The organism is Branchiibius cervicis, from assembly GCF_042661605.1.
GTDB classification, from domain to species: Bacteria; Actinomycetota; Actinomycetes; order Actinomycetales; family Dermatophilaceae; genus Branchiibius; species Branchiibius cervicis.
This window is the reverse complement of sequence record NZ_JBHSWJ010000001.1, coordinates 1-44,813: the sequence shown is the minus strand read 5'-3', so window position 1 is coordinate 44,813 and position 44,813 is coordinate 1. Positions and strand designations below refer to the sequence as shown.

At 67.7% G+C, this 44,813-nt stretch carries 43 protein-coding genes and 3 pseudogenes; 26 read left to right on the top strand and 20 right to left on the bottom strand.

Features of this window, described 5'->3' with window-relative positions; translation table 11 throughout:
- From ACFQBT_RS00230 to ACFQBT_RS00200, 7 genes and pseudogenes are all read left to right on the top strand, one after another.
- Positions 1-226 (top strand): annotated as a pseudogene (locus ACFQBT_RS00230) (ABC transporter substrate-binding protein); the annotation flags it as partial.
- On the top strand, positions 196-780 hold the full coding sequence (locus tag ACFQBT_RS00225; RefSeq protein ID WP_377819850.1) for an extracellular solute-binding protein: 585 nt from the start codon (positions 196-198) through the stop codon (positions 778-780). The pseudogene ACFQBT_RS00230 and the gene ACFQBT_RS00225, both read left to right, overlap by 31 nt.
- A 117-nt stretch (positions 781-897) precedes the next feature.
- A complete protein-coding gene (locus ACFQBT_RS00220; protein ID WP_377819849.1) occupies positions 898-1,854 on the top strand; it encodes a carbohydrate ABC transporter permease in 957 nt (318 codons plus the stop codon).
- Positions 1,851-2,678: a carbohydrate ABC transporter permease gene (locus tag ACFQBT_RS00215; protein ID WP_377819847.1), complete on the top strand. Its 828-nt coding sequence runs from the start codon at positions 1,851-1,853 to the stop codon at positions 2,676-2,678. The genes ACFQBT_RS00220 and ACFQBT_RS00215 overlap by 4 nt, the downstream gene beginning before the upstream one ends.
- The gene (locus ACFQBT_RS00210) at positions 2,678-4,132 is read left to right on the top strand and encodes a glycoside hydrolase family 3 protein (RefSeq protein WP_377819846.1); all 1,455 of its coding nucleotides are present in this window, start codon (positions 2,678-2,680) and stop codon (positions 4,130-4,132) included. Before ACFQBT_RS00215 ends, ACFQBT_RS00210 begins: the two co-directional genes overlap by 1 nt.
- Positions 4,129-4,920 (top strand): hypothetical protein, encoded by a 792-nt coding sequence (locus ACFQBT_RS00205; RefSeq protein WP_377819845.1) that lies wholly within the window; start codon positions 4,129-4,131, stop codon positions 4,918-4,920. Before ACFQBT_RS00210 ends, ACFQBT_RS00205 begins: the two co-directional genes overlap by 4 nt.
- A gap of 26 nt (positions 4,921-4,946) precedes the next feature.
- Positions 4,947-5,723 carry a hypothetical protein gene (locus tag ACFQBT_RS00200; protein WP_377819844.1) on the top strand — a complete coding sequence of 259 codons (777 nt, stop codon included), beginning with the start codon at positions 4,947-4,949 and terminating at the stop codon, positions 5,721-5,723.
- A 3-nt stretch (positions 5,724-5,726) separates the two neighbouring features.
- Here the strand turns inward: ACFQBT_RS00200 and ACFQBT_RS00195 are convergent, their stop codons facing one another.
- Genes ACFQBT_RS00195 through ACFQBT_RS00185 form a run of 3 tightly spaced genes read right to left on the bottom strand, consistent with a single transcriptional unit; the run spans position 5,727 to position 9,625 of the window.
- Entirely contained in the window at positions 5,727-6,641 is a 915-nt protein-coding gene (locus ACFQBT_RS00195) for a M56 family metallopeptidase (RefSeq protein ID WP_377819843.1), read from the bottom strand.
- A 50-nt stretch (positions 6,642-6,691) separates the two neighbouring features.
- Positions 6,692-9,022 (bottom strand): MMPL family transporter, encoded by a 2,331-nt coding sequence (locus ACFQBT_RS00190; RefSeq protein WP_377819842.1) that lies wholly within the window; start codon positions 9,020-9,022, stop codon positions 6,692-6,694.
- Between the two features lie 24 nt (positions 9,023-9,046).
- On the bottom strand, positions 9,047-9,625 hold the full coding sequence (locus ACFQBT_RS00185) for a TetR/AcrR family transcriptional regulator (protein WP_377819841.1): 579 nt from the start codon (positions 9,623-9,625) through the stop codon (positions 9,047-9,049).
- A gap of 180 nt (positions 9,626-9,805) precedes the next feature.
- Between ACFQBT_RS00185 and ACFQBT_RS00180 the strand changes: the two genes are divergently transcribed.
- Genes ACFQBT_RS00180 through galK form a run of 3 tightly spaced genes read left to right on the top strand, consistent with a single transcriptional unit; the run spans position 9,806 to position 12,834 of the window.
- A complete protein-coding gene (locus tag ACFQBT_RS00180; RefSeq protein WP_377819840.1) occupies positions 9,806-10,561 on the top strand; it encodes a DUF4282 domain-containing protein in 756 nt (251 codons plus the stop codon).
- Positions 10,562-10,567: 6 nt separating this feature from the next.
- The gene (gene galT / locus ACFQBT_RS00175) at positions 10,568-11,665 is read left to right on the top strand and encodes a galactose-1-phosphate uridylyltransferase (RefSeq protein WP_377819839.1); all 1,098 of its coding nucleotides are present in this window, start codon (positions 10,568-10,570) and stop codon (positions 11,663-11,665) included.
- A complete protein-coding gene (gene galK / locus ACFQBT_RS00170) occupies positions 11,662-12,834 on the top strand; it encodes a galactokinase (protein ID WP_377819838.1) in 1,173 nt (390 codons plus the stop codon). The genes galT and galK overlap by 4 nt, the downstream gene beginning before the upstream one ends.
- Positions 12,835-12,933: 99 nt before the next feature.
- Here galK and adhP read toward each other — a convergent pair.
- Positions 12,934-13,952 (bottom strand): annotated as a pseudogene (adhP, locus tag ACFQBT_RS00165) (alcohol dehydrogenase AdhP).
- A gap of 105 nt (positions 13,953-14,057) precedes the next feature.
- On the opposite strand from adhP, the gene ACFQBT_RS00160 reads away from it, so the two are divergent.
- The 4 genes from ACFQBT_RS00160 to ACFQBT_RS00145 are packed head-to-tail and all read left to right on the top strand — an operon-like array spanning position 14,058 to position 16,839.
- Positions 14,058-14,831: a VOC family protein gene (locus tag ACFQBT_RS00160; protein WP_377819837.1), complete on the top strand. Its 774-nt coding sequence runs from the start codon at positions 14,058-14,060 to the stop codon at positions 14,829-14,831.
- Positions 14,832-14,875: 44 nt separating this feature from the next.
- Complete coding sequence (purB, locus tag ACFQBT_RS00155; protein WP_377819836.1) at positions 14,876-16,291, top strand: adenylosuccinate lyase; 1,416 nt, start codon at positions 14,876-14,878, stop codon at positions 16,289-16,291.
- A 37-nt stretch (positions 16,292-16,328) separates the two neighbouring features.
- The gene (locus ACFQBT_RS00150) at positions 16,329-16,610 is read left to right on the top strand and encodes a metal-sensitive transcriptional regulator (RefSeq protein ID WP_377819835.1); all 282 of its coding nucleotides are present in this window, start codon (positions 16,329-16,331) and stop codon (positions 16,608-16,610) included.
- A gap of 10 nt (positions 16,611-16,620) precedes the next feature.
- Positions 16,621-16,839, top strand: a complete 219-nt coding sequence (locus tag ACFQBT_RS00145) for a heavy-metal-associated domain-containing protein (protein WP_377819834.1) — start codon at positions 16,621-16,623, stop codon at positions 16,837-16,839.
- 12 nt (positions 16,840-16,851) lie between these two features.
- Here ACFQBT_RS00145 and ACFQBT_RS00140 read toward each other — a convergent pair whose 3' ends face one another.
- The 7 genes from ACFQBT_RS00140 to ACFQBT_RS00110 all read right to left on the bottom strand — a co-directional run bounded on the left by ACFQBT_RS00140 (position 16,852) and on the right by ACFQBT_RS00110 (position 23,156).
- Positions 16,852-17,505: a VOC family protein gene (locus tag ACFQBT_RS00140; protein ID WP_377819833.1), complete on the bottom strand. Its 654-nt coding sequence runs from the start codon at positions 17,503-17,505 to the stop codon at positions 16,852-16,854.
- 43 nt (positions 17,506-17,548) lie between these two features.
- The gene (locus ACFQBT_RS00135; protein ID WP_377819832.1) at positions 17,549-18,358 is read right to left on the bottom strand and encodes a TrmH family RNA methyltransferase; all 810 of its coding nucleotides are present in this window, start codon (positions 18,356-18,358) and stop codon (positions 17,549-17,551) included.
- Positions 18,355-19,146 carry an HAD family hydrolase gene (locus ACFQBT_RS00130; RefSeq protein ID WP_377819831.1) on the bottom strand — a complete coding sequence of 264 codons (792 nt, stop codon included), beginning with the start codon at positions 19,144-19,146 and terminating at the stop codon, positions 18,355-18,357. The genes ACFQBT_RS00135 and ACFQBT_RS00130 overlap by 4 nt, the downstream gene beginning before the upstream one ends.
- Before the next feature lie 42 nt (positions 19,147-19,188).
- Positions 19,189-20,250, bottom strand: a complete 1,062-nt coding sequence (locus ACFQBT_RS00125; protein ID WP_377819830.1) for a hypothetical protein — start codon at positions 20,248-20,250, stop codon at positions 19,189-19,191.
- A gap of 91 nt (positions 20,251-20,341) precedes the next feature.
- Positions 20,342-21,523: an ABC transporter permease gene (locus ACFQBT_RS00120; protein ID WP_377819829.1), complete on the bottom strand. Its 1,182-nt coding sequence runs from the start codon at positions 21,521-21,523 to the stop codon at positions 20,342-20,344.
- A complete protein-coding gene (locus tag ACFQBT_RS00115) occupies positions 21,520-22,431 on the bottom strand; it encodes an ABC transporter ATP-binding protein (RefSeq protein WP_377819827.1) in 912 nt (303 codons plus the stop codon). Before ACFQBT_RS00115 ends, ACFQBT_RS00120 begins: the two co-directional genes overlap by 4 nt.
- A 65-nt stretch (positions 22,432-22,496) precedes the next feature.
- Positions 22,497-23,156, bottom strand: coding sequence for a response regulator (locus tag ACFQBT_RS00110; RefSeq protein ID WP_377819826.1), 660 nt, complete (start codon positions 23,154-23,156; stop codon positions 22,497-22,499).
- 54 nt (positions 23,157-23,210) lie between these two features.
- Here ACFQBT_RS00110 and ACFQBT_RS00105 point away from each other — a divergent pair, with 54 nt between their 5' ends.
- Together ACFQBT_RS00105 and ACFQBT_RS00100 are read left to right on the top strand one after the other, a co-directional pair.
- Positions 23,211-24,959, top strand: a complete 1,749-nt coding sequence (locus ACFQBT_RS00105) for a pyruvate dehydrogenase (protein ID WP_377819825.1) — start codon at positions 23,211-23,213, stop codon at positions 24,957-24,959.
- A gap of 131 nt (positions 24,960-25,090) precedes the next feature.
- A complete protein-coding gene (locus ACFQBT_RS00100) occupies positions 25,091-25,480 on the top strand; it encodes a hypothetical protein (RefSeq protein ID WP_377819824.1) in 390 nt (129 codons plus the stop codon).
- A gap of 7 nt (positions 25,481-25,487) precedes the next feature.
- Here ACFQBT_RS00100 and ACFQBT_RS00095 read toward each other — a convergent pair whose 3' ends face one another.
- The 3 genes from ACFQBT_RS00095 to serS are packed head-to-tail and all read right to left on the bottom strand — an operon-like array spanning position 25,488 to position 28,089.
- On the bottom strand, positions 25,488-26,132 hold the full coding sequence (locus ACFQBT_RS00095) for a sensor histidine kinase (RefSeq protein WP_377819853.1): 645 nt from the start codon (positions 26,130-26,132) through the stop codon (positions 25,488-25,490).
- Positions 26,125-26,760, bottom strand: a complete 636-nt coding sequence (locus ACFQBT_RS00090) for a hypothetical protein (RefSeq protein ID WP_377819823.1) — start codon at positions 26,758-26,760, stop codon at positions 26,125-26,127. Before ACFQBT_RS00090 ends, ACFQBT_RS00095 begins: the two co-directional genes overlap by 8 nt.
- 18 nt (positions 26,761-26,778) lie before the next feature.
- The gene (serS, locus tag ACFQBT_RS00085) at positions 26,779-28,089 is read right to left on the bottom strand and encodes a serine--tRNA ligase (protein ID WP_377819852.1); all 1,311 of its coding nucleotides are present in this window, start codon (positions 28,087-28,089) and stop codon (positions 26,779-26,781) included.
- A 144-nt stretch (positions 28,090-28,233) separates the two neighbouring features.
- Here serS and ACFQBT_RS00080 point away from each other — a divergent pair, with 144 nt between their 5' ends.
- Together ACFQBT_RS00080 and ACFQBT_RS00075 are read left to right on the top strand one after the other, a co-directional pair.
- Positions 28,234-29,040: a diacylglycerol/lipid kinase family protein gene (locus tag ACFQBT_RS00080; protein WP_377819822.1), complete on the top strand. Its 807-nt coding sequence runs from the start codon at positions 28,234-28,236 to the stop codon at positions 29,038-29,040.
- A gap of 57 nt (positions 29,041-29,097) precedes the next feature.
- A complete protein-coding gene (locus ACFQBT_RS00075) occupies positions 29,098-29,835 on the top strand; it encodes a class F sortase (protein WP_377819821.1) in 738 nt (245 codons plus the stop codon).
- Here the strand turns inward: ACFQBT_RS00075 and pheA are convergent.
- Positions 29,832-30,749 (bottom strand): prephenate dehydratase, encoded by a 918-nt coding sequence (gene pheA / locus ACFQBT_RS00070; protein ID WP_377819820.1) that lies wholly within the window; start codon positions 30,747-30,749, stop codon positions 29,832-29,834. The two genes, ACFQBT_RS00075 and pheA, sit on opposite strands and share 4 nt — an antisense overlap.
- Positions 30,749-31,173 (bottom strand): annotated as a pseudogene (locus tag ACFQBT_RS00065) (DUF4446 family protein). The gene pheA and the pseudogene ACFQBT_RS00065 overlap by 1 nt, the downstream one beginning before the upstream one ends.
- Before the next feature lie 90 nt (positions 31,174-31,263).
- Between ACFQBT_RS00065 and ACFQBT_RS00060 the strand changes: the two are divergent.
- Positions 31,264-31,905, top strand: a complete 642-nt coding sequence (locus ACFQBT_RS00060; RefSeq protein ID WP_377819819.1) for a TMEM165/GDT1 family protein — start codon at positions 31,264-31,266, stop codon at positions 31,903-31,905.
- 18 nt (positions 31,906-31,923) lie between these two features.
- Positions 31,924-34,032 carry a hypothetical protein gene (locus ACFQBT_RS00055; protein WP_377819818.1) on the top strand — a complete coding sequence of 703 codons (2,109 nt, stop codon included), beginning with the start codon at positions 31,924-31,926 and terminating at the stop codon, positions 34,030-34,032.
- On the opposite strand, the gene ACFQBT_RS00050 is transcribed toward ACFQBT_RS00055, so the two are convergent.
- The 3 genes from ACFQBT_RS00050 to ACFQBT_RS00040 are packed head-to-tail and all read right to left on the bottom strand — an operon-like array spanning position 33,923 to position 35,836.
- The gene (locus ACFQBT_RS00050; protein ID WP_377819817.1) at positions 33,923-35,149 is read right to left on the bottom strand and encodes a glycosyltransferase 87 family protein; all 1,227 of its coding nucleotides are present in this window, start codon (positions 35,147-35,149) and stop codon (positions 33,923-33,925) included. The two genes, ACFQBT_RS00055 and ACFQBT_RS00050, sit on opposite strands and share 110 nt — an antisense overlap.
- Positions 35,150-35,174: 25 nt before the next feature.
- Complete coding sequence (locus ACFQBT_RS00045; RefSeq protein ID WP_377819816.1) at positions 35,175-35,669, bottom strand: hypothetical protein; 495 nt, start codon at positions 35,667-35,669, stop codon at positions 35,175-35,177.
- Positions 35,612-35,836 carry a hypothetical protein gene (locus ACFQBT_RS00040; RefSeq protein ID WP_377819815.1) on the bottom strand — a complete coding sequence of 75 codons (225 nt, stop codon included), beginning with the start codon at positions 35,834-35,836 and terminating at the stop codon, positions 35,612-35,614. Before ACFQBT_RS00040 ends, ACFQBT_RS00045 begins: the two co-directional genes overlap by 58 nt.
- Before the next feature lie 73 nt (positions 35,837-35,909).
- On the opposite strand from ACFQBT_RS00040, the gene ACFQBT_RS00035 reads away from it, so the two are divergent.
- The 6 genes from ACFQBT_RS00035 to ACFQBT_RS00010 all read left to right on the top strand — a co-directional run bounded on the left by ACFQBT_RS00035 (position 35,910) and on the right by ACFQBT_RS00010 (position 44,028).
- A complete protein-coding gene (locus ACFQBT_RS00035) occupies positions 35,910-37,937 on the top strand; it encodes a DUF2339 domain-containing protein (RefSeq protein ID WP_377819814.1) in 2,028 nt (675 codons plus the stop codon).
- Between the two features lie 126 nt (positions 37,938-38,063).
- Positions 38,064-38,873 (top strand): GNAT family N-acetyltransferase, encoded by an 810-nt coding sequence (locus ACFQBT_RS00030; protein WP_377819813.1) that lies wholly within the window; start codon positions 38,064-38,066, stop codon positions 38,871-38,873.
- 84 nt (positions 38,874-38,957) lie between these two features.
- On the top strand, positions 38,958-40,646 hold the full coding sequence (gene aspT / locus ACFQBT_RS00025; RefSeq protein ID WP_377819812.1) for an aspartate-alanine antiporter: 1,689 nt from the start codon (positions 38,958-38,960) through the stop codon (positions 40,644-40,646).
- Positions 40,647-40,675: 29 nt separating this feature from the next.
- Entirely contained in the window at positions 40,676-41,704 is a 1,029-nt protein-coding gene (locus ACFQBT_RS00020) for an aspartate-alanine antiporter-like transporter (RefSeq protein ID WP_377819810.1), read from the top strand.
- Complete coding sequence (locus tag ACFQBT_RS00015) at positions 41,622-42,347, top strand: aspartate-alanine antiporter-like transporter (RefSeq protein ID WP_377819809.1); 726 nt, start codon at positions 41,622-41,624, stop codon at positions 42,345-42,347. The genes ACFQBT_RS00020 and ACFQBT_RS00015 overlap by 83 nt, the downstream gene beginning before the upstream one ends.
- 10 nt (positions 42,348-42,357) lie before the next feature.
- Complete coding sequence (locus ACFQBT_RS00010; protein ID WP_377819808.1) at positions 42,358-44,028, top strand: bifunctional aspartate transaminase/aspartate 4-decarboxylase; 1,671 nt, start codon at positions 42,358-42,360, stop codon at positions 44,026-44,028.
- On the opposite strand, the gene ACFQBT_RS00005 is transcribed toward ACFQBT_RS00010, so the two are convergent.
- A partial coding sequence (locus tag ACFQBT_RS00005; protein WP_377819807.1) for a hypothetical protein occupies positions 43,964-44,813 on the bottom strand: 850 nt, incomplete at its 5' end. The two genes, ACFQBT_RS00010 and ACFQBT_RS00005, sit on opposite strands and share 65 nt — an antisense overlap.

The following is a 44,813-nucleotide window of genomic DNA, read 5'->3' as shown; positions in this document are numbered from 1 at the left end:
GGACGCCGGTGTCGCCGTGCCCACCACGCTCGCCGACTTCAACAAGGCTGCGGTCACGTTGAAGCAGAAGCAGGCCGGCAACTCCAAGTACTCCGGCTTCTGGGTGCCCGGCCAGGACTGGCGTAACGGCATCAGCTGGCTGTTCGCCAACGGCGGCGACATCGCCACCCAGGAGGGGGCAAGTGGGTCGGCAAGTTGTCCTCGGCCAACAGCATCAAGGGCCTGACGCAATGGCAGGATCTGGCCAAGAACTCCACCGTCGCGCCGAAGGACGGTAAGGACGCCGAGCCGTGGACTGCCTTCAACAACGGCCAGAACGCCATGTTCATGGCGCCCAGCTGGGCCCGGTGGAGTGTCGACAAGTCCAAGACCGCTGACCTGGGCGCGTTCGCGCTGCCGGGCACCGACGGTGGAGCGGCCCCGGTCTTCGCCGGTGGTTCCGACCTGGGCATTGCGGCCAAGTCCAAGAACCAGGACCAGGCGTTCAACCTGTTGAAGCTGATCTACAGCGACGACTACCAGAAGCTGCTCGCCAAGAACGGCCTCGGGCCGGCGAACTCCAACTTCACCTCGCTGATGGGCACCGACGAGTTCGCCAAGGCCGCGATCTCGGCGGCCAGCAACTCCAAGCTGACGCCGACCTCGCCCAACTGGGCCGGCATCGAGACCTCCAACGTGATGGAGGCGTTCTTCGGCAAGATCGCGAGCGGCGCTGACGTGGCCAGCACCGCCAAGGCGACCGATGCCGAACTGGAGAAGGCGCTGAACGCCAGCTCCTGATCCACCGGGCTCGCAGAGCCCACACCAACTACGTCGGGAGTCCGGCGACCCCGCCAAGCCGGGCTCCCGACGTACACCAATCTTTCTGCCCAGCAATCGAATCGACCAGGCCAGGACATGACGATCCTCATCAACGAACCCGTGACCGTGACGGGCCAACAGCCCAAGAAGGTACGGCGCCAATGGGTCAGTCGGTCACTGGGTCCCTGGTTGTTACTGCTTCCCGCCATCGTCGTGCTGGCCATCGGACTGGGCATCCCGCTAGTGCGCCAGTGCATCATGGCGTTCCAGCACTACGGCCGCGCCCAACAGTTCGGACAGCCGGCCACCTTTAACGGGGTCGACAACTTCAAGGCCGTCTTCACCGATCCCGACGTATGGGCCGTGGTCATCCGGTCCCTGGCCTTCTGCGCCGTCAATGTCATCGTCACGATGCTCATCGCGACCGCCATCGCACTGCTGATGACCCGCATCTCGACCGTGCCGCGGATCATCCTGCAGGTTTGCCTCCTGCTGGCTTGGGCGATGCCCGTCATCGCAGCAATGACCGTGTGGCAGTGGCTCTTTGACACCTCCTACGGCGTCATCAACTGGACACTGGTTCACCTGGGGTTCTCCGGTTTCGACCAGCACAACTGGCTGATCAATCCGCTGTCCTTCTTCTTCGTGGCCACCGTGATCGTGGTCTGGATGAGCGTGCCCTTCGTGGTGTTCACCCTCTACGCGGCCCTCACCCAGGTCTCCGACGAGATGCTGGAGGCCTCCGCGCTCGATGGAGCCAGCGGTCTGCAACGACTCCGCTACATCATCTACCCCACCATCCGACCGGTGATCTCGATCGTGGTTCTGCTCCAGATCGTTTGGGACCTGAGGGTTTTCGCCCAGATCAACTACTTGCAGGGCGTCGGCGGAACCGTCAGTGAGACCAACCTGCTCGGCACGTTCATCTACCAACTCGGCGTCGGTAACAGCAACTACGGCGTCGCCTCGGCGTTGGCCCTGCTGGTGCTGTTGATGACGCTGATCATCAGCTCGGGTTACATCCGCTCGTTGCTGAAGGAGGCTCAGGCATGAAATCCAAGGCAATGCGCACCCGCGGCTGGAACACCGTCGCCATCCTGCTCGCGGTCCTGTGGGTCTTCCCGGTCTACTGGATCGTCAACAGCTCGCTGCAACCGATCGAGAAGCTGCGCGGCACGACGCCGGCCTTCTTCCCCAGCTTCGACTTCTCCGCCTACAGCAGGGTTTTCGGTGCGGACTTCCTGGCCTCGCTGAAACTGTCGCTGATCGTGACCCTCATGGCGATCGTCGCAGCGGTGATCTGCGCCTTCATCGCCGCGGTGGCGATCTCCCGGTTCCGCTTCCGGGGCCGCATCTCCTTCATCCTGATCGTGCTCGCCGTGCAGATGATCCCGCCGGAGGCGTTGTTCATCTCCCAGTACAAGATGCTGGCCGACTGGAACCTCTACAACACCGCCTTCGGCCTGGCGCTGCTCTACACCGCGATGATCCTGCCCTTCACCATCTGGATGCTGCGCGGATTCGTCGATGGCGTGCCGCTGGAGCTCGAGGAAGCCGCGATGGTCGACGGGTGCAGCCGCATCGGCGCGTTCTTCCGGGTGACCTTCCCGCTGCTCGCGCCGGGCCTGGTCGCCTGCAGCGTCTACGGATTCCTGCAGGCCTGGAACGAATACACCCTGGCCGTCGTGGTGATGGACCCCAACAACCGGACCCTGCCGCTGTGGCTGCGCGGACTGTCCAGCGTGTCCAACCAGGCCGTCGACTGGCCGGCCGTCATGGCAGGGGCGACCCTGGTCGCGGTGCCGGTGATCGTGTTCTTCATGATCGTGCAGAACAAGATGGCCTCGGGCCTGGTGTCGGGTGCGGTGAAGGGTTGATGAGCGCCGACATCAAACGCGCGGCGTACGGCGTCCTGCTCGCCGCGTTCGACGGCACCTCGATCCCGGCTTGGCTACCCGCCGCCTACGAGGCCGGGCTCGGCGGAATCTGCCTCTACGGCAACAACATCGCCGAAGGATCCTCACTCGCGGCGCTGGGACGCGAGGTACGCGCCCTGGCTCCGGACGCCGTACTCACCTTGGACGAGGAGGGCGGGGACGTCACCCGGCTGCACGCTCTCGACGGTAGCCCCTACCCGGGCAACGCCGCCCTCGGTCGGGTCGACGACGAGGACGCCACGCGCGTGGTCGCCGCCGCCGTCGGTACCGAATTGCGCGATGCGGGAGTGTGGTTCAACCTCGCGCCGGTGGCCGATGTCAACAGCAACTGGCGCAACCCGGTGATCGGCACCCGCAGCTTCGGTGCGGACGCGGAGCTGGTCGGGCGGCACACGGTGGCCTATCTCACCGGCCTCGCCGACGCGGGTGTCGCCGGCTGTCTCAAACACTTCCCCGGCCACGGCGACACCGCGACCGACTCCCACGTGTCACTGCCCACGGTGACAGCCGACGCGGCAACCCTGCGCGAGCGCGAGCTCCTGCCGTTCCGGATGGCCATCGCGTCACAAGCGCCGGCCATCATGACCTCGCACGTTGTGTTGCAGGCCCTCGATCCCGGCCGCCCCGCGACCCTGAGCCACCGGGTCCTCACCGAGCTGCTGCGCGACGAACTGGGCTACGACGGGGTCATCGTCACCGACGCGCTCGATATGGCCGGTGCCAGCCAGGGTCGCGGAATCCCGGCCGCTGCCGTCGAATCCCTCGTCGCCGGAGCGGATCTACTGTGCCTGGGCCCGCTTCTCGGACCGACGCCGACGGTACTGCTCGAGTGCGTGCAGGCCATCGAAGCCGCGGTCCGTGACGGCAGTCTCGCGGCCAACCGGCTGCTCGACGCAGCGCAGCGCGTCGGCGCACTGCGGCAGCGATGGACCGGCGCGGCCATGCCCGATCCGGCCACCATCGCCACCGGACGCGCTCGAGCACGAGCCGTCGCCGACCGGGTCGTGTCCGACGCGCCCCACCTTGCGCCCGGCCCGGTCACGGTCCTCCGCATCACCAGCGGCACGAACCCCGCTGTCGGAGAGACGGTCTGGGGTCAATTGGCCCTCGGCTCGAGTACCGACGTCGCCGTCGATGCGCTCGATCAGACTGTGCCGCCGAGCGGACCAGCGGTGATCGTCGGGCGCCGGGCCAGCAGTGATCCTCGGGTCTGGGCGTGGCTGGCCCATTGCCTGGAGCAGAATCCGGAAGCGATCGCCGTCGAGCTGGGCTGGCCCACCCCCGCCGCCCTGCGACACCCGGCCGTGGTGTGCACCTGGGGGCAGGCCCGCGTCCTGACCGACGCTCTTGCGGAGGCATTGCGTCCCGGGTCGCACCTACGATCAGACAGGTGAGCATCGCACGACCTCGTCTTGCCCGAATCGCCGCTTCGTGCGCGTTGGCGCTGAGCCTGACCGGTTGTGCGTCATCGATCCATCTGACGCTGCCCTCGGGCGCCACCAGCTCGACGCCTCCAGCCAGCCCTACGCCTTCAGCAAGCCCGACACAAAGCACCACCCCCGGTAGCAGCGCGTCGAGTACCGGCGGCTTGCCCACCGCCGAGGACCTCACCCGCCAGATCGCCGCGAACTTCACCACCGCCAAGAGCGCTCACCTGGTCGCGACATACACCAAGAACGACGAAACGCGGACGCTGGACGTCTCCGGCACCGTGGACGGCAGCAACCAACGCACCGTGCTCACCATCAACAAGGACAACGTCAAGGCGGAGATCCGCACGGTCGACGCGCGCGTCTACGTGAACGGCAACGAGGCGTACTACCGATACTCCGGGGTGCCGAGCTCCCGGGCCAAGCAAGTCGCCGGACGCTGGTTGTCGATCCCGGCAGCCAGTGCCGCATCGACCACCCGGGACTTCACGTTGCGAACCATCTTCAGCGACCTGAACTCCAACCTGTCCAGGAGTGAGAGCCGCGGCCTGACCGTCACCGAGTCGAGCCGCGACGGGAAGAAGATCTGGCAGGCAGCCAACGCCCAGACCACGATCCTGGTGGCTGCCGACGGCAGCGGCCGGCTGCTGCGCGCATCCAACAAGGGCCTGCTGAACACCCAGGCCTACACGTTCGACCAGTGGGACTCGGCACCCACGGTCGATGCCCCGTCGAATGCGGTGACGACCTGAGCGCGACCAGCACCTACCATGACCGGATGACCCGTCACGTCACCCGAACCACCCTGTCCGTCGCTGCTGCTGGCCTGGCCCTTGCGCTGGCCGCCTGCGGCGGCACCACCACGGTCAGCACGACCGGCAGCAACTCCGCCGGTGCGAGTACGACGACCGGAAGCTCCACCTCCTCCGCCAGCCCGACGTCGACCACCAGCGCCGCCGCGGCAACTCCCACCGTGCAGGGTGCCGTGCGCCAGATGAACGCCGGCTTCGCGCAGGTCAAGAGCGCGCACGTGGTCGCCGAGGATCTCGATGGCAAGGACACGATCAAGATCGAGCTGGCCGGAACCGTCGACGGCAAGAACCAGCGCGGCTCGATCTCCAACAGCTCCGCCACCGACGGCGGTGTGGTGCAGTTCGTCGTGGTCGACGGCAAGGAATACGTGAACGGGGACGCCGCGTACTACAAGTCCTCGGGCAACACCAAGGGCTCGACCTACGCCGGTAAATGGGTGGTGGTTCCCTCGACCGCCGCCCAGAGCTTCAGCGATCTGACCCTCAAGAGCCTCTTCGATGAGATGGAAAGCGACTTCAGCGACGCCAAGACCACGAAGATGAAACTGACCACCGTTTCCGAGAACGGTGTGCCGGCTTGGCGGATCGCCGACAGCCAGACCACGGGGATCATCGCCGCCGACGGCTCGGGACATCTGATGCGCGCCGAGCACACCGAGGGCGGCAAGACCGAGAGGTACGTCTTCGACCGGTGGAACGCTGTTGCCCCGGCCACCGCACCGGCGGGGGCCATCCAGGGGTGAGGGTCAGTACCCCGCCAGCGCCCAGGCGGTGACCGCCAGCGGCAGCGCGATCAGCACCGCGCTGACCAGGCTCACGATCACCGTCTGGGCAGTGTAGGAACGAGTATCGGCCAACCGCTCGAGACGCGCGACGGCCGGGGCGCCGCCGGTACCCATCGCCCCGGCGGGATGCGGTGCATCCGCCAGCAACACGATCGCGCGGGCCACCGGCGTGCGACCCACAACCTGTTCGGCGCCGCGGTCGGCGAGGATCTCCACCAGCAAGCGGCCGCGACTCAGCCCGTGATCACTGCGCAACGCGGTGGGTACGGCGGTGTGCAGCACCGTGAAGAACTCCAGGATCAGGTCGTGCCGCTGCCGTAGGTGGGCCACCTCGTGCGCCAGGACCGCCTGCAGGCCGACCGGTCCCAACCGCTCGCCGACCGCGTCGCTGACCACCACACGGCCACTGAGGCCGGGGACGCAATACGCCGTCGGCGTCTCGAGCGCGAGCACGCGCAGGGAGTGCGGCGGGCTGCCCAGGGCGCGCCATCGACGTACGTCGGGTAGCGGCTCGCCGCCGGGATCCACCGCGAGCAGGTCGACGAGTTCGCGATGTTGGCGCCGGGAGGTCCGCAACGCCGTACCCACTCGATGGCCCCGGACGGCCAGGCGACCGCACAGGACACCGGAGATGACGACGGCCACCAGCACCAACGGCAGGTGGGCAGCGGGATTCGGTAGGTCGGGGCCGTCACGGACGACGCCGAGCACGGCCACGGGGGCGAGCAGGACGCCGGCCAGGATCGCGGCGACCGAAACCGCCTGCCACAGGAACAGGCTGGAACCCGGCGCGCGCACCTGACCGCGCCACCGCGGCAGCACATGGGTCGTGAGCACGCATGCCGCCGCGATGAACAGAAGAATCAGCGCCGGCACCCCTCCATTGTCTCGCAATCGGAGGGCTGCCGGCGCCGGTTCGCAGGCGATCAGACCGGGTCGGGTGCTTCCTCGTGGGCGGCGTGCTTGGGCGTGTGCTGCGAGGAGTCGCCGCTGATGGCCTGCAGCTTCTCGCCCTCGACGTCCACCGCCGGCAGGATCTTGTCCAGCCACTTCGGCAGCCACCAGGCCTTCTCCCCCATGAGGAACATCGCCGCCGGGATCAGGGTCATGCGGACCAGGAAGGCGTCGAAGAAGACGGCGGCCGCGAGCGCGAAGCCCATCGAGACGATGAACTGCTGACCTTGCAGCATGAACGCCGCGAACACCGAGATCATGATGCAGGCCGCGGCCGTCACGACGCGGGCACCGTGCCGGAAGCCGTCGACGACGGACTCATGGGCGTCGGCCCCGTGCACGTGGGCTTCTCGCATCCGGCTGACCAAGAACACCTGATAGTCCATCGCCAGGCCGAAGACGATCCCGATCAGGATGATCGGCAGGAAGCTGACGATCGGTTCGCCGGAGAAGATCCCGAAGGCGCCCTTCTGGAAGATCATCACCGTCGCACCGAACGTCGCGAGGACCGACAGCAGGAAGCCGATCGTGGCGGTGAGCGGGACCAGGATGGAGCGGAACACCATCATCAGCAGGATGAAGGCCAGGCCGACCACGATCGCCAGGTACTTCGGCAACGCCGAGGTCAAGGCGTCGGAGACGTCGGTCTGGATGGCGGTGACCCCGGTGACGCCGACCGTGGTCTTGGTCTGGGATTCGATACCTGCCTGACCGTCGCGCAGGTTCTGCAGCAACGTCGTCGTCGCCTCGTCGTCAGGACCCGACTTGGGCGTGATCAGGATCTGCGCACCCGTGGAGTCCTGGTTGACCGCGATCACCTGGGCGTTGGCCACGTCACCCTGTTTCGCGGCCCACTCGGTGACCCCGCCGAACGCCGCGAGGCGCTCCTTGGGGTCCTGGATCCCGGTGGCGTCGACCACGGTGATCAGGGGCGCGGCCCGGCCGGGGCCGAAGCCCTCGGTGATGAGGTCGGCGGCCTTGCGCTGGGTGGTATTGGTTGCCGCCGTCGAGTCGGTCGGCAGCGCCAGGTGCAGATCCTTGGCCGGCACCGCCAGCACGATCAGCACCAGCGTGATGATGCCGCCGATGACGGCCGGTCGCTTCCCGATGAAGCGTGCCCAGCGGACACCGTTGTTGATGACTTTGCCGTCGGAGTCGAGTTCGCGGTGCGGGGTGCGGAACGAGCCACCGAACGCATGCGACTTCAACATGCCGAGGATCGCCGGCAACAGGGTCAGGGCAACCAGCACCGCGAAGAACACGGTGCCCGCAGCCGCCATACCCATCGTGGTCAGGAACGGGATGCCGACGACGGCCAGCGCGGCAAGTGCGATCAATACGGTCAGGCCCGCGAAGACCACCGCGGAGCCGGCCTTTCCGACCGCCAGACCGGCCGCGTGGGCGCGGTCGTCGGTGTTCCGCAGTTCCGAGCGGTACCGGGACAGGATGAACAGGGTGTAGTCGATCCCGACCGCCAGACCGATCATCGTGGCCAGGATCGGAGTCGTGGTGCTGATAGTCGTGAACTTGCTGGCGATCATCACCCCGATGGTCCCTGCGCCGACGCCGACGAAGGCCGACAGGATCGGCAGGCCGGCGGCGACCAGGGAGCCGAAGGTGATCAACAGGACCAGCGCCGCGACCGCGACACCGAGCAGCTCTCCCGAGCCACCCTCGACATCGAAACTCTGCATGCCGCTGCCGTTGACCTCGGCCTGCAGACCGCTCTTGCGCGCGTCGGCCAGTGCGTCCAGCACCGCATCCTGGCTGGCCGGCTTCACATCGGTCACCTTGGCGACGTCGAAGTCGAAGGTCATCGTGCCGATCCGGCCGTCGGCGGACAGCGGTAGCAGCGCCTTGGCGTTGGCCTCGGCGACCGCCTGCGGCTGTCCCTGCTTGACCGCGGCCTGCACCGCCATCTGGTACTGCGCCGCCGAGGCCTGCACCGGGTTGACCAGCGTCTTGGCGTCCGCCGGCATCTGCGGGACCTTCTTCAACTGCGCGATCAGGTCGTTCACGGCATTGGAGTACGTGGGCTCCTTCAGGGTGTGACCCTTCGGCGCAGCGACGACGACCGTGACCGATGCCTGGTCCTCGGCGTTCCCGGTGCCCGGGAAGAGCTTCTGCTGCATCGTCTGCGCTTGCAGCGACGGGATGCCGGGGATGGAGAAGGTGTCCTGATAGGGCTGCTTAACCGCTCCCGCCAGGGCGCCGAACCCGACCAGCGCCACGATCCAGGCGGCCAGGAAGTAATACCACTTGCGGTACGCCGCGTGGCCGAGCTTGTAGAGCAGAGTCGCCATGGTTCCTCGTTCGGTGAGTGCGGTTCAGCGGATGGAAAGTAGGGACCGGGCCACCCGCAGGTGGTCACGGACGATGGTGTCGAGGCTTCGGTCGTCGGGGCGCTCGACGAATTGGTCCAGGGCGCTCCCGAAGACCCCTTTGATCACACTCAGCGCGACGCACGCCTCTTCGCGCGGCAACCCGGAGCGTTGCTCGACCAACTCGGTCATGGTCTTGGCGATGTCATCAAAGCGTTCGATCGCCGCGTTGAACACCCTCGGATTGGCGATGAGGCAATCTCGCATGGTGGCCCACTGCTCGCGGGTGAGTGGTCCCCACACGGTCAGCAGCGCGCAGACCAGTTCGCCGAGATCGCCGAGAATCTCACCCTGCGGGCCACCGGCCACGAACCTCTCGACGGCCTCGGTGGGCAGGCCGGGACGGGCGCCGAGGACGGCATCGAGCTTGCCCGGGAAGTAGTTGAACAGCGTGCGCCGGGACACCCCGGCCTGCTCGGCCAGTTCGTCGAGGGTGAAGTGGTCGTAACCCTGCTGGACGGCCAGACTCTGGGCGCAGAAGGTGATGCGCCGTGCCGTCTGGTCTCGGCGCGTCAGGGTGGACATGAACAAAACGTTTGCATTTTGATGCCTCAAAGTGCAATTCGGGTCGGTGTGATCCGCGCCTCACCCGGGTGCGCGGCAGACCGCCGCGTACCCCTCGGCGCGTAACCCGAGGGTGTGGGCGGCCTCGGCTAGGTTGAGAACAAGAAGCACTCCCGACGCGATTCTTCGAGGAAGACGACCATGACCGACTCCGATACCCCTAACACCCCGGACCCCCAGCAGCCCGCCCAGCCGGGCAGTCTCGGTCAGTCCTACCCCGGTCCGGAGCACACCCAACCGACCACCACGCACGGCACCCCCGCCGGCGGTCAGCCGCAGGCGCCGTACCAAGCCCCTACCCACCAGCAGGCTCCCCAGCCCGCCGCCGCGCAGCAGCCCGCAACCGGCCAACCGGCGCCCGGTCAACCGCGCCCCTCGCAGTACCAGCAGCCGACACAGGGCTATCCCCAGCAGGGCGCTCCCCAGGGCGCGCCGCGTCAGGGCTACCCCCAGCAGGGGTATCCGCAGCAGGGGTACCCCCAGCAGGGCGCTCCGCAGCAGGCGCAGCAGCCGAGCGGTCCGGGCTTCGGTCAACAGGCGGCAGCGGTGGGCGGCCAGTTCGCCAACGATGCCGGCAAAGTCGCCAAGGGCGCCGGTGACGGTCTGGGCGCGCTGTTCTCGGACCTGCAGTTCAAGAAGTCGCTGACCGGCAGGCTGGCCAGCATCGTCTTCCTCGGCGCCATCGTGTGGGCGGTGCTCAACCTGCTCAGCAACCTGACCTACTACTGGGGTTCCACCAACGGCTACAGCAACATGGGTGGCGGTTCGGCGACGTTCCACACCATCGCCGACATCATCTGGTTGTTGTTCTTCATCATCTCCGTGCGGATCCTGCTCGAGGTGGCGCTGAATATCGCCAAGATCGCCGGTCGCGACAAGGACTCGAGTAGCAAGTAAGCCGCCGTGGAGCGCACCGAGGCGCTGCTGGCCGACGGCCGACAGATCATCTGGTACGACGCCGACGGCACCCACCGGGTGCCGTCGGTCGATCGCCGGCCCTTGGAGCCGTCGGTCGTCATGTCGCAGATGCGGCATGACCCGCTGACCGGTGAATGGATCGCCGTCTCGTCGGCGCGGCAGAACCGCACCTACATGCCACCGGCCGATCAGTGCCCGCTGTGCCCGTCGCGCGATGGCCGGATGACCGAGGTCCCCTCGCCCGAGTACCAGGTCGTAGCCTTCGAGAACCGTTTTCCATCTTTCGCCACGCAGATCGAGGGCGTGATAACCGAGAACGACGGGTTCGAGCAGATCCGTCCCGCGACCGGTCGCTGCGAAGTCCTGTGCTTCACCAGCGATCACAATTCCACCTTCGCTGCGCTCACCCCGGCCCAGGCACGGCTGGTGGTGGACGCGTGGGCCGACCGCACGACGTACCTCAATGAACTCGAGGTCGTGAAGCACGTCTTCCCGTTCGAGAACAGGGGTATCGAGATCGGGGTGACCCTGCAGCACCCGCACGGGCAGATCTACGGCTACCCGTTCATTCCGCCCCGGGCGTACACCGAGTTGATGCACGCCGCCGCCCACCGTCAAGCCCACGGGCGGAACCTCTTCGGCGATCTCATCGCGTTCGAACAGGCGGGGCCGCGGACCGTGGCGAGCAACGAGGAATGGCTCGCGTTCGTGCCGTTCGCGGCCCGCTGGCCGGTGGAGGTGCATCTCTACCCGCTGCGGCGAGTGCACGACCTGAGCGAACTCGACGAGGCGCAACGCGACGCGTTCACCCTCATCTACCTGGACATCCTGGGCCGCTTCGACCGCATGTACGACTCGCGGCTGCCCTATATCGCCGGCTGGCAGCAAGCGCCGGCGCCCGATCCGGACAATCCCGACACGACCGCACTGCGCGACGAGGCATGGCTGCACCTGGAGCTCACCTCGATCCGGCGCGGGCCGGACAAGCTGAAGTACCTCGCCGGCTCCGAATCCGGGCAGGGTGCCTTCATCGCCGACATCCTGGCCGAGCCGCTGGCCGCGCGCCTCCGGGACCTGGCATGAGCGCGGTCCGGACGCCAGCGCCCCGCTCGGTCGATGATCTGGAGGCCACCTTCCGCGACCGGTTCGACGCGGCACCGGACGGGGTGTGGTTCGCACCCGGCCGGGTGAACATCATGGGCGAACACACCGACTACAACGGCGGATTCGTGCTTCCGATCGCCCTGGCGGAAGGCACCTGGGTCGCGGCGCGCCGTCGTGACGACGACACCGTGCGGCTGCACACCGACTCCCCCGACGTACCCGATCCGTCCGCGAGCGTCCACCTCGGTGAACTGCACGACGGAGAGTCGGTGGGGTGGGCCTCCTACGCCGCCGGAGTGGGTTGGGCGGCCGCGCAACGGGGATTCGACGTACCCGGCCTGGACATCGCCGTCACCTCCAACGTGCCCACGGGAGCGGGGCTTTCGTCCTCGGCGGCGTTGTCCTGCGGTACGGCGCGTGCCTGGGTCGATCTGGCAGGTTGGAGTCTGACGGACACCGAGGTCGCCGACCTCGGTCGGGACGCCGAGAACCACATCGCCGGTGCACCCACCGGGTTGATGGACCAGTTGGCTTCTGTCTGCGGGAGATCCGGGCACGCGATGCAGATCGACACCCGATCGGTCGAGATCACCCAGATCCCGTTCGACCTGTCCGCGCACGGCCTGGCGCTGCTGGTGATCGACAGCCGTGCGCCGCATGCTCTGGTCAGCGGGGAGTACGCCGAGCGGCGGCGATCCTGCCAGGAGGCCGCCGCGGCGTTGGGCGTCCCGGCGCTGCGCGACGCCACCGTGGCCGATCTGGACGGTCTGCCCGATCTGTTGCTACGTCGCGCCCGGCACGTGATCACCGACAGTGCCCGTGTCGAGCAGGTCGCCGCGTTGCTGACCGACGGCTCCGACCCGCGGATGATCGGACCGTTGCTCAACCAGTCGCACCTCTCGATGCGCGACGACTTCGAGATCACCGTGCCGGTGACCGACCTGATCGCCGAAACCGCTGTGCGCGCAGGGGCTTATGGCGCCCGACAGACCGGCGGTGGCTTCGGCGGGTGCGTGATCGCCCTGGTCGACCAGGACGCGGCCGAGACGGTCGCCGAGGCGTGCGTGGCGGCCGCGACGGCCGAGAACTTCAACGAACCGGCTTCGTTCGTCGCCGTGCCGTCCGACGGTGCTCGCCGGATCAGTTGATCCCGCCGTCAGAAACTCGGAAATCTGCACTGCCGCGGACGGCGTGGGCGCACGCGACCGAGACAGTGACGACGGCCGAGTAGGTGACCGCCCCGCCGTTCAGTAGCGGATGACCACGCGACCCTCGATGGCACCGTCCTTCATCTCATCGAAGATGTCGTTGATCTCCTCCAGGGACCGGGTGGAGATCGTCGGATGGATCAGGCCGCGGGAGTAGAAGTCCAGCGCCTCGATCATGTCCTGGCGCGTGCCCACGATCGACCCACGGACCGTGAGGCGCTTCAGCACGATGTCGAAGATGGGCGCCGGGAAGTCACCGGGGGCAACCCGACGAAGACGATGGTGCCGCCGCGCCGTGCCATTCCGATGGCCTGCCCGAACGCCTCCGAGTGCACCGCGGTCACCAATACTCCATGGGCTCCGCCGGTCTGGGCCTGGATCGCACCGATGGGGTCTTCGGTCGCCGCGTTCACCATGACCTCGGCGCCGTGTTCCTTGGCCAGGTCCAATTTGTCGTCGGCGATGTCCACCGCGGCGACTCGCATGCCCATGGCCTTGGCGTACTGCACCGCAACGTGCCCCAGACCGCCGATCCCGGAGATGACGACCCACTGCCCGGGCCGCACCTCGGTCTCCTTCAGCGCTTTGTACACGGTGACGCCCGCGCACAGCACCGGCGCCACCTCGTACGGGTCCGAGCCGGCTGGGATCCGCGGGGCGTACGTCGCGTCCACCAGCATGTATTCACCGAAGGAACCATCGACGGAGTAGCCGCCGTTCTTCTGCTGCTCGCAAAGGGTCTCCCAGCCGCTGCGGCAGTATTCGCAGTGCCCGCACGCCGACCACAGCCACGCGTTGCCGACCAGGTCGCCGACCTTGAAGCCTTCGACTCCCTCACCGACGGCCTCCACCTCGCCGACGCCTTCATGCCCGGGCACGAACGGCGGGCTTGGTTTGACCGGCCAATCTCCCTGCGCCGCATGCAAATCCGTGTGACAGACGCCGGAGGCAACCAGCTTCACGAGCAGCTCTCCGGGCCCGGGGGCGGGCTTGTCGTACTCCCCGACGGTGAGTCGGTCACCCAACTCCGTGACGTACGCAGCCTTCATCGTGCTCATCAGCATCTCCTGACGTCGCTGGCTCCGCCCCGTTGCGGAGCCGGACTTCAACGCTACTGGCCGCAAGGTTGCATCGGGGTTTCGCGAGCGCCGTACGCTCAGGGCATGACCACGCGCGACACGAACTGGCCCGCCGGCTATCCCTGCTGGATCGACATCAGCTTCGACACCGAGCATCGCCGCTTGCATCACGCGGCGACGTTCTACGGCGAACTGTTCGGCTGGCGGGTCGAAGAGGGCGACGAGCAGTACGGCGGCTATCGGATGTGCTTCAAGAACGACGCCGCCGTGGCCGGCCTGGCCCCGAAGATGGATCCCCAGCAGCCGAGCGTGTGGCTGCTCTACCTGGCCAGCGACGACGCCGCGGCGACGACGGCCGCGGTCCGGCAGTACGGCGGCCAGGTCATCGTGGAACCCATGGATGTGGGCAACCTCGGCACGATGAGCGTGTGCGTGGACCCGCAGGGCGGCGTCTTCGGCGTGTGGCAGGGCAAGGAACACCACGGTTTCGAACTCATCGACGAGCCGGGCTCGGTGGGCTGGTCGGATCTGCTGACCCACGACGGCACCGCCGCCCAGGAGTTCTACGCAGCAGTCTTCGGCTACACCTACCGCGAAGCAGACGCCGACGGCTACTTCTTCATCGAGAAGGACGGTCAGGTCGTCGGCGGTCTGCACCAGGCGCCGCAGGACGTACCGGTCGGCTGGCTGGTGCACTTCAACGTCGCATCGCGTGACGCCTCGGCCCAGATCGCCCAGGAGCTCGATGGAGAAATCATCATGACGCTCGACACCGTCGCCGGGCCGGAGGCGACCATCCAGGGCCTGGGCGGTGAGTTGTTCAACCTCGTGGAGCCGACGACCAATTTCACCCTGTAGCCCGCGTTTTGCCCCGCGATGGGCGGGCACGGGAGAATCGGGGCATGCATTCGCTGGCCGACATCACCCCGCCCATCGCCCTCGGTGCCCTCGACGGCCGCTACCGCGCCGCCGTGGCGCCGCTGGTCGATCACCTGTCGGAGGCGGCCCTCAACCGGCAGCGGGTGCACGTCGAGATCGAGTGGCTGATCCACCTGACCAGCGAGCACGTCGTCCCCGGGGTCCGCGAACTGACCGGCGCAGAGCAGGACCACCTGCGCGCCATCGTCGATCACTTCGGGGCCGACGACATCGCCGAGCTGGCCGAGATCGAACGGGAAACCGTGCATGACGTGAAGGCGGTCGAGTACTACCTCAAGCGTCGGCTGCCGGCGATCGTGGGCGACGCGGACGCGGCCGGGTTGTCGGAATTGATCCACTTCTGCTGCACCAGCGAGGACATCAACAACCTGTCCTATGCGCTGATGGTGCAGGGCGCGACACAACAGGTCTGGCTGCCGAAGGCCACCGCATTGGTGGACCAAGTCACGACCATGGCCCGGGATCTGGCCGAGACCCCCTTGCTGGCGCACACCCACGGCCAGCCGGCGACGCCGACGACCATGGGCAAGGAGTTGGCTGTGCTGGCCCATCGCTTGGGTCGCCAACTGCGCCGGGTCAAGGACGCCGAGTACCTGGGCAAGCTCAACGGGGCCACGGGGACGTACGGCGCGCATGTCGAAGCGGTGCCCGGCGCCGATTGGGTGGGCATCTCCAAGTCCTTCGTCCAAGGCCTGGGCCTGACCTGGAACCCGCTGACCACCCAGATCGAGAGCCACGACTGGCAGGCCGAGCTCTACTCCGACATCGCCCGCTTCAACCGGATCCTGCACAACCTGTGCACCGACATGTGGACCTACATCTCGATGGGTTATTTCGCGCAGGTCCGCGGCCAGGGCACCGTGGGTTCCTCGACCATGCCGCACAAGGTCAACCCGATCCGCTTCGAGAACGCCGAGGCCAACCTCGAGGTCAGCAACGCGTTGCTGGACGTCCTCTCGGCGACGCTGGTCCAGTCGCGCCTGCAGCGCGACCTGACCGACTCCTCGATGCAGCGCAACGTCGGCACGGCGTACGGGCACTCGGTCCTGGCGATGGACAACGTGAGCCGCGGGCTGGCCGGTCTGGACGCCGTACCGGATGCGATGCTGGCCGATCTCGAGGCGAACTGGGAGGTGCTCGCCGAGCCGATCCAGTCGGCCATGCGCGCGCTCGGCGCCCAGGGCGTGCCCGGGATGGAGCAGCCCTACGAACGGCTCAAGGAACTCACCCGCGGCCGCCGGATCAACGGCGAGGATCTGCGCGAGTTCGTCAAGGGGCTCGGCCTGCCGGGTGAGGTCGAGGAGCGGTTCCTGACGATGACTCCCGCGACGTACGTCGGTCTGGCGCCCAACCTGGTCGCCTACCTCGACATCCACTGACGTATACCCCGAGGGGGTATCAGTGTAGGCTTGAGCTATGGCTGGGTACACCGGGAGCAAAGACGACTACCTCAAGCGGCTGCGTCGCATCGAGGGACAGGTGCGGGGCGTGCAGCGCATGGTCGATGAGGACACCTACTGCATCGACGTCCTGACCCAGATCAGCGCGATCACCAAAGCGTTGCAGTCGGTCAGCCTGGGCCTGCTGGAGGATCACATCGGGCACTGCGTCGTTGGTGCCGCCCGCGAGTCCGACGAGGCCGCGCAGGCCAAGGTCGAAGAAGCCTCAGCCGCCATCGCGCGGCTGGTGCGAAGCTGAAGGAGACGCAATGCAACAGCAGGTGAAGGTGTCGGGCATGACGTGCGAGCACTGCGTGCGTGCGGTCACCGAGGAGTTGACCGCGCTCGACGGGGTCAGCGATGTCCACATCGAGCTGATCAGCGGCGGCGACTCGCCGGTCACCATCCTCAGCGAGGATCTGGTCGACCCCGAGCTGATCGCCGCGGCCGTCGACGAGGCCGGCTACCAGGTGGTCACCGGGGACTGAGGTCCGAGGACCTCAGATCGTGACGTCGCCGTTCGGCGTCGCGAAGGTGATCGACATCAGACCTGGGGTGCCCTTCGGCGCCGCGAAGTCGAACACGATCTCCGGCTCCCAGTCCTCACGGTCCACCCCCGGCTCACCGGTGAGGCCCAGCCATTCGCGAACCCGGTCCGGAGAGCCCGCGATCGCCATGCCTTTGAGCGACGCGTGGGCGGGGCCGTCGGTCGACGGGTGCGGGACACCGTCGCCCCACTGGATGAAGAACGGCACCTGCGCGTCGTTGGTCAAGCCCTTCACGCCCAACTGCTTCCAGGTGAGCTCGATCCCGTCGGGGCGGTGCCGCAGACCCGGAGCGGAGGTACGGCCGACCAAGCCCTCCGCGATCGCGATGTCGTCGACGCCGACGACCCACGCCATCCAACCGCCACCACCGATGGAGCGGGCACGGACCGCCTGACCGAAGGGCGCCTTGTCCGAGGCGGGGTGGTCGAGGACCTCCACAACCTCCAGGAACCGGCCGTCGAGTAGCGGGATGATCGAGTTGCGCGTGCCGAAGCGGGGGTGCACACCGCCATCGACCGGTTCGGTGCCGAGCTCATCGCCGAGGCGCTTGGCCGTCGCGATCAAACCATCGGGCTCTGCTGCGTAGACAACGTGATCGACTCGCATGTTCAGATGGTGCCACCTGTGATCGCCCACACCGAATCGGGGGTCAGCCTCCGCTTCGTCGCTGCCGGACCGCTTCGTAGATAACGATCGCCGCCGACGTCGCCACATTGAGCGAATTCACTATGCCGGACATGGGGATTCGGACCTTCACGTCGGCCGCGTCCAGCACCTCTTCGGTCAGCCCGGTCTTCTCGGTGCCCACCGCGATCGCGACCGGACCGGTCAGGTCCACGTCCGTATGCAGCGTGTCCGTGTCGGGGGTAGTGGCCACCAGACGTACGCCGTGTGCGGACAACCACTGCAGCGTCGCCGTGGTCGGGGCCGCGGCGACCGGCACGGAGAAGACGGTCCCTTTCGAGGCCCGCACGACATTCGGATTGCCCCAGTCGGTCACCGGATCGGCAGCCACGAACGCATCGACGCCCGCCGCGTCGGCGGTCCGCAGCATCGCACCGAGATTGCCGGGCTTCTCGACCGCCTCGGCCACGAGAAGTAACGGCTGCGCCGGTAGTTCCAGGTCCTCGGGGCGCGCCAGGACAGCAGGGACGACAGCCAGGAAACCGTCCGCTCCCTCGCGATAGGCCACCTTCTCGAACGCAGCGCGACTGAGGGTGATGACCTCGGCGCCCGCGGCCGTGGCCGTGTCGACGACGTCCTGCTGGCCCGCCGGATCCGCCATCAGGTCCGGGCAGAGGAACAGCGTCTGCGGGCACACCCCGGCGGACAGGGCCAGGCCCAGCTCGTCGTACCCCTCGACCAGGGTTTGCCCGGTCTGCTCGCGACCGCGACGGCGACGCAGCGTCGCGAGGGCTTTGAGTCGCGGGTTGGCCGCGGACGTGATGTGCAGGCTCACAACAGCGAGCGCAGGACGGTGGCCGCACCGTCCTGCTCGATGGTCCCGGTGACCTCGTCGGCGACGGCCTTCACCTCGTCCGGGGCCTGGCCCATCGCCACCCCGCGCGCGGCCCACTCCAGCATTTCCAGGTCGTTGCGGTGGTCTCCGACCGCGACGGTGTCGCAGGGTTCGACGCCCAGGGATCGGCGTACCTGCTCCAGGGCGGAGGCCTTCGAGACGCCCTCGGGGTTGATGTCCATCCACGCCGAGAACCCGACCGCGTAGTTGACCTCGTGCAGACCGAGCCGCTCGGCCAGTTCCAGGAAGTCCTCCGCGGTGCCGCTGGAGGAACGGAAGGTCAGGCGCGTCGTGGGGTGTTGCTCCAACTCCTCCCAGGAGACGACCTTCTGCACTCCGTTGAGCTCCCCCTCGGGGAACGGTGCGCTGAGCAGGAAACCCTCGCCCAGCACCTCGACGGCGACGGTCGCATCCGGCCACGCGTCCCGCAGCTTGCCCAGCACCGGGCCGGGGTCGAAGGTGACCGTCTCGATCACGTGATAACCGGCCGGCGCGGCCGGGTCGAGCGTGATCGTCACGGCCCCGTTGGAGCACACGACATAGCCGTCGGTCAGACCGATGTGCTCGGCGATCGGGGTGGCCGCGATGACGGACCGGCCCGTTGCGATGACGACGTGATGGCCCGCGTCGACGACGGCGCGTACGGCGTGCCGTACCGCATCCGACATCGTCCCGTCGAAGTGCAGCAACGTGCCGTCGACGTCCAGGGCCACGAGCTTCCGGGTCACGCGCTCACTGTACGGGGCGTGGACCCGGCGGCAGCGTAGGTATCAGTTGCGTCGCAACAGGCCGAGCACCCCGGCGGCGGCCATCAGGATGCCGGCGACCAGGGTGACCCATAGGCCGACCCCCGGCTTGTACGTCACGGTCAGCGCCACACCGGAGTTCTTCAGCTCGTCGGTGTCGATGAAGTGCGAGATCTGGGCGATCCGGAAGATGGCGAGCCCCATGATGATCAATCCGCCGGCGATGGCGGCGATCGCACCCGGCAACGGCAACCTGCCCAGCAGGGCCAGCACGGCCAACACCAGGACCACGACCGCGATGACGATCACGATCCACCCGGTCGTGATGCCTCCGCTCGACGTGACGTTGTCCGCGAACTCGCGAAGGATCTCCGAGTTGTTCGGCAACGTCACACCGACCGCCCCCACGCCATTGGCTGTGACACCGATGTCACCCTGCGCCAACAGCGGGATGTTCAGGGTGGCGGTGAGCCAGTTGAGGAAGGAGCCCAGGATGGCCAGCAGCGATCCGACCGCGGCACCGATGGCGCCCAGGCGCGCCAACGAGCTGACCGGCGCCTTGGTGGCCGTGGATTGCCCGTAACCGGTCGCGCCGTAGGCCGGTGCGCCGTACGGCTGGCCGTACTGCTGGGGCTGGCCGTATTGCTGGGGCTGGCCGTACTGCTGGGGCTGGCCGTACTGCTGGGGCTGGCCGTACTGCTGCGGCTGCGCGTACTGCTCGGGCTGGCCGTACTGCTGCGGCTGGCCGTACTGCTGCGGCTGGCCGGACTGCGGGGGTTGGGCGTACTGCTGCGCATCGCCGTACGCCGGCTGCTGGGGTGCGTACTGCTGCGGCGCCTGACCGTAGGGCTGCTGCTGCGGCGCCGACTGGCTCTGCGGCGATTGGTAACCCGGGGGCTGGTAGGAGGGCGCGCCGTACGGGCTGCTGACGGGGGTCTCCTGGGTCGGCGGGGTGACCGGCGTTGCCTGGGTGACATCGGCGGAGTCCGACGACGGGCTGCCGTACGGCGAGGCGGGGGGCGGTGCCTGGGGCGCTTGCGCCTGCTGGGGATCCGGCTGCTGGGGGTCGGGCTGCTGGTCGGTCATGACGGTCTCCGCGTTCGTGCGATGGCGCCGTGCGGCGCACTCCTGCCCTCAATCTATGAGGAAAGGAGGCGCCGCACCATGTCGGGAATACTCAGTCGTCGGTGAGGGCAAGGGCCTCCCGGTAGCTGAGCCGGTGGCCGGTCTGCAGCAGCGACCGCCGGTACAACCGCTCCGCGATGCGCACGATGTAGTACGCCGCGGCCAGCCCGATCAGCAACGCGACCACCGGTTCCCACCATGCGGCGTCCCCCGACACCACCCGCACGGGCATTGCGATCGTCGAGAAGAGCGGCACGTAGGACGCGATGGTCAGGAACAGCCCCTTACCGGTGATCCCGACGATGAAGACGATGACCACGAGCATCGTCAACGGAGTCGACGTGGATTGCAGGTCCTCGTTGCGGGTCGCGAGTGCCCCAGCCACCGCCCACACTGCGGCGAAGGTCACGAATCCCACCACGAAGAACAGGACGAACCAGAAGATGCCGCTCGACACCTGCGACAAAAGGTCACGACGACCGGTCGCGACGAGGCCGATGATGCCGGCCAGCGCGAAGATCGCGACCTGGGCCAGGGCCAGGACCGTGTTGCCGACCACCTTGCCGATCAGCAGCTGCCGCAACGGAATCGCGCTGGCCAGGATTTCGACGATCCGGTTCTGCTTCTCCTCGATGACGCTGCTGGCGATCGACATCCCGAACAGCAGCGCCGCGATGTAGAACAGGAATCCGAAGACCAGCCCGATGATCTTGCCGGTGCTCTGCTGGTCATCGCCCGATTGCAACAAGTCGTACCTGACGGTGCTGCCCTTGGCCAACTGGTCCAGGGAGACCCCGGCGGCGGCCGCGTTACGTTGCAACGCATCCTGCTGGACCGCTTGCGGGATCCACGTCTGCGCGGCACTGTCCTTGCTGGACTTGCCGACCAGTCGCCAGCCGCCGTCACTGGTGGGAAGGAGCGCCACATCCGCCTTGCCGTCAGTCACGGCACGCTCGGCCGCCGCTTGATCGGCGTACGTCGAGGTCTTGAAGGTCACCTTGTCCGAACCGGCCTCGTGAGCGGCCTTTTCCGCCTGCTGGGTCACGGTCGTCGCGCTCGAACTGAGCACTGCGACGTTGGTGGTCTGGGGCCGGCTGGCCAGGTAACCCTGGACCGCCAGGGTGCCCAGGATCAATGCCAGCACCACCACGGTCGAGACGATGAAGTTGCGATCCTTCAGCTTGACCGACATCTCCCGGGCGGCCACGATCCGCCACAACTGGTTGGTCTTCATGCCGGCACCTCCTGCTGGCTGTGAGCTGTTCCTGCGGTCACTTCGCGATAGATGTCGGCCAGGCTGGGCCGGATCGGCCCGAACTCCTGCACCGAGCCCCGGGCCATCGCCTCGCGCAGTACTGCGTCCGACTGCTCCGGCGAATCGAACTGCACGACAGCGGTATTGCCTTCGATGTCGACGACGTGCACGCCCTGATCGCGCAGCCATCCGGCGTCGCCGCCCAGGACCAAACGGTGGCGGACCGCCTCCGTGGCGCGCAGATCGTCAGCGGTTCCCTCGGCCACGACCCGGCCGCGGGAGAGGATGACCAGCCGGTCGCAGAGCCGCTCGACCAGATCCAGTTGGTGGGAAGAGAACAACACCGGCACACCGCGTCCGGTGAACTCGCGCAGCAGCGCCGCCATCGAGTCGACCGCCGCGGGGTCCAGGCCGGAGAAGGGTTCGTCCAGCACCAGCATGGTGGGATCGGCTACCAACGCGGCGATGATCTGGACCCGCTGCTGATTACCGAGGGACAGCGATTCCAGTTTGTCGCCGGTCCGCTCGCCGAGGTCGAACCGCTCCAGCAACTCGGTCGAGCGGGTGGCTGCATCCTGCGCGCTCAGGCCGCGCAGCCGGGCCAGGTAGATCAACTGGTCCAGGATCGGCTGCTTGGGGTAGAGGCCGCGCTCCTCGGGCATGTAGCCGAAGCCGCGACGGTCGGCGGTGGTGATGGCCCGATCCTGCCAATCGATCTGTCCACCGTGTTGGGCCAGAACGCCCATGATCATCCGCATCGTGGTCGTCTTGCCGGCGCCGTTACCGCCGACGAAGCCGGTCATCGCCCCGTCCGGCACGGTGAAACCGACCCGGTCGACGGCCAGGTGGTCACCGAACCGTCGAGTGACGTCTCGTAGTTCCAACATGCTTGCGACGCTATGGCCGACGACCGGGCCCGCGGATCCACCCGCGGGCGGAGATCGACCTGCCGCTACTCCCCCGGCAGGACGAGGCCGCTTTCGTAAGCGCGTACGACGGCCTGCACCCGGTCGCGTAACTGCAACTTGGCCAGGACGCTCGACAGGTGGGTTTTGACGGTGCTTTCGCCCAACACCAGGTGCTGCGCTATCTCCGCATTGGACAGACCCTTGCCGACGAGGGTGAGCACCTCGAGCTCACGCGGGGTGAGTTGCTCCAGAGCGCGGTCCGGCTCCGGGGTGGGGGTCGCCGTACTGCGCTCGATCACCCGGCGGGTCACCTCGGGCGCCAGCAGGGCGTAACCACGGCCGACGGTGCGGATCGCGTCGGCCAACTCCTCGGGGCTGGTGTTCTTCAACAGGAAGCCGCTGGCTCCCGCGGCCAGGCCTTCGAAGAGATAATCGTCACGATCGAACGTCGTCAGCAAAAGCACCTTCGCGGTGCCGGCCGACACGATGCTGCGACACGCGTCGATGCCGTTGCACCGGGGCATCTCGACGTCCATCAGGACAACGTCCGGCGCCAATCGGGCTGTCGCCTCGACGGATTGGGCACCGTCGGCCGCTTCACCGACGACCTCGATGTCGGGCTCGACCGACAGCATCATCGCGAAACCGCTGCGGACCAGGGCCTGATCATCGACGACCAGGATGCGCAAGGGTGCCTCGGACATGGCTCGACCATATCCAGCGGCTAGCGTGGGACTACCCGCCGACCGAGAGGACGCATGCTCGTGAAACTCGCCCAGCAACTTGTCGGACAACTGCAGGACGCCGGGGTGCGCCGGATCTACGGGATCGTGGGCGACAGCCTGAATCCCATCGTGGACGCGGTGCGGGAGACCGGGGGCAGCGCCAAGGGCGGGATCGACTGGGTCCATGTCCGGCACGAAGAGGCAGCGGCGTTCGCCGCCTCCGCCGATGCCCAGTTGACCGGTGAACTGGCCGTGTGCGCGGGCTCCTGCGGCCCGGGCAACCTGCACCTGATCAATGGCCTGTACGACGCGAACCGCACCGGGGCGCCCGTCCTGGCGATCGCCAGTCACATCCCGAGCGTCCAGATCGGGCAGTCCTACTTCCAGGAGACCCACCCCGACCGGCTCTTCAACGAATGCAGTGTCTACAGCGAGTTGATCAGCACCCCGCAGCAGTCCCCGCGGGTCGTGCACGCGGCTATCTCGCACGCGCTCGGCGATGGCGGCGTGGCGGTGGTGACGCTGCCCGGCGATCTGGCGTCGCTGGACGCGCAGGGTGAGGCACCGGCGTACGTGCCGATCGAGCACGGCCACCTGATGCCCGCGCCGACCGTGGTGCAGCAGTTGGCCGAGGCGATCAACGCCGCGTCGCGGGTGGCGATCTTTGCCGGCTACGGCACCGGTGAGGCGCACGATCAGGTGATTGCGCTCGCCGAGAAGATCGGTGCGCCCATCGGGCACAGCCTGCGCGGCAAGGACCAGATCCAGTGGGACAACCCCTATGACGTGGGGATGACCGGTCTGCTCGGGTACGGCGCGGCAGCCGCCGGGATCGAGGACGCCGACCTGTTGCTCCTGCTGGGGACCGACTTCCCCTACGACCAGTTCCTGCCCGATGTGCGCACCGCTCAGGTCGACCGGCGGGCCGCGATCATCGGGCGCCGGACCGGGGTGGACCTGCCGGTCCACGGCGATGTGCTGCCCACGTTGCTGGCGCTGGAGGAGTTGGTCGAGCCGAAGAAGGACCAGAAGTTCCTGGCCAAGACACTCAAGAAGCACGAGCGGCTGATGAGCAAAGCCGTTGGTGCGTATACGAAGAACGTCGAGACCCGAGTCCCGATCCACCCTGAGTACGCCGCGTCGATCCTGGACAAGGTGGCGGCGCCGGACGCGATCTTCACCGCGGACACCGGTATGTGCAACGTGTGGACGGCCCGCTACATCGAGCCGTTGGGAACGCGCCGGTTGATCGGGTCCTTCCTGCACGGGTCGATGGCCAATGCCCTTCCGCAGGCGCTGGGCGCGCAGTTCGCCTTCCCGAACCGTCAGGTGGTGGCGGTCTGCGGCGACGGCGGGCTGTCGATGCTGCTGGGCGACATGCTGACCGCCCGGATGTACGACCTGCCGATCAAGGTCATGGTGTTCAACAACGCCACGCTCGGCATGGTCAAGCTCGAGATGCTCGTCGATGCCATGCCTGACTACGGAACCGACACTCCCTCAGTCAATTTCGCCGATATCGCGGCGGCAATGGGCTGGCATTCGATCCGGGTCACCGACCCGCGGCAGTTGGAGGGCGCGTTCGGGGAATCACTTGCCTCGGACGGTCCGTCGTTGGTGGACATCGTCACCGATCCGCGCGCGTTGTCCATCCCGCCCAAGATCACCTCCGACCAGGTCTTCGGCTTCGCGACGGCCATGAGCAAGATCGTGCTCAACGGCGGCGCCGGGGAGGCCGTGGCGATGGCACGGTCCAACCTGCGCAACATCCCGCGCGGCTGAGGACTTGCCTCGACGGCCGGCCAGACGAAACGGCAGTGATCGCTGGCGATCACAGGCTTGCCCTGGTGGGGTGACGGTATGGCTTCAGACCCGGCGCCGAGGACGTTGCTCGCTGGTCCCGTCTGCTCCTCGTGCGGGCCGCGACCTTCGTCCTCATCACGCACTCGGCCGTCGCACGTCAACTCGGTATCAGTCAGCCCGCGGTGACCAAACAGCTCGGTGCCACGAAACTCGCTGACGTCCAACGCCTCGATCGGGCGCTTCTCCTCGAGGCCTGCCCGCCTGATGCCGCGCCAGTTCACGTCTCGTCGTCGGACGACGACGCGACGCAGCGGGCCTGGCTTGACCAAGCGACCGCCTGGATGTTCGGTGAATCGCTGGTCGAAGCCGTCGACGAGCCACCTTTTGATGCCTTGGTGACGGTGCCCATGGGGATCGGACACAACGAGGTCGACGAGTTGTCCGGCATGCTCCAGCGACTGCTGCGGCGGGACGTCATCATCCACCCCGTCGCCGGGTGAACCCGACCTACACCAGGAAGGGGATCCGCGCCCGCACGCGGAACCCTCCGGTCGCCCGCGGACCGATGTCCGCTTCGCCGCCGAGGGCGGCGACGCGTTCGCGGATGCCCTGCAGCCCCAGGCCCGTCCCTGCGGTCCCCGCCAGAGTGGAGCCGCCGTCGAGAACCTCCACCTCGACGTACGCGCCATCTCCGGCCCGCACGACACGCACAGTCACCGACGCAAACGTCGCGGAGGAGTGCGCGCGCACGTTGGACAGCGCCTCCTGCACTACCCGATACACCCCGAAACCCGCTGCTGCGGGCACCCGCTCGGCCAGGCCATCGACGTCCACCAGCACGTACGTCGTGCCAAGACCCAGCGTGTCGAACTGGGCTACCAGCGCCGGGACGTCCGCCAACGTCGGTGGCGGAGTCCTCGACTCGGCGTCGTCGCCGCGCAACGTTCCGACCAGGGAGCGCATCTCGGTGACGGCCGAACGGGCCGATGACTCAACGGTTTCCAGCGCACCGGCCGCTGCTGGCGGATCAACCGTGAGCACGCGTCGCGCGGCGGCTGCTTGCACGCCCATCAGCGCCACGTGATGCGCGACCACATCATGCAGCTCGCGGGCGATCCGGACGCGTTCGTCGACGACCGACCGGTCACGCAACTCGGCGGCCTGTCGCTCGATCAGCCCCGCCTGGCCGGCCAGCGCGGCCCGCTGCCGGGCGTTGCGCCAATCCAGCGCTCCACCCAGGATCGCGCCGCCGAAGTAGATCGCGTTGATCAGGTAGATGTAACCGGTCAGCGCAGCTGCAGGGGAACGGGCCCGGAGACGAGGCACCGTTTGAGGTCCGGTGGACCAGATCGACAGTCACCCACACCATCAACGCAGCGACGCACAACAGCACGACCGCCACCGTCCGGCCACGCGGCGCACCCCAGGCGATTGCCGCGTAGAAGACTGCGAGGAAAAGGAATTGCAGCACGAGGCTCACCGCGAGCGGCGGTAGCAGGATCCCGGTCACGAGCCACAGCACCGTGATGGCTGCGACGGTCGCCACCGGGAATCGCCGGCGCCACACGATGAGCACACCCGCGAGTACCAGCGGCAGGTGCTGCACCACTTCCGGTGCGGCGATCTGGCTCAGCGAGCCCAGGCTGCGTTCCAGCTCCAGACCGACCGCTCCCACCACCAGGAAGCCGACCGCAATCGCGATATCCCGGCGCCACCAACGCGAAGGAAGCGGTCGACGCCATGGATCTCCGACACCGAAAAACGCCCCAACTGTCGCCACCGGGCCAGGCTAGCCAGGTCAGGTGACCGGCTTGAGGACATCCTCACCGACGTACGGCGCGAGCGCGGCGGGCACTCGGACCGAGCCGTCCGACTGCTGGTGGTTCTCCAGAATCGCCACCAGCCACCGCGTCGTCGCCAACGTGCCGTTCAGCGTTGCAACGATCTCCGACTTGCCCTCGTCCGTGCGGAACCGGGTGTTCAGGCGGCGGGCCTGGTACGTCGTACAGTTCGAGGTCGACGTCAACTCGCGGTACCGACCCTGGGTCGGCACCCACGCCTCGCAGTCGAATTTGCGCGCCGCCGGGTTGCCCAGATCGCCCGCCGCGGTGTCGATGATCCGGTACGGCACCTCGATCTTGGCCAGCATCTCCCGCTCCCAGCCCAACAACCGCTCGTGCTCGGCCTGCGCCTGCGCGGGATCGCAGTAGACGAACATCTCCAACTTCTGGAACTGGTGCACCCGGATGATCCCCCGGGTGTCCTTGCCGTGCGAGCCGGCCTCGCGGCGGTAACAGGTCGACCAGCCGGCGTAGCGCTTCGGCCCCTTCGACAAGTCGATGATCTCGTCGGCGTGGTAGCCCGCGAGCGCCACCTCCGAGGTACCGGTCAGGTACAGGTCGTCGGCTTCGAGCCGGTAGACCTCATCGGCGTGTTCGTCGAGGAACCCGGCACCGGTCATGATGTCCGGCCGGACCAGCGACGGCGTGATCATCGGGGTGAACCCGTGCTCCACCGCGAAGGCCAGACCCATCTGCAACAGACCCAGTTCGAGCCGGGCGCCGACACCGGTCAGGAAGTAGAACCGCGAGCCGGCGACCTTGGCGCCCCGCTCCATGTCGATCGCCCCCAGCTTCTCGCCGAGGGCCAGGTGGTCCAGCGGCTCGAAATCGAACTGCGTCGGGGAACCCACGACCTCACGGACCGTGTAGTCGTCCTCCCCGCCGCTGGGTACACCGTCGACGATGATGTTGCCGACCTTCTTCAACAGCGCCTCGAAGGTCGCCGACTGTTCGTCGGCCTGGGCCTCCAGCGACTTCACCTGCGCCGCGAGGGCGGCCGCGTCGGCGCGGGCCTGCTCGGCCTGTTGCTGCAGGGCCGTGACATCCTCGCCGCGTTTGCGGGCGGCGTTCAACTGGCCCATCGCGGCGCCGACCTGCTTGCTGACCGACTTCTGCTGCGAGCGCAGTTCCTCGAAATGCGACAGCGCGTTGCGTCGCGCGGAGTCGGCCGCCAGGATCTGGTCCACCAGGGACTCGTCGGCTCCCCGGGCTCGTTGGCTGGCCTTGACCCGCTCCGGGTCCTCCCGCAACACCTTGATGTCGATCACGATCGACAAGGCTAGCCTGGCCCTGGGATAGGTTGCGGTCATGCCCACGGCTGCGGTGATCGTCAACCCGACCAAGGTGTCCGACGCCGCCACCCTGCGATCGCAGGCCCGCGGCGTTTTCGAGCGCCACGGGTGGGGGAACCCATGTGGTTCGAGACCACCGCGAAGGACACCGGGCGCGGTCAAACGATCCAGGCCATCGAGCACGGTGCCGATCTGGTCTGCCCGTACGGCGGGGACGGGACCGTCCGCGCGGTGGCCAGTGGTGCTCTGGGCAGCGGGGTCCCGTTGGGACTGCTCAGTGCCGGTACCGGGAATCTGCTGGCCCGCAACATGAAGCTGCCGCACCGGCGGTTCCAGGACGGCTTGGTGGCCGCGCTCACCGGCACTCCCCGGCCCATCGATGTCATGCGGATCACCATCGACCGCGACGGCTCCGGTGGGTGGAGCGAACCCGAATACGGCCTGGTGATGGCCGGATTCGGCCTCGATGCAGACATCCTCGGCGGCACCCCCGAGGCCCTGAAGGCCAGGCTGAGCTGGCTGGCCTATCCGGTCAACGGGCTGCGGCACATTCGGCACAACCACATCCCGATGACCGTCACCTTCGATGCCGATCAACCGGTCGACACCGAGGTCACCACCGTCATCGTGGGCTCGTGCGGACTCCTCACCGGCGGGGTGCAACTGATGCCCGGTGCCCGCTTCGACGACGGTGAGCTGGACGCCGTCATAATCCGCGCCGGCGGTGCCCTCGGCTGGCCGAAAGTCGTCACCAGCATTTTGAGCCGCTCCAAACGCTCGACCCACGCGGTGGAACGCCGGGTCGCCGAAGCCGTCGACCTGCGAGCCGGTACGCCGACCCCCATCGAGATCGACGGCGACCACCTGGGCAGTGCGATCGGCGTACGCCTCGAAGTGCTGCCCAGCGCGCTGAGCGTCCGCGGCTGATCCGCCGCCGGCCCGGGCGGCGTCGGAGCGGCCAGGTTCACCAGGCACACTCTGAGCATGACTCGCCGCCTGCTCGCCCCCGCCGTCCTGGCCGCGGCCGCACTCACGCTCAGCGCGTGCGGTGGCGGGGCTTCGAACTCCTCATCGGGTACGCCGAGCGGCACCACCGGCACCGCCGCGACGAGCAGTTCCGCACCGACCAGCACCTCGACCACCGCCACCTCCTCCGCCGGCAGCGCCACGACCGGTCATTCCCCGAGCACGAGCACGGGTTCGACGGCTACAGCCGGCAGCGTCCTGCCGAACCCCACCGGGTACAGCACGCCGACCTCCGTGATGCCGGTCGGCAACGGCTGCGTGCCCGCGCGGTTGTCCGTCAGCAGTGTCGGCATCGACGGCGAGCAGGTCGTGGCGATGGGCACCAACGCCCAGGGGCAGATCTACCCGCCGCCGAAAACGACCATGTGGTACGACAAATCGGCCCAGTTGGGCACCAGCGGTCGCACGGTCATCGCCGGCCACGTGACCTACGACGGCCCGGATGAGTTCTACGACCTGGACCGGGTGCGCACCGGTGCACCCGTGGACATCACCTGCACCGACGGGCGCCACCTGACCTACACGGTCACCGACAAACGATCCGAGCTGAAGACGAAGGTCACGACCGACCAGCAGGTGTGGGGCGGCAGTTCGTCACCGGTCCTGGTGCTCATCACCTGCGACAAGAACAGCCCGCTCATCGGTCAGCACCACCTGAACAACTACCTGGTCTGGGCCGAACCGGCCGCCTCCTAACCCAGCGACCGCAGCCATTCCCGCGCATCGGCGAAGGCTGCGTCGGTGGCGGCTGGTTCAACGGTGGCAGCTCGCAGATCGGCCCGCGGGTACGAACCCAGGAAACGCACGTCCGCGGCGGTCCGCCGCAGTCCGAGAAGGGCGTCCGCGACCCGTTCGTCGCGCAGATGCCCCTCCAGATCGATCGAAAAACAGTAGCTACCCATCGCCGCACCGGTCGGCCGCGACTCCAATCGGGTCAGGTTGATTCCGCGGGTCGCGAACTGCTCCAACAACTCCAGCAGGCCCCCGGCCCGGTCGGAGTGCTGGTAGAGCACAAGCGTGGTCTTGTCGAAGCCGGTCGGTGTCGGCAGCCAACCGGGCCGCGCCACCAGCACGAACCGCGTCACCGCCGACTTGTTGTCGCCGATGTCCTCCGCGAGCACCTCGAGGCCGCCGGCGGCGACCGGAGCGCAGACGGCTGCGTCGTACGGCGCGGGCTCACCGGCCGCGAGCGCCGCCTCGAGTGCCTGGGGCCCGGCGGCAGTTGACAGCGCCGGCACGTACGTCGCGCCGGGAGTGTTCGCTGCCGCCCAGCCGCGCACCTGTGCCCAGGCGTGCGAGTGGGTGCCGATCGTGCGGATGTCCGCGAGCGTCGTACCGGACGGCGCGACCAGCACGAAGGTGATGGGCACGAGGACTTCCCCGACGATCACCAGTTGCAGTGCGTTGAGGGCGTCGATGGTGGCCGGGACACCGCCCTCGATGGAGTTCTCGATCGGCACCATCGCGGAGTCGACGTCGCCGGACTGCACCGCGCGCAACGCGGCGTCGACGGTGGCGAAGGGCACGTGCTCGGCGCCCTGCGCCGGCCGCCAGGACAGCAGAGCCGCCTGGGTGAACGTGCCCTCGGGACCGAAGTATCCGTAGCGCATCAGGCGTCCTTCCGGTTGGTGCGGGCGGCGGCAATGGCCTGCTGCTCCTCGGGGGTGAGCTTCACCTCGGAGCGCCCGGAGAGCACACCCTTGGCGTAGGTGCGCGACTCGTCGCGGGCGTGGATCGAGGTGATGACCAGTCCGTCGCCGGAGTCGTCCAGCAGCGCCGCCGAGAACGATAGCTGCCCCCGGAATCGCCGAACGCGTCGTACCGCACGACCGCGACGTGCCGCAGGGCGGCGGCCACGTGCGGTGTGAGCCCGTCGACACGCGCGGCGAGGGCGCCCAGGTGCCGCTCGATCGCCGTACTGCGATCGGCCTGGCGGGTGAGCACCGCGAGCGCGTCACGTCGCTGGTCCGGGGGCCACAACGCCGTGAACTGCCGCTGGATCGCGCGCAACCGCAACAGCGCGGCCGCCGCCACCAGCAGCGCCAGCACGGCGAGGGTGAGGGCCAGCGCGAGCAGGGCGGTTTGCACGGATCGAGGGTACGGCGTAGGTAGACTTCGCGGGTCATGGATATCGGGCTGATGGTCACCGTCTTCGTGACCATCTTCCTGGTCGAACTGCCGGACAAGACGTTCATCGCGACCCTGGTCCTGGCCACCCGCTACCGGCCGATCCTGGTCTGGATCGGGGTGTGCGCGGCCTTCCTCGTGCAGACGGTGGTCGCGGTCGCGTTCGGCGGCCTGATCGGCCGGTTGCCGGAGAAGCCGGTGCATGCCGTGGTGATGGTGCTGTTCGCGATCGCCGCGGTCCTGCTGATCCGCAGTGCCAAGGACGCCTCCGCCGAAGAGGCCGAGACCGAGGAGGAGTTCGAGCAGAAGACGACCCGGCCCGCGTCCGGTTTCCACGCGGTGACCGCGTCGTTCCTGATCCTCTTCCTGGCGGAATGGGGCGACCTGTCCCAGTTGGCGACCGCCGGTTTCGTGGCCAAGAGCGGCGGCGGCCTGGGTGTCGCGCTCAGTGTGGGTGTCGGCGCGTTCCTGGCGCTGGCCGCGGTGTCGGGGCTGGCGGTGCTGCTGGGCCGCAAACTGCTCGACCACGTACCCCTGTCGATCATCCGGCTCGTCGGCGGTTTGGTCTGCGCACTGTTCGCGGTCCTGCTCGCGTTGGGACTCTTCGGGGTCTCGCTGCCGTCCTGGCTACCTATCTGAGCCGCTTAACCTTGCGGGGTGATCCGGCGCTGGCTTCTTGCGGTGGCCGTCGTCGTGCTCGGGATCAGTGCGGCGTCGGCCGCGATCAGCGCGTTGTCGGCCCGGCCCGCGGTCCAGACGATCAAGCAGCCGGGCCGGTTGGTCATCGTGTCGATGCCCACCCTGACCTTCGACGGCGCGAATTCGCATACGACGCCGGCGCTGTGGGCGATGGCCCGCACCGGCGCGGTCGCCGCCCTGACCACCCGCAACCTGACGGCGCACAGTTGCAGCAACCAGTCCTGGTTGACCTTCGGCGCCGGATCGCGCACGACCATCGGCCAGCCGGTCGGTGAAACGCCCACCGGCGCTCGACCGGGCACCTGCAGTCCCGAGTTGCAGCCGGTGCAGGACGGCGAGGGCGCCTACTACCCGGATTGGGCCACGTGGCGCGCCTCAGCACCCGGCGCCGGCACCACCACCGATCTGGGGCTGGTCGCCTCGTCGTTGGAAGCCCACGGGCAGTGCCTCATGGCCGCCGGCAAGTACGTCGCTCTCGGGGCGGCCGACCGGACCGGCCGGATCGCGCACTACCAGCGCAGCGTCGACGACGTGTCGCTCACGACCTGTCCGGTGACCTTGATCGGCCTGGACGGACCCGACGACCGCTACCTGTCGCAACTCCTGGCCCGGTTGCCGGCGAAGACGACGCTCGTGGTCACCGGGGCCGCCGACGACACCACACCCGAGTCCCTGCGCGCCGTGGCCATCATCGGCCCGCGCGTGCGGCACGGCCTGGCCACCTCCGCCTCCACCCGACAGGTGGGGCTGCTGCAGACCACCGACCTGTCAGCGCTGACCCTGTCGCGCATCGGGTCGGCCGCTCCCACCCTGCCCGAGGGTCGCGCGCCCGTCGTGCAGCCCACCGGCAGCCCCACGGCGCCGGTGGTCCGGGTCACGCAGTTCACCACGGCGCTGCAGATCGAGCACGCGTTCGTGCTGCCGTTCTTCGTGTGCTACCTCGGCGGGACCGCGATCGCCTGCGCCATCGGTGGGGTGTGGTGGTGGCTGAGCCGGACCGGATTCAGCCGGGGCTTGCGACGCTACTTCGCCGGTACCGCGGCGGTCGTCGCGGCGACGCCGGTGGCCACCTTGCTCGTCGGCTTCCTGCCCTGGTGGCGCGCCGACCAGCCCCGGGTGGTGCTGGGTATCTTCACCTTCGCCGGAGCGGTGTTCATCGCGGCAGCCGCCTTGCTCGGACCCTGGGGGCGCTACCGACGCGGACCGACGGTCTTCCTCGGGGCCTTCACCCTCGTCGTACTCGGATTGGACGTCGTCCACGGCTCGGCGCTGCAGCTGACCTCGCTCACGGGTCTGCAGCCGGTGTACGGCGGCCGGTTCTACGGCATGGGCAACGTTTCCTACGCGTTCTATGCAACCTGCGGGTTGTTGGTCGCGGCCTCGCTGGCCGGCGCATTACTGGACCGCGGGGCCCGGCCGCTGGCGGTTCTGACCGTCCTGTTGATCGGTGCGGCCGTCGTGGTCGTCGACGGCTACCCGGGATGGGGCGCGGACGGCGGCGGTACGGCGGCCCTGATCCCCGCGTTCGCCTACCTGGCGCTGAACGCCGCCGGGCGACGGGTGACCTGGCGGCGGATCCTGCTGATCCTGGTGGTCAGCGGGGCGTTCGTTCTCGGGCTCGCCTTCCTGGACTACCTCCGGCCCGCGCAGAACCGCACCCACCTGGGCGATTTCATGGCCGGGGTGATCCACGACGGCTCCGCCGGTCCGCTGGCCCGGATCTGGCAGGCGAACTGGACGATGCTGGTCTCGTCCCCGGTCAACCTGCTGGTGCCGGTGCTGCTGGTGCTGGCAATCATCGCGCTGGGCTTGCCCAACTCCCGACTGGGCCGCCCGTTGCGCCCGTTGTTCGAGCAGGTGACGTTCTACGACCGGGGTCTGGCGGCCGCGGCGGTCTGCTGGTTGATCGGCTTCGTCAGCAACGACTCCGGGACCGCCATCCCGCCAGCGGGACTGCTCATGGCAATACCGCTGACGGTGCTTCTCGCGGCGAGTCCGGCCTGGCGGCTCGACGACGTACCGCCGGGAGCGACCACGCCAGAACGCCGAGTAGCAGCACTGAGATAAGGCCGTAACTGTCGTTGAGCAGTTGCCAGCCGGGATTGCCGCTGGAGGAGGCCGGGAAGTCCAGACCCTGCTGCAGTCGCCACTGACCCCACCACGGCAGCGGCATCGTGAACAGCGCCCAGACAATCGCGGCGGCCAGGAGTTTGCGGACCTGCAACAGCGCTGCGAGCGCCACCACCACCCACACGAAGTGGTGGATCCACGACACCGGCGAGATGAGAACCCCCACGATGCCCACGGCGGCCGCCTCGTGCCAGAACCACCCGCGGCGGTGCGCGCGTCGGGCGATACCCAGTCCGACGACCATGACGATCAGCACCAGGACCAGCCACAGAGCACTGGAGTCCCAGTGCGCTCGTAGCAGGATCCCCCGCAACGCCTGGTTGGACGTGCCGTCGTTCAGGCCCAGTCGGTCGGGGTCCTGTAGGGCGCCGCCCCAGAACGCAAAACTGGCGTTCGGCAACAACAAGAATGCGGCCAGCGTGAAGCCGGCCGCGCTTGCGGCGGCGGTGGCGGCGGCGCGCCACTGCCGGGTCACCAGGAGGTGAACGATGAAGATGCCGGGGGTGAGCTTGATCGAGGTAGCCAGCCCGATCAGGACACCGCGCGGGATCCGGCCGCTGCGCTCACCCAGATCGAAGAGCACCAGCGCCATGAGGAAGATGTCCACCTGACCGAATCTGATGCCGTCGCCGACCGGCTGGAGGCAGCCCACCGCGGTCCAGATCCCGGCGAGCGCAAGCGGCCACCACCGGCCGCAGCGCTGGGCCGGCTCCCGGAAGAGCCACCACACCAGGGCCGCGAGTACGGCGAACTGGGCCAGCGTCCACAACCATCCGGCCAGCCCGAAGGGGATGAGAGCCAGCAGGATGGCGAAGATGGACGCGATCGGCGGGTAGGTGAAGGGCAGCAGTTGCGGCGGCGCGGTCACGGCCGCGTAGACGGGCCGGCCGATGAGGTTGGAGATGCCGGCGTTGCGGTACACCTCGAGGTCGACCAGCCACCGGGTCGGCGGGGTCTGTACCACGAAGTGGTTGATCAGCATGTACGGACGGATCAACGCGACAAGGATGGCTGCCGCCCAGATCCAACGGGACGGGCGGGCGGCAACGGTCACCCCGGCATTCTGCCCTGTCCCCGGATCACGGCGGCGCGGCCGTAGCCGTCAAGGACGCTCGAACCGTGTCGATCTGCCCCTGGTGCGCGGCCCAGTAGGCCGGTGTGGCGGTGATGGTGATGCGGTGCTTTACCCCGGCCGGATCGAACGCGATCACGGCCCAAGCCCGCACCGGCACCTGCGCGACGCACGTCCACTGCAGTTGCAACCCGATGAGGCCGTGCTGCTCCCAGCGCGTGACCGGCACCTTCGGGGTGAAATCGGAGAAACAGCTATGTCCCCGGCCCTGGGTGAAGTCCCAGATGTTGGTGGGGTCGACGTTGTACTGCAGGATCCCTTCGCCGATCAGCGCACGTTCACGCGCGGCTGAGACATCCGTGCCGGCCCGCGGCGCCGTATCGATCTCGTGGGTCACGGTCAGGTCGGCCGGCTGCTCTCCCTGGCCGCCGACCAGCCACACGCTCATATGGACCAGGTCCTGCTGGGCCCGGGCGACGTCCTTGCGCAGGACGGCCCCCATTGCGCCGGCAGGGCCATCTGCAGCGTGTAGTCCTCGACCGTGCCCTTCGGGGGCGTCGAGCTACGCGTGGTCGACGCCCCGGGCACCGAGACCGTCGTACTGCAGCCCGACAACGTCAGCCCTACCGCTGCGACCGCCAGTCCGCGGCGCACCTTTCGCGTCTCCATGGCCGGGACGGTATCGGCGCCGACTCATCGACCGCAGAAGTTATCCACAGCCTCGGTCGATTAGTCTCGGGCCGTGGTGCGGCGTTGGGTGATCGCGGTCGTGTCGATCGCCGCGTTGTTCGCCGTCGCGTACGGCATGACCGGGCTCGTGACCGCCCAGCCCGACCCGAAGCCGGTGGCGACGAGCGGCTCGGTGGTGCTGGTCGCCGTACCCGGACTGGCCTGGACCGACGTCTCCGCCACCCGCACCCCCGACCTGTGGCAGGTGCTCGACTACGGCGCGACCGCCAACCAGGTCGTGCACACCGTGGGATCCACCGCGTGTACGCCGAGTGCCTGGCTCACGCTCGGGGCCGGACACGGCGTCGACGCGGCCGGGTGCGCTGCGCCGGCCCCGGTCGTGAGCGGGGGCACCGCGACCTGGCCGTCCTGGGCGCAGTGGCGATCCGCGGACTCCGGCATCGGCCTGCTCGGCGCAACCGCGACCCGGCACGGTCGCTGCATCGAAGCAGTCGGACCGGATGCGGCTCTGGCCGCGGCGGATTCGACCGGTCGCGTGTCCCATTACGCGGCCTCGCTCGCGACGGCATCGTTCACGACCTGTGCAGTCACGTTGGTGACAGCATCGGCCACCGAGCTCAACACCATCGTGGGGAAACTGCCCGCCACGGCGACGCTGATCGTGACGGGCCTGTCCGACGGGTCGTCCGACGACGCAGGTCTGCGGTTGGCCTACGCCCTGGGCACTGGGGTCCCGGCCGGGGTGCTGCGCTCAGCTTCGACCAAGCAACCGGCCCTGATCCAGACGGCCGATCTCACGGCGACGATGCTGCAGACGCTGGGCGCGTCCTCGCCGCCGGCTGGCGTGCACGGTTCGCCGCTGCAGGTGGTCCCCACCCCGCAAAACGCCGTGACCGCGACCGCGAACAACGCCGCCCTGGCCCGGGCGGTCTCGGTGAATCACGCCGTCCTGGTGTGGTTCTGGCTCGCGTGGGCCGTGCTCTTCGTCGGGTTGCTCGCGATGGTTGTGCGCAGCCGCCCCCGCTGGACCCGGCCCGCACTGGCGTTTCTCGCCGCCGTCCCTATCGGCACCTTCCTGGCCGGGTTGCTGCCCTGGTCGCGGTGGCCGGCGCCGGCACTGTGGCTCGTGGTGCTCTCACTGCTCTGGGCCGGGGTCATCGTGGCGATCGCCTACGCGGGACCGTGGCGGCGCTGGATCGGCTCGCCGTGGGTGACAGTGGGTGCGGTCTCGTCGGCGGTACTGGCGCTGGACGTCATGCACGGCTCGTCGCTGCAACTGCCGGCGATGCTGGGCCTGCAGCCGGAGTACGGCGGCCGTTACTACGGGATGGGCAACGCCGGGTACGCCATCTTCGCGACCGCCGTGCTGCTGCTCGCGGGGCTGCTCGGCGGCCGGTTGATCGCGGTCGACGAACGCCGCCTCGGTGCCTGGACCATCGGATTGCTCTGCGGCGCAGCGGTGCTGGTCCTGGCCGCCCCGATGTGGGGCGCCGATTTCGGTGGGCCGCCGCCCCTGCTCATTGCCGGCGGCATCATGGTGGTCCTGTCGTTGGGCCGCTCGCTGTCCTGGCGACGACTAGCACTGATCGTGGGCGTCGCGGTCCTGCTGGCGGTGATCGCGGGAGTCATCGACGCGTTGCGGCCGGCGTCGTCACGCAGCTATCTCGGCCGCTTCTTCGCCGGTCTCTTCGACGGCTCCGGCGGCATCGTCGGGGAGAAACTGGGGGCGAACCTGCGCCTGCTGGTGGCGACTCCGGTCAGTCCGTTGATCCCGTTGGCGTTGATCTTCTGCGGGTACGTCGTGTGGCTGGCGGGCCGGCCCAACCAGCCCGGGTGGTCGTGGGCCCGGCGACTGGGCGACGCCGTGGGTCTTTCCGAGCCGCTGGAGGTCGCGGCCGACACCCGGGTCGGCGCTGAGGAGGTGCCGTTCCTGCGGGAGACTGCGATCGGCGTCCTGGTGATGTGCGCAATAGCTATGTGTATCAACGATTCCGGGGTCGGAATCCCAGCCATCGCGGCACTGATCGCGTTCCCGTTCGCAGCAGTTCTGGCCACCCGCGATCCGCTGACCACCGCGTGACTTCTGCCCGATGTGTGACGACATCGCCACAAGTCGCTGCCCCCAGCAGCCCCCGCATCACGATGTGTGACGACAGAGCCGAAAATCTGGTCGTGCACCACGGCAGCCCTCTGACAAGGTGGCCACGTGAATTCGTTGCTGCAGCAGTTCCACCAGCAGATCCGTCTGGCGAACCGCGAGTCAGAGGGCGGGCCGGGGATCGTCCGGGACCTGGACGGACCGGTCCGGCGCCGCTACCCGGTCACGCCGGGGGCGTCGTACGCCATGGTCGAGTCACCCGAAGGGCTCGGTGACGATCCGGATCACTGGATCGCCCGGACGGCAGCGTTCTTCACCGCTCGCGGGGAGCGCGTGGAGTGGAAGACGTACTCCTACGACGAGCCGGCTGATCTGGGAAACCGCCTGCAAAGCAATGGTTTTCAGAAGGAGGATGACGAAGCGCTGCTGCTCGGCGAATCCGCTGCTCTTGTGCACGGGGTGGCGCTCCCCGCGGGTGTGACTCTGCGAGAGGCGGATTCGCCGCAGGATTACCACCGCATCCACGAGTTGATGCAGACCATCTGGGGTCCGCGCGATGGCGACATGACCGAGGAGCTGCGCCGCGAGAAGGAGGCCGACCCGACCAGCCTCGACGTCGTCCTCGTCGAGCAGGACCGCGAGACTCCGGTCCTCTGCGCCGCCTGGTGCCGGTACTCCCCGGGCACCGACTTCGCGTCCATGTGGGGCGGTTCGACGCTGCCCCGGTGGCGGCGGAAGGGTATCTACCGCTCGACGGTCACCTGGCGGGCGCAACGTGCGATCGACCGTGGCTACCGCTACATGCGCCTGGACACCTCACCGGACTCCCGGCCCATCCTGACCAAACTGGGGCTGCAACACGTCGCCGAGACCACGCCGTACGTGCACAGTTCACCACTCACCCGTATGGGTGATTGAAGGTCGCCGGTCGATGTGAGCCGGGCGTAGCTTGCCACAGGTAACCGCAGGTCACAGCAATGATGAGCGGATCGGGGCAGGCATATGTCGTTACTCCGGGACCATGCCGAACTGGCCATTTTCCTATGCATCGCGGGCGGCTACCTCGTCGGCAAGCTGCACCTCGGCCCGATCAAGCTCGGCGGCATCTGCGGGACGCTCATCGTCGCGCTGCTGATCGGGACCCAGCACGTCAAGGTCGACAACGACGTGAAGGTCGTCTTCTTCGCCCTGTTCATCTTCTCGTTGGGTTACATGGCCGGCCCGCAGTTCTTCGCCAACCTGAACAAGCGCAGCCTGCGCTTCCTGGTTTTGTGCCTCATCGAGATGGTCAGCGTGCTGGCCATCGCCTTCTTCCTCGCCAAGGCCTTCAAACTCGACCTGGGCACGGCCTCCGGCATTCTCGCAGGCGCAGCGACCGAGTCCGCTGTCGTCGGCACGGCCACAGAGGCCATCGGCAACGTCCCGGGTCTGAGTTCCCAACAGATCACCCAGTACCAGAACAACGTGGCCACCGGTTATACCGTCTGCTACTTCTTCGGCCTGATCACCATCGTGCTGCTGACCAGCCAGATCTATCCACTGCTGCTGCGGATCAACCTTCGTGACGAGTGCGCCAAGATCGCTCGATCGATGCGCGGCTCGAGCGACGCCATCGCCTCCGGTGAGGTGGTCGCCGCCCCCGCTCTGGTGGGACGCACCTTCCAGGTGTCCCAAGCCGCAGGCAAAACCGTCGCGGCCATCGAGTCCGATCTGAACGATGACGTCTCGGTCGAGTCGGTACGTCGTGTCGGGGCGCCCGACCTCACCGTCGACTCCGACCTGGTGCTGCAATCGGGTGACACACTTCTGCTCGTCGGCGAACGCACCGCGGAGATCAAGGCGGACTCGGTCATCGGTCCGGAGGTGGCCGGAGACCCGGAATCCCAGAGCCGGGTGGCCACCAAACAGGTGACGCTGACGCAGAAGGAGGTCGACGGCAAGACCCTGGAGCAGATGCAGGACGAGTACGGCGCGTTGCGCGGCTCCGGCGTCTACGTCACCGAGTTGATCCGCTCCACCGATCAACACCTTCCGGTCACGCCGGCCACGGTGCTTCGACGCGGCGACATCGTCACGCTCGTCGGTGCCCGCGCCGCGATCGACCGGCTGATCAAGAAGATCGGTGTCACGGTCACCAGCAATGCCACCGACTACATCTACCTGGGTCTCGGCATCGTCGTCGGCTCGTTGATCGGCCAGTTGTCGGTCAAGCTCGGAGACGTGCCGCTGTCGCTGGGCACCGGCGGCGGCTGCCTGGTCTCCGGGCTGATCTTCGGGTGGTTCCGATCGCGCACCCAGGTGATCGGCGCCTACCCACCCCAGGCGGCCACCACACTGAAAGATCTGGGTCTGTCGATCTTCATCGCGTGCACCGGCCTCGCCGCCGGCCCCGAAGCCCTCCCCATGCTCAAACAGCACGGCCTGCTCCTACCGCTCGCCGGGATCGGCATGGTGCTCATCCCGGCCACCATCTCGTTGATCGTGGGCCGCCGACTCCTGAAGATCCAGGACCCGATCCTGCTGGGTGCCATCGCCGGCCAGCAGTGCTCGACCCCGGCCATCACCTCTTTGACCCAGACCGCGGACAGCTCCGTGCCGATGCTGGGCTACACGATCACCTACGCGCTCTCCAACTTCTTACTCCCGCTCACCGGTCCGATCCTTGTCGCGATGCTCGTCGCGGCGAAGTAACCCGAGTCGAGACCGGAGGTACACCAGGTGTGGACCTTCCTGATCGGCCATTCTTCGCCGGCAAACTGCACTACCGCTCCATCGCGCTGGGCGCCGTCACCGGATGCCTGGTGGCCGGCCTGGTCATCGGAGCACAGGTCAAGGTGCAGATCGACGGCACGGTCAAGAACCTGTTCTTCACCCTCTTCCTGTTCGCGCTCGGCTACAAGGTGGGCCCGCAGTTCTTCCGGGGACTGAGAAAGGACGGCCTACCTCAGGTCCTCAATGCCGTGATCGTGGCCGTCACCGGCCTGCTGGTCTGTTGGCTGTTCGCGTCCATGCTCGGCTACGGGCCGGGCCTGAGCGCCGGGTTGTTGTCCGGCGCCCTCACCCAGTCGGCCGCCATCGGAACCGCGAGCGATGCCATCGCCAACCTGCCCGGCCTGAGCGCAGCGCAGGTGCAGCAGCAGCAGAACCTGGTCGCCGTCGGGTACGCCGTGTGCTACCCGCTGGGCACCATCTTGTGCGCAGTCCTGCTGGCCAACGTGCTGCCCAAGCTCTACCACTGCGACCTCGCGGCCGAATCGGCAGAACTGTCAAAGGAACTCGACACACCCGACGACGACCCTGACACCCGCAACGCATACGAGGAATCGGTACTTCGGGCCTACACCGTGGATCACGACGAGCTCGTCGGCAAGACCATCGACCAGTTCGAGCAGGATCAGAAGCAGCACGGACGGCGGATCTACATCACGCGGGTCCGTCGCGGCGGGACCATCATCCACCACACCCAGGACACCGTCCTGCAGCGGGGACGTCGTCGCGGTCAGCGCCCTGCGCCACGACCTGGTGGACTTCGACGCCCGCACCAATATCGGACCGGAAACCGACGACGTCACCCTGCTGGGCTACCTCAGCGAGACGATGCGCGTCGTCGCGTCCAACGACCACGAGCTGGGCCGCACGATCTCCGAACTACGCCAGCAGCCGTTCATGGTCGGGGTTTACATCGACAAGCTCTATCGGGCCGGGTCGGAATACCCGTACGTGCTGGCCACCAAGGTCGAGCGCGGTGACACGCTCATCCTGACCGGTCCCAAACGCCTCGTCGACCCGGCGGCCAGAGCCATCGGCGTACCCGTCCCTACGAGCTTCGCCACCGACATGGTGTGGGTCGGACTGGGCACGTTCCTCGGCGGCTGCCTCGGCATCCTGGCGGTGACCGTCGGCGGCGTCCCGATCTCCCTGTCCACCTCCGGCGGCGCCCTCATCATGGGTCTGGTCTTCGGCTGGCTGCGCGGCAAATACCCGACGTTCGGTCACGTCCCGCCGGGCGCCCAATGGATGATGGACACCCTCGGACTGTGCGTGTTCGTGGCCATCGTGGGCTTGAACGCCGGTCCGTCCTTCGTGTCCGGTCTCAAGCAGGCCGGCTGGGGGTTGCTGGTCTTCGGAGCGATCGCCACCGTCATCCCGTTGATCGTGGGGTTCTTGTTCGGGCACTACGTGCAAAAGATCCGCTTCCCGATCCTCATGGGTGTGCTCGCCGGCGGCCAGACCACTACCGCAGCGATCGGTGCGGTCAACGAGACGTCGCGATCGCAGATCCCCACGCTGGGGTACACGATCCCCTACGCCATCAGCAATGTCCTTCTGACCATCTGGGGGCGGTCATCGTCATCCTCAACCACTGATCCGAACACACGACTCGTCCGATAGGAGACCCGCCATGACCACCCAGACTTTCACCCGGGCCGAGATTCACCGTCTTTCGCAGCTCAGCCCCTTCGAACTCAAGAACAAATTCATCGAACTGGCTCAGGAGGCACAGGCTGACCAGCCCGGCCAGAAGGGCAAATCCAGCGTGCAGATGCTCAACGCAGGTCGGGGCAACCCCAACTGGGTTGCCACCGGGCCGCGCGAAGCCTTCTACGCCCTGGGCTACTTCTCGATCGCTGAATCACGCCGGGTTTGGACGGCCGACAATCTGGGCGGAATGCCCGATGCACCGGGAGCTCACGAGCGGTTCGAGTCCTTCGTGCACACACACCCCGACCTACCCGGCGTCGACCTGCTGAAGCGGAGCGTCGACTACGCCATCAGCACCTTCGGTTTCGATGCTGACGCCTTCGTCCATGAACTCACCGACAGTTCGATCGCGGACAACTATCCGGTGCCGGGCCGGGTGCTGAAGTACACCGAGACCATCCTGCGCGCCTACCTCGCCAAGGAAATGTACGCCGGCAAGAACCCGGGCGAGTCGCTCAAGCTGTTTCCGACCGAGGGTGGCACAGCCGCGATGTGCTACATCTTCGACTCGTTGATGAAGAACGGCCTGCTGCACCACGGCGACAAGATCGCTTTGCTGGTACCCGTTTTCACGCCGTACATCGAGATCCCCGAACTGGACACGTACGGCTTCGACGTCACGCGGGTCGAGGCGTCGCTGTTCGCCGAGACCGGTGTGCGCGAGTGGCGGTACCCCGAGGAGGAGATCGCGAAACTCGCCGACCCCGACATCAAGATGGTCTGCATGGTCAACCCCTCCAACCCGCCGTCGCTGGAGTTGGGCGACCGGGCCCGGCGGCAGATCATCGAGATCGTGGGGACGAGCAACCCCAACCTGATCATCGTCACCGATGATGTCTACGGCACGTTCGTCGAGGGGTTCCACTCCATCGCCGCCGATCTGCCGCGCAACACGCTGCTGGTCTACTCCTACTCCAAGCACTACGGAGCGACCGGCTGGCGGCTGGGCGTCATCGGCCTGGACGACGACAACGTCATCGACGAGATGATCGCGGCCCAGTCGCAGGCCGATAAAGACCGCCTCAACAAGCGGTACGGATCCTTGACCCTGGAGCCGGAAAAGATCAAGTTCATCGACCGGCTGGTCGCCGACTCACGTCAGGTCGCGCTGAACCACACGGCCGGTCTGTCACTGCCGCAGCAGATGATGATGGTGCTGTTCTCGATCTTCGACCTCTTGGATGAGGGTCAGGACTACAAGTACCGCGTCCGGGAGATCGTGCAGCAGCGCCTCGGCCTGCTTCTGGAGGGCGTGCAGCTCACCGTGAACGACGACCCGCACCGCGCCGGCTATTACATCGAACTGGACCTGCTCGCTGAGGCGCAGCTCAAGATGGGCCAGGAATTCGTGGACTTCCTGCAGGCCAACTACGAGCCGGTCGATCCGCTGTTCCGCCTGTCGGCCAAGACGGGTGTGGTGCTGCTCAACGGCGGCGGTTTCGACGGGCCGGAGTGGTCCGTTCGGGTGTCCCTGGCCAACCTCGATGACCTGGACTATCTCAAGATCGGCCACCATCTGCAGACGATCATGGACGAATACGCCCAGGACTGGGAGGACTCGAAGGCGAAGGATCAGACCGGGAAGAAATAGACCGCCACCCCAACCACCCGAACGCCGCGACGATCACCCAACCCAGGTACGGCGCGACGTTCTCCCGGAAGCCAAGGGTCCAGTTGGCGGTGCTCTGGTCCAACCCGCTGGCCCGGCCGGGCGCGTAGGCCAGGGCCATGATCACCGCGCGTACGACGAACACCGGGTCCCACACGAACGACATCAGCAGCGGCAACAGCAGCCAGGTTGTCGCGTCGTACCACGGCAGTGTGTAGGGCGCGAGGAACGCGAACGCCGTCGACAGCACGAACGTCATCACCACGGCGTACCGGGTCAGCGGATCGGGGATCCGATCGGCCAGGCCGTAGTGCCGGATCACCGCCCACAACCCCATCGCGAGCAATACCATCGCCGCCGCCGCAAGCACGAACACGATCGTGGTGACAAGCCATTCAGGCAGGCCGATCACCCGCAGCAACCGGATCGGCAACGACCACGGCGAGGCGTAGGAGAACGAGCCACCGGCCGCGCCGAGTTGGTGCAGCACGTGCGGACCGGCTACGACGTAACACGGCACGATCACCAGCAGTGCCCCGCCGAGCAGCGACCACAGGCGCCCGGGCAGGATCCAGGTGCCGCGAGCGCCGATCTTGCGCCGATCCACCTGCCACCACGCCCACGCCAGCGCGAGGCCGACCACGCCGTAGGTCACCTTGGTGCTGAAGGCTGCTCCGACGAAAGCGCCGGCGAGCCACGGCGAGCGACGGGCGGCGAGAATCGCTGCCACGACGAAGAATCCGGCGATCAGATCAACGTGGGCGCCC

Bases quoted from the DNA above. Each gene is read 5' to 3' on its own strand.
- ACFQBT_RS00185 (WP_377819841.1), bottom strand. From the start codon at position 9,625: ATGTCCACCCTGACGCGCCGAGACCAGACGGCACGGCGCATCACCTTC.
- ACFQBT_RS00140 (WP_377819833.1), bottom strand. From the start codon at position 17,505: ATGCGAGTCGATCACGTTGTCTACGCAGCAGAGCCCGATGGTTTGATC.
- ACFQBT_RS00075 (WP_377819821.1), top strand. From the start codon at position 29,098: ATGACTCGCCGCCTGCTCGCCCCCGCCGTCCTGGCCGCGGCCGCACTC.
- ACFQBT_RS00145 (WP_377819834.1), top strand. From the start codon at position 16,621: ATGCAACAGCAGGTGAAGGTGTCGGGCATGACGTGCGAGCACTGCGTG.
- galK (WP_377819838.1), top strand. From the start codon at position 11,662: ATGAGCGCGGTCCGGACGCCAGCGCCCCGCTCGGTCGATGATCTGGAG.
- ACFQBT_RS00060 (WP_377819819.1), top strand. From the start codon at position 31,264: ATGGATATCGGGCTGATGGTCACCGTCTTCGTGACCATCTTCCTGGTC.
- ACFQBT_RS00115 (WP_377819827.1), bottom strand. From the start codon at position 22,431: ATGTTGGAACTACGAGACGTCACTCGACGGTTCGGTGACCACCTGGCC.
- ACFQBT_RS00080 (WP_377819822.1), top strand. From the start codon at position 28,234: ATGTGGTTCGAGACCACCGCGAAGGACACCGGGCGCGGTCAAACGATC.
- ACFQBT_RS00200 (WP_377819844.1), top strand. From the start codon at position 4,947: ATGACCCGTCACGTCACCCGAACCACCCTGTCCGTCGCTGCTGCTGGC.
- ACFQBT_RS00215 (WP_377819847.1), top strand. From the start codon at position 1,851: ATGAAATCCAAGGCAATGCGCACCCGCGGCTGGAACACCGTCGCCATC.
- pheA (WP_377819820.1), bottom strand. From the start codon at position 30,749: ATGCGCTACGGATACTTCGGTCCCGAGGGCACGTTCACCCAGGCGGCT.
- aspT (WP_377819812.1), top strand. From the start codon at position 38,958: ATGTCGTTACTCCGGGACCATGCCGAACTGGCCATTTTCCTATGCATC.
- ACFQBT_RS00180 (WP_377819840.1), top strand. From the start codon at position 9,806: ATGACCGACTCCGATACCCCTAACACCCCGGACCCCCAGCAGCCCGCC.
- ACFQBT_RS00190 (WP_377819842.1), bottom strand. From the start codon at position 9,022: ATGGCGACTCTGCTCTACAAGCTCGGCCACGCGGCGTACCGCAAGTGG.
- ACFQBT_RS00015 (WP_377819809.1), top strand. From the start codon at position 41,622: ATGGTCGGGGTTTACATCGACAAGCTCTATCGGGCCGGGTCGGAATAC.
- ACFQBT_RS00210 (WP_377819846.1), top strand. From the start codon at position 2,678: ATGAGCGCCGACATCAAACGCGCGGCGTACGGCGTCCTGCTCGCCGCG.
- ACFQBT_RS00045 (WP_377819816.1), bottom strand. From the start codon at position 35,669: ATGGGGGCCGTCCTGCGCAAGGACGTCGCCCGGGCCCAGCAGGACCTG.
- ACFQBT_RS00160 (WP_377819837.1), top strand. From the start codon at position 14,058: ATGACCACGCGCGACACGAACTGGCCCGCCGGCTATCCCTGCTGGATC.
- ACFQBT_RS00150 (WP_377819835.1), top strand. From the start codon at position 16,329: ATGGCTGGGTACACCGGGAGCAAAGACGACTACCTCAAGCGGCTGCGT.
- ACFQBT_RS00120 (WP_377819829.1), bottom strand. From the start codon at position 21,523: ATGAAGACCAACCAGTTGTGGCGGATCGTGGCCGCCCGGGAGATGTCG.
- purB (WP_377819836.1), top strand. From the start codon at position 14,876: ATGCATTCGCTGGCCGACATCACCCCGCCCATCGCCCTCGGTGCCCTC.
- ACFQBT_RS00040 (WP_377819815.1), bottom strand. From the start codon at position 35,836: ATGGAGACGCGAAAGGTGCGCCGCGGACTGGCGGTCGCAGCGGTAGGG.
- ACFQBT_RS00105 (WP_377819825.1), top strand. From the start codon at position 23,211: ATGCTCGTGAAACTCGCCCAGCAACTTGTCGGACAACTGCAGGACGCC.
- ACFQBT_RS00220 (WP_377819849.1), top strand. From the start codon at position 898: ATGACGATCCTCATCAACGAACCCGTGACCGTGACGGGCCAACAGCCC.
- ACFQBT_RS00010 (WP_377819808.1), top strand. From the start codon at position 42,358: ATGACCACCCAGACTTTCACCCGGGCCGAGATTCACCGTCTTTCGCAG.
- ACFQBT_RS00110 (WP_377819826.1), bottom strand. From the start codon at position 23,156: ATGTCCGAGGCACCCTTGCGCATCCTGGTCGTCGATGATCAGGCCCTG.
- ACFQBT_RS00125 (WP_377819830.1), bottom strand. From the start codon at position 20,250: ATGACCGACCAGCAGCCCGACCCCCAGCAGCCGGATCCCCAGCAGGCG.